At 52.5% G+C, this 57,671-nt stretch carries 40 protein-coding genes and 1 other annotated feature (2 of these 41 only partly in view); of the genes, 31 read left to right on the forward strand and 9 right to left on the reverse strand.

What is annotated here, in order from left to right; translation table 11 throughout:
• A protein-coding gene (locus tag ACGG90_RS04485; protein ID WP_390406384.1) for an SDR family NAD(P)-dependent oxidoreductase crosses the window boundary here: on the forward strand, positions 1 to 589 show its 3' portion. The gene continues 161 nt to the left of window position 1, outside the view; 589 of the gene's 750 nt are visible here — the last part of the coding sequence; its start codon lies beyond the left edge, outside the window; it ends in the stop codon at positions 587 to 589.
• A 73-nt stretch (positions 590 to 662) separates the two neighbouring features.
• Here ACGG90_RS04485 and ACGG90_RS04490 read toward each other — a convergent pair whose 3' ends face one another.
• Positions 663 to 2,837 carry a hypothetical protein gene (locus tag ACGG90_RS04490; protein ID WP_390406386.1) on the reverse strand — a complete coding sequence of 725 codons (2,175 nt, stop codon included), beginning with the start codon at positions 2,835 to 2,837 and terminating at the stop codon, positions 663 to 665.
• Positions 2,838 to 3,047: 210 nt separating this feature from the next.
• Entirely contained in the window at positions 3,048 to 3,959 is a 912-nt protein-coding gene (locus ACGG90_RS04495) for a LysR family transcriptional regulator (protein ID WP_390406387.1), read from the reverse strand.
• Between the two features lie 78 nt (positions 3,960 to 4,037).
• On the opposite strand from ACGG90_RS04495, the gene ACGG90_RS04500 reads away from it, so the two are divergent.
• The 8 genes from ACGG90_RS04500 to ACGG90_RS04535 all read left to right on the forward strand — a co-directional run bounded on the left by ACGG90_RS04500 (position 4,038) and on the right by ACGG90_RS04535 (position 13,632).
• Positions 4,038 to 4,937, forward strand: coding sequence for a metal ABC transporter solute-binding protein, Zn/Mn family (locus ACGG90_RS04500; protein WP_390406390.1), 900 nt, complete (start codon positions 4,038 to 4,040; stop codon positions 4,935 to 4,937).
• Between the two features lie 15 nt (positions 4,938 to 4,952).
• A complete protein-coding gene (locus tag ACGG90_RS04505) occupies positions 4,953 to 5,573 on the forward strand; it encodes a carbonic anhydrase family protein (protein ID WP_390406391.1) in 621 nt (206 codons plus the stop codon).
• A 222-nt stretch (positions 5,574 to 5,795) separates the two neighbouring features.
• Positions 5,796 to 6,476, forward strand: coding sequence for an EAL domain-containing protein (locus ACGG90_RS04510; protein WP_390406393.1), 681 nt, complete (start codon positions 5,796 to 5,798; stop codon positions 6,474 to 6,476).
• A 15-nt stretch (positions 6,477 to 6,491) separates the two neighbouring features.
• Positions 6,492 to 7,853 carry an FAD-dependent oxidoreductase gene (locus ACGG90_RS04515; RefSeq protein WP_390406396.1) on the forward strand — a complete coding sequence of 454 codons (1,362 nt, stop codon included), beginning with the start codon at positions 6,492 to 6,494 and terminating at the stop codon, positions 7,851 to 7,853.
• A 558-nt stretch (positions 7,854 to 8,411) separates the two neighbouring features.
• Positions 8,412 to 9,260 (forward strand): hypothetical protein, encoded by an 849-nt coding sequence (locus ACGG90_RS04520; protein WP_390406397.1) that lies wholly within the window; start codon positions 8,412 to 8,414, stop codon positions 9,258 to 9,260.
• Positions 9,261 to 9,559: 299 nt separating this feature from the next.
• Complete coding sequence (locus ACGG90_RS04525; RefSeq protein ID WP_390406400.1) at positions 9,560 to 10,348, forward strand: ABC transporter ATP-binding protein; 789 nt, start codon at positions 9,560 to 9,562, stop codon at positions 10,346 to 10,348.
• Positions 10,338 to 11,975 (forward strand): hypothetical protein, encoded by a 1,638-nt coding sequence (locus ACGG90_RS04530; RefSeq protein WP_390406403.1) that lies wholly within the window; start codon positions 10,338 to 10,340, stop codon positions 11,973 to 11,975. The genes ACGG90_RS04525 and ACGG90_RS04530 overlap by 11 nt, the downstream gene beginning before the upstream one ends.
• Before the next feature lies 1 nt (position 11,976).
• On the forward strand, positions 11,977 to 13,632 hold the full coding sequence (locus ACGG90_RS04535) for a MutS-related protein (protein ID WP_390406405.1): 1,656 nt from the start codon (positions 11,977 to 11,979) through the stop codon (positions 13,630 to 13,632).
• 532 nt (positions 13,633 to 14,164) lie between these two features.
• Here the strand turns inward: ACGG90_RS04535 and carB are convergent.
• Positions 14,165 to 17,206: a carbamoyl-phosphate synthase large subunit gene (gene carB / locus ACGG90_RS04540; RefSeq protein ID WP_390406408.1), complete on the reverse strand. Its 3,042-nt coding sequence runs from the start codon at positions 17,204 to 17,206 to the stop codon at positions 14,165 to 14,167.
• Positions 17,199 to 18,269, reverse strand: coding sequence for a carbamoyl phosphate synthase small subunit (locus tag ACGG90_RS04545; RefSeq protein WP_390406409.1), 1,071 nt, complete (start codon positions 18,267 to 18,269; stop codon positions 17,199 to 17,201). Before ACGG90_RS04545 ends, carB begins: the two co-directional genes overlap by 8 nt.
• A gap of 228 nt (positions 18,270 to 18,497) precedes the next feature.
• On the opposite strand from ACGG90_RS04545, the gene argC reads away from it, so the two are divergent.
• The 9 genes from argC to ACGG90_RS04590 all read left to right on the forward strand — a co-directional run bounded on the left by argC (position 18,498) and on the right by ACGG90_RS04590 (position 30,936).
• A complete protein-coding gene (argC, locus tag ACGG90_RS04550; RefSeq protein ID WP_390406411.1) occupies positions 18,498 to 19,529 on the forward strand; it encodes an N-acetyl-gamma-glutamyl-phosphate reductase in 1,032 nt (343 codons plus the stop codon).
• 176 nt (positions 19,530 to 19,705) lie between these two features.
• Positions 19,706 to 20,890 (forward strand): bifunctional glutamate N-acetyltransferase/amino-acid acetyltransferase ArgJ, encoded by a 1,185-nt coding sequence (gene argJ, locus ACGG90_RS04555; protein WP_390406413.1) that lies wholly within the window; start codon positions 19,706 to 19,708, stop codon positions 20,888 to 20,890.
• Positions 20,891 to 20,908: 18 nt separating this feature from the next.
• On the forward strand, positions 20,909 to 21,670 hold the full coding sequence (gene argB / locus ACGG90_RS04560; RefSeq protein ID WP_390406416.1) for an acetylglutamate kinase: 762 nt from the start codon (positions 20,909 to 20,911) through the stop codon (positions 21,668 to 21,670).
• Between the two features lie 73 nt (positions 21,671 to 21,743).
• Complete coding sequence (locus tag ACGG90_RS04565) at positions 21,744 to 22,880, forward strand: acetylornithine transaminase (protein WP_390406419.1); 1,137 nt, start codon at positions 21,744 to 21,746, stop codon at positions 22,878 to 22,880.
• 2 nt (positions 22,881 to 22,882) lie between these two features.
• Positions 22,883 to 23,905: an ornithine carbamoyltransferase gene (argF, locus tag ACGG90_RS04570; protein ID WP_390406420.1), complete on the forward strand. Its 1,023-nt coding sequence runs from the start codon at positions 22,883 to 22,885 to the stop codon at positions 23,903 to 23,905.
• 893 nt (positions 23,906 to 24,798) lie between these two features.
• Positions 24,799 to 27,402 (forward strand): aconitate hydratase AcnA, encoded by a 2,604-nt coding sequence (gene acnA / locus ACGG90_RS04575; RefSeq protein WP_390406423.1) that lies wholly within the window; start codon positions 24,799 to 24,801, stop codon positions 27,400 to 27,402.
• Between the two features lie 24 nt (positions 27,403 to 27,426).
• Positions 27,427 to 28,536 (forward strand): citrate/2-methylcitrate synthase, encoded by a 1,110-nt coding sequence (locus tag ACGG90_RS04580; RefSeq protein WP_390406425.1) that lies wholly within the window; start codon positions 27,427 to 27,429, stop codon positions 28,534 to 28,536.
• Positions 28,533 to 29,792, forward strand: coding sequence for an NADP-dependent isocitrate dehydrogenase (icd, locus tag ACGG90_RS04585; RefSeq protein WP_390406428.1), 1,260 nt, complete (start codon positions 28,533 to 28,535; stop codon positions 29,790 to 29,792). Before ACGG90_RS04580 ends, icd begins: the two co-directional genes overlap by 4 nt.
• 766 nt (positions 29,793 to 30,558) lie before the next feature.
• Positions 30,559 to 30,936 (forward strand): hypothetical protein, encoded by a 378-nt coding sequence (locus ACGG90_RS04590; protein WP_390406431.1) that lies wholly within the window; start codon positions 30,559 to 30,561, stop codon positions 30,934 to 30,936.
• Between the two features lie 72 nt (positions 30,937 to 31,008).
• On the opposite strand, the gene ACGG90_RS04595 is transcribed toward ACGG90_RS04590, so the two are convergent.
• Entirely contained in the window at positions 31,009 to 32,397 is a 1,389-nt protein-coding gene (locus tag ACGG90_RS04595) for an amino acid permease (protein ID WP_390406434.1), read from the reverse strand.
• A gap of 306 nt (positions 32,398 to 32,703) precedes the next feature.
• Between ACGG90_RS04595 and nagA the strand changes: the two genes are divergently transcribed.
• The 11 genes from nagA (at position 32,704) to ACGG90_RS04650 (ending at position 50,370) form a co-directional block, all read left to right on the forward strand.
• On the forward strand, positions 32,704 to 33,861 hold the full coding sequence (gene nagA / locus ACGG90_RS04600; RefSeq protein ID WP_390406437.1) for an N-acetylglucosamine-6-phosphate deacetylase: 1,158 nt from the start codon (positions 32,704 to 32,706) through the stop codon (positions 33,859 to 33,861).
• Positions 33,862 to 34,650: 789 nt separating this feature from the next.
• Entirely contained in the window at positions 34,651 to 35,199 is a 549-nt protein-coding gene (locus ACGG90_RS04605; RefSeq protein WP_390406439.1) for an alcohol dehydrogenase, read from the forward strand.
• 34 nt (positions 35,200 to 35,233) lie between these two features.
• The gene (locus ACGG90_RS04610) at positions 35,234 to 35,899 is read left to right on the forward strand and encodes a hypothetical protein (RefSeq protein WP_390406441.1); all 666 of its coding nucleotides are present in this window, start codon (positions 35,234 to 35,236) and stop codon (positions 35,897 to 35,899) included.
• 9 nt (positions 35,900 to 35,908) lie between these two features.
• Positions 35,909 to 37,351, forward strand: coding sequence for a helix-turn-helix domain-containing protein (locus tag ACGG90_RS04615; protein WP_390406444.1), 1,443 nt, complete (start codon positions 35,909 to 35,911; stop codon positions 37,349 to 37,351).
• A gap of 990 nt (positions 37,352 to 38,341) precedes the next feature.
• Positions 38,342 to 39,763, forward strand: coding sequence for a helix-turn-helix domain-containing protein (locus ACGG90_RS04620; protein WP_390406446.1), 1,422 nt, complete (start codon positions 38,342 to 38,344; stop codon positions 39,761 to 39,763).
• Between the two features lie 317 nt (positions 39,764 to 40,080).
• Complete coding sequence (locus ACGG90_RS04625) at positions 40,081 to 41,076, forward strand: WxL domain-containing protein (protein WP_390406449.1); 996 nt, start codon at positions 40,081 to 40,083, stop codon at positions 41,074 to 41,076.
• Between the two features lie 79 nt (positions 41,077 to 41,155).
• Positions 41,156 to 42,199, forward strand: coding sequence for a DUF916 and DUF3324 domain-containing protein (locus tag ACGG90_RS04630; protein WP_390406451.1), 1,044 nt, complete (start codon positions 41,156 to 41,158; stop codon positions 42,197 to 42,199).
• Positions 42,183 to 42,599 carry a hypothetical protein gene (locus ACGG90_RS04635; RefSeq protein ID WP_390406454.1) on the forward strand — a complete coding sequence of 139 codons (417 nt, stop codon included), beginning with the start codon at positions 42,183 to 42,185 and terminating at the stop codon, positions 42,597 to 42,599. Before ACGG90_RS04630 ends, ACGG90_RS04635 begins: the two co-directional genes overlap by 17 nt.
• A 600-nt stretch (positions 42,600 to 43,199) precedes the next feature.
• The gene (locus tag ACGG90_RS04640) at positions 43,200 to 43,751 is read left to right on the forward strand and encodes a DUF5067 domain-containing protein (protein ID WP_390406457.1); all 552 of its coding nucleotides are present in this window, start codon (positions 43,200 to 43,202) and stop codon (positions 43,749 to 43,751) included.
• Entirely contained in the window at positions 43,744 to 44,439 is a 696-nt protein-coding gene (locus ACGG90_RS04645; protein ID WP_390406459.1) for a class A sortase, read from the forward strand. Before ACGG90_RS04640 ends, ACGG90_RS04645 begins: the two co-directional genes overlap by 8 nt.
• A 210-nt stretch (positions 44,440 to 44,649) precedes the next feature.
• Entirely contained in the window at positions 44,650 to 50,370 is a 5,721-nt protein-coding gene (locus tag ACGG90_RS04650; RefSeq protein WP_390406462.1) for a SpaA isopeptide-forming pilin-related protein, read from the forward strand.
• A 68-nt stretch (positions 50,371 to 50,438) separates the two neighbouring features.
• Here the strand turns inward: ACGG90_RS04650 and ACGG90_RS04655 are convergent, their stop codons facing one another.
• The 4 genes from ACGG90_RS04655 to ACGG90_RS04670 all read right to left on the reverse strand — a co-directional run bounded on the left by ACGG90_RS04655 (position 50,439) and on the right by ACGG90_RS04670 (position 54,224).
• Positions 50,439 to 51,425, reverse strand: coding sequence for a DUF916 and DUF3324 domain-containing protein (locus ACGG90_RS04655; protein WP_390406465.1), 987 nt, complete (start codon positions 51,423 to 51,425; stop codon positions 50,439 to 50,441).
• A gap of 95 nt (positions 51,426 to 51,520) precedes the next feature.
• On the reverse strand, positions 51,521 to 52,081 hold the full coding sequence (locus ACGG90_RS04660) for a TetR/AcrR family transcriptional regulator (protein ID WP_390406468.1): 561 nt from the start codon (positions 52,079 to 52,081) through the stop codon (positions 51,521 to 51,523).
• 232 nt (positions 52,082 to 52,313) lie between these two features.
• Complete coding sequence (fba, locus tag ACGG90_RS04665; protein ID WP_390406471.1) at positions 52,314 to 53,195, reverse strand: class II fructose-1,6-bisphosphate aldolase; 882 nt, start codon at positions 53,193 to 53,195, stop codon at positions 52,314 to 52,316.
• A gap of 219 nt (positions 53,196 to 53,414) precedes the next feature.
• Complete coding sequence (locus tag ACGG90_RS04670; protein WP_390406473.1) at positions 53,415 to 54,224, reverse strand: alpha/beta hydrolase; 810 nt, start codon at positions 54,222 to 54,224, stop codon at positions 53,415 to 53,417.
• A gap of 241 nt (positions 54,225 to 54,465) precedes the next feature.
• Positions 54,466 to 54,698, forward strand: a binding site (T-box leader).
• 48 nt (positions 54,699 to 54,746) lie between these two features.
• Between ACGG90_RS04670 and metE the strand changes: the two genes are divergently transcribed.
• Positions 54,747 to 57,029, forward strand: coding sequence for a 5-methyltetrahydropteroyltriglutamate--homocysteine S-methyltransferase (metE, locus tag ACGG90_RS04675; protein WP_390406476.1), 2,283 nt, complete (start codon positions 54,747 to 54,749; stop codon positions 57,027 to 57,029).
• Positions 57,007 to 57,671, forward strand: the 5' portion of a protein-coding gene (gene metF / locus ACGG90_RS04680; RefSeq protein ID WP_390406479.1) for a methylenetetrahydrofolate reductase [NAD(P)H]. It continues 208 nt past the right edge of the window; the window shows 665 of its 873 coding nt (coding positions 1-665); it begins with the start codon at positions 57,007 to 57,009; its stop codon lies off the right edge, out of view. Before metE ends, metF begins: the two co-directional genes overlap by 23 nt.

The following is a 57,671-nucleotide window of genomic DNA, read 5'->3' on the forward strand; positions in this document are numbered from 1 at the left end:
CTTGGATGTAACGCTAGTGCATTGTGACATTACCAATCGCGAATCGATCGATGAAACGATCCAAACGATCCAAGACAAGTACGGGTATTTGAACATTCTGATCAATAACGCCGGCATTTCCGGCCCGCAAGGCGTGATGCCATCGGCGACGACTGAAGCCGATTTGCGCAAGGTGTTTGAAACCAACTTCTTTGGTACCGTGGCCATGACCCAAGCCGCCATCCCGTTATTGAAACAAGCGCCTTTTGGTAAGATCATTACTGTAACCTCCGACATGGGGTCGCTAGGCTTGGCCACGGATCCGCAATCGATGTTCTCAAAGATCGTCGCTTTCCCGTATCAAGCGTCTAAAACCGCGTTGAACGCCATGACCATCGCCTATGCCAAAGAGTTCAAAGGCACCACCATCACGGCTAACTCGGTTAACCCAGGGATGACCGCCACGGATCTGGTCAACAAAGAAGAATTTGCCAAGCACGGCGCCAAAACCGTTGATGAAGGCGCCAAGCGCACCATCGAATTGGCGTTGTCACCAGACAACAAGCTTAACGGCACCTTCACTGAAGAAGACGGGATCGTGCCGTGGTAAACGCCGCGATCGCACAAAAATAGCGCCAGTCATCACATTTGTGATGATCGGCGCTGTTTTTGTGGAGATTGGGTTATTTGGCTGAAGCCAACAAGTTGGCGATGTTGTTCAGCGCGTCTTGGGCGATTTGCATCGCATCAGGATCGATTTCAAATTCCGGTAAGGTTTCGTCGGTGTAGTGCAACAAAGCACTGGCGCGGGCCACCATGTCATACCAGTTCTGGAACGGCATCTTGGTGATGGCGCCATTGATGGCACTTGGCAAGGTCTGTAAGAGCTGGTTGATGACTAACTTGGCTTGCGTCAAGGTTTCATCAGGCACTTGCGTTAAGCTGGTGGCTTTGTTGGCTAAGCGGAACAAGCGCTCGGCGGCGATCAACACCGGGTTGTGATAGCCGGCTTGTTGCTGGACGACGCTGTGGTCGTCTAACATGTACTTCTGCAAGCCGATCATCGAGAATAAGGTCACTTGATCACCGACAACAGCACCTAAATCAGCCAAGCGGGTGATGCCGCATTCGGCCAATTGATCTTTGGTGAAGGTCAATGCAGCATGCGCGGCGAAGTCACTGTATTGAATGGCAATGGTGGACTTGGAGTCGCTGGTGCGCAGCATGAACATCACGTCTTTGCCGGTTTGGGCTTTGACATAAGAGTTCAACATGCGCGCCGCAACGGCCAGTTGTTCGTCTTCGATTTCATTGCGGCGATCCAAGGCAATGCGTACCTTGTTAGGCAAGTTCTCGATTTGCTGCAGCACACGCAAGATCGTGGCGATGTAAGGATATAACACGCCAAAGCCTAACGCGAAGTTGCCGGTGTCAGATTGCGGCGAGTAAACCACGAAGTTCTCGGCTTGATCAGAGTGGGCTTGTGTCAACATTGCCGCGATTTGTTCGTGGCTCTTGCCGCGGGCTTTGACCTCGTCGCCTGGTTGCCAGCCGAATGGATACAAGGTGTTGGTGAATTGATCCAAGGCATGGGCGTTGTCTTGGTTGACCAAGGTCACGCCGATAAACATGTTGCGTTGATAATCGTTGCCATGGACAAAAGATTCATCCACAAACAACTGCAGGGTTTGATTGTGCTCATGTAGCAAAGGATGCGCCACAGTTTGCACGTCTGGTTTTGGTGCCGGCTGTTCGCTGGTTGTTTGAACCACTGGCGTCTTGGCGCGATGCACAACTGGGGTGTTGTTGGCCGCTTCAGCCGGCTTGGTTTCGGCTTTAGCAACAGGCTTAACTTCGACTTCAGGCTTGGCTTGAGCTTTAGGCTGTTCAGCTGCTTTGGCAGTTTGTTTAGCTTGAGCTTTAGGCTGTTCAGCAGCTTTGGCAGTTTGTTTAGCTTGAGCTTTAGGCTGTTCGGCTGCTTTGGCAGTTTGTTTAGCTTGAGCTTTAGGCTGTTCGGCAGCTTTGGCAGTTTGCTTAGCTTGGGCTTTAGGCTGTTCGGCAACTTTGGCAGTTTGTTTAGCTTGAGCTTTGGCGGACTTGGCTGGTTTTGCAGCAGCTTGGCTGCGCTTGGCGGCTGGTTTTTCCGCTTTCGTCGCGGCTGGTTTTGGATCCATGCTGCCGACTTTGGCTTGGGATAATTCTTCAGCCCTGGCGGCCATTTGTGCCGTGTTAGACTTGGCTTGCGGCTTGGTGTCGTGGGCCTTGGCGTCTTGCAAGGCTTCTGGCACGATCGGTTCGCCATCGATTTGATGGATCACAAACCGCTGCTTAGCCGCTTGTTGGCGCTGGCGGCGCGTTGGCCGCTTCAAAGCGGGCTTTGTCTCAGCCGCTTCAGCAGTCGTTTGCTCAGGCTTTTGTGCCTTGGCTGCCGCTTTTGGCGTTGCTTGGCGCTTAGTGGCAGGCTTGGCTGGTTTGGCAGCGGGTTGCTTGGCTGCTTGATCGGCAGCCTTTTTGGCAGCGGCTTGCTTAGACTCGTTGGCAGGCTTGGCTTTGCGTTGGCGGGTTTGGCGCTTGGGTTCAGCCGACTGTTCAGCTTTGGCCGCACGGGCTTTTGGCTGGGCAGGCGTGGTTTCTGGCGTGGCGGCTTTAGGTAATTCGCCTGGGCGCGTGGCCACGATGTCTTTGTGTTCGTCGATGAAGCGGTTGACCTTAAACATCACGGCTTGGCTCATCTTAGTGTCTTTGAGCACCTTACGCATGCTCGACGGTGAGATGCCGATCAGCTTGGCGGCCTGCGTCAAGCTGAGGTGCTCGGCACTCATGATTTGTTTCAAATGGAAGGCGGTGCTACCATTCATAAATTGTTCCTCCTAATAAATGGCCGCCTGAAATCGGCGACAGTGGGTAGATGTGAGCGCGAGGATCGACAACAGTGAATACCGGCATAACCCAAGGCATGCCGGCACTCGACTGAAGGCTCAACGATGTGCTCACGTTAAGCGTACAACACTTTAATCTTTTTTGCTGAAAAATTCGTCTAAAATTATGCCAATCGTGCAAAATCGACGTTAACTAAATGCTGTAGTAGCCATTTCGATAAAAGTCTGCAGCGGTTCATTAAGCTGGCGTTCTTGGTTATAAGCGATTTGCACTTCGGTTTGAAAAACGCTGGCATCCAAGGCCACACACACCACTGCATGGTCTTTGAGATAAGACTTGGGCATCGAATTCGGCACAATGGTAGCGCCTAAGCCGGCAGTGGCCAGCACACAGGCGGTGGTCAAATTCGGCGTTTGCAGGATCTGGTTTGGGGTGATGTTGTATTTGGTTAAATATGCGGCAACTGTGCGCTGATAATCTGAATCTGGCGTTTCGGCGATGAAGTCCACGCCGTTAAGCAAAGGCGCCGCGTCTTTGATCGGCGATGCCGGCAGCTTCGCCGGGGCCAAGGCTTTGGGCAATACCAGCATGCCGCCGTCGTTGTATAAGTGGCGATAGGCTAAGGCCCGATTATAAGCCGGCGTGACGCCGATATAAATGTCTAAATCACCGTTATGCACCAGCTGCTGCAAAGTTTGGGAATCGCGTTCGAGAAGCTGTACTTCGATTTGCGGATAATGGCGATGAAAGCGCGGCAAGATCCGCGGCAAGATAACTTGGGCTAAGCTGGGATTGATGCCGATGGATAATTGCCCTTGCAAATCGGTAGCGTAAGCTTGCAAGTTGTTGCTCATGGTTTGATACGCTTGGGCCAAGCCCTTGATCTTGGTGAGGTAATATTCACCGGCGTAAGTGAGCTTCAAAGGGTGGGCGGTGCGATCGATAAATTCGCAGCCAAATTCTTTCTCTTGGGTGCGAATGATCTTTGAAACAGTGGGTTGAGTCAAGAATAATTCATTAGCGGTTTGGGAAATGTTACCAGTGCGCGCCAGACTTTCCAAGATCTGGATCAGTTGATTCTCGCGATCAAATAGTGCCATGCATGCTGCCTCCTGCTGGGACTTTCCTATAGTATGCCAATTATGGCATAAAGACGCAAGAAGTGAATTTACGGTATAATGGCAGTATCGGATACCAGGAGGAATATTTTGGCAAACAAACGGTATTGGCTGCTGACAATATTAATGTTCGTGTTAGTCGGCTGCAGCCGCCAGCAGCAGGCGACTAACAAACTCAATGTGGTAACCAGTGTCGACTTTTACGCTGAAGTCGCCAAGGCGGTGGTCGGCACACATGGTCATGTGCATAGTGTGATCAATGACCCGGCAGTCGACCCGCATGATTTCACGCCGACTGTTGCAGATGGCAAGCTGGTGGCGCAAGCTGATGTGGTGTTGGCCAACGGCGCCGGCTACGATTCATGGATGAGCAAACTCACTGCTGCAGAGCCGCATGTGGCAGTGGTGTCTGCTGCCAAAGTCGTCGGCGTGCATGATGGGCAGAATGAACATATTTGGTATAACCCAACGGCCATGCCCAAACTGGCCAACGCCTTAGCCAAGCAGTTAAGCAGAAGCGACCCGAAACACAAAGCCGCTTATGAAAAAAATGCGCAACGCTACATTCAAAGTCTTAAGCCGCTATTGGCCACGATCGACAGTTTGCGCGCCAAGCAGCCAGGCCAGTTGGTGGCGGTATCGGAGCCGGTATTTGATAATGCCTTGCATTATTTAGGTTATCAAGTGGCTAATCCGCATTTTGCCAGCGCGGTAGAAGAAGGCACTGACCCCAGTCCCGCTGATGTCAAGGCGCTGCAAAGCCAAGTGCAAGCCGGTAAGATCCGCTTCTTTGTGCGCAACACCCAGGTGCAAAGCGCCATTGTGGATAATGCCGTGGCAGACGCCAAACAACATGGGGTGCCGGTGTTAGACGTGACGGAAACGCTGCCGAAGCATTTGACTTATACCAGCTGGATGACCAAACAATATCACGCGTTGGCCAAGATCCTGCAGCAATGAAAAGAGGAGATCAAGGTGACACTCGATTATACTAAGCAAGCACAATGGCCCAATGGCTTTGGCCAGCAGCAATCGCCAGTGGCCTTGCATGATGCTAAGTCAGTTGGGGCATTAAACCTGACCGTTACCAAGCCTTATCAAATGACGCAAGAACTTGATGACGGTACCACCATCAAGCTGTTAGGCAGCGGGGCCGTGACGATTGGCGAGCATTCGTATCACGCGGTGCAGGCCCATTTTCACTCACCGGCAGAGCATTCAAGCGACCTGGCTGCAGGCTTTGAGGTGCACTTCGTTCATCAAACGGCTTTAGGTCAGCTGTGCGTGGTGGCGGTGTTGTTGCCGCTTGGCGCCGCTAATGCCACCGTGCAACAAGTGATCGACCGCTTCGCGCATGATCAGCATTCAGTAGCGATCGATTTGACGCCGTTGTGGCCCAAACACGGGCAAGGCTTCCATTACCTGGGCTCTTTGACCACGCCGCCATTGACTGAAGGCGTGGAATGGTATGTGCTGCAAAACCACGACTTGACTTTAAGTGCTGAGCAAGCCGCATGGTTTAGGCAAGAATTTGGCGCCAACAACCGCGACTTGCAGCCGCTGGCCAAGCGGGTCGTGGAACGGTTTGATTTTTGACGAGAATGTTGAAAGCGCACCTGACGCGAATTAATGTTTACCTGGTTGATCAGAACGCCAAAAAGGTGCCGATGTCTGCAACAATGGGATGAAAACTGTCGTGATTATTTTCAGTTGAACAACTTGAATGTAGCCAGACACTGCACTGGACGGTTTGTATTGGACTTAGGCCAGGTGCATAATAATCTTTTAAACAATTTCTGGCAAGATGAGGGGCTGCTGATGTATCGATACTTTATCCAACCGCAGTTGAATACGGTGAATAACACCTTGATCGGCTATGAGTTGCTGATGAAGACCCACACCAAAGACGGGTGGCGGCCGCCGGCGCATTTTTCCGATATTCCAGCACATATTGTCGCGGATGTGTTAGTCGCCACCACCAGCCGCTTGGCGCTGAAGATCCCGTCGGTGTCGGTGAACTTGAATCGCACCCAATTGCTTGATCCTGAGGTCAACACCGCCTTGATCAAAGCCCAGAATCACTTGCGGCCGGTGAAACTGGTGGTCGAGCTGACCGAAGAAGAAAGTGATCGCAATGTGGCTTTGGCGGAACTGCTGCCGCAGATCAAGCGCTACTTGGCGCGCGGCATGGAGCTTTCAATCGATGATGTCGACTCTGGGGATAACGACTTCAGCCATGTTGAAGAATTGCTGCCTTATGCTTCTGAGATCAAGTTTGCCTTGCAGAATTTTCCCGACGGCTTAGAAGATCCTCAGTTGCATACCCGCGTGGAATTGTGGCGCGATATTGCGCAAAAGCAGAACCTGCGCTTCATTCTGGAAGGCATTGAAGATGCGCATGATGATGAAGTGGCCAATCAATTGCACATTGATTTGCGCCAAGGCTATTATTATGGCAAGCCGCACTTGTTGCGTTTGGCCCAAGATGATCCGCGCTAAATAGTGGAGGGGAATATGAGAATCGTGATTGTTGGCTGCACCCATGCCGGCGTTGCAGCCATTAACACCATCAAGAAGTTTCATCCAGAAGCTGACGTGGTTGTGTATGAGCGTGACGATAACGTTTCTTTCTTGTCATGCGGGATCGCGCTGTACTTATCTGGCGAAGTGGCGCATCTGGAAGACATGTTCTATGAAACTCCAGAACATTTGGCCAGCTTAGGCGTGAGTGTACACACCCGCCATGATGTGCTGCAAATCGACGCCAAAAGCCAAACCTTGAAGGTGCAGGACTTAAAGTCTAATGCAGTCTTTTCGGATCATTATGACAAATTGATCGTCACCACTGGCTCTTATGTGCAAGTTCCGCCGCTATTTGGGATCGATGATCGGCGGGTACTGTTGTGCAAAGATGCCAAACAAGCAGACGCCTTACACGTGGTGGCCAAGCGCAGCCGGCGCATTGTGATCGTCGGTGCCGGCTATATCGGAGTGGAGTTGGCGGAAGCTTTGACAGGTTTAGATCATGACGTGACGCTGCTGCAAGGCAATGCGCAGCTGTTAAACAACTACATTGATCCGGACATGTCGGCGCAACTGGTGGCCAAGCTGAAAGAATATGGCGTTAATGTCCAGCTTAATGCCCGGGTAGAAGCTTTTGAACATGACAATGAAGCAGAGCCGGTGATGGTCCAAACCGCCAATCACAGTTATCCTGCAGATATGGTGATCGTCTGCACCGGCTTTCTGGCTAATACCAGTTTGTTGACGGGACAAGTGGCCATGGATCGCCATGGTGCGATCTTAACCAACAAGTGGATGCAAACATCCGATGAGAATATTTACGCTGCCGGGGATGCTTGCACTTCGCACTTTAATCCTACCGGCAAGCCGGCTTATATTCCGCTGGCGTCTAATGCGGTGCGGCAAGGCTATGTGGTTGGCCGCAATGTCTTTGGCAATGTGCAAGCAGATCTTGGCACTCAAGCGACCACGGCGCTGCGGGTGTTTGACGATAACTTAGGCACCACCGGGTTGACTTTGGTCAATGCGCAAAAGCAAGGGATCCCAGCTTCGGCAGTGACTTATGTCGGCCCATATCGTCCGGCGTTTATGCCAACGCACCCCGATGTGAAGATCACTTTGGTGTATCATACCGAAGATCATCGCATCTTAGGGGCGCAGCTGTTGAGCCAACACGAAATCACCCAAAGTGCCAACGCTTTATCTATCGCCATTCAAAACCGCAACACCATTGAACAACTGGCGTATCAGGATATGCTGTTCAATCCCCATTACGACCAGCCGTTCAACTATTTGAACTTGGTGGCACAATTGGCGGTCGAACAAGCTGACAAACAACAAGCTGAGCCATAAAGTCGTTTGCGTTACTTGGCGGGTGATTTGCGCAATCGCCAAGTGGAACGTAACGCATCACGTTAAATACCGCATAATGATCAGTCTGCAAGGCCGATCATTGTGCGGTATTTTGACGTGGTGACACAACAATTACCCGATCAGCGCAGTGCGATCGGGTAATTGAGTGATTCGGTTATGATTCATTGCGTTTGCGTTTGCATAGGTACCCAGCAAGTGTTGGCACTTGCTGAGGGACTGTGTACGTCCTGGTTTGCCTGGTTTTTCATGGGCACAGGCTTCATCGCGTGCAGTCGGCTGACGCTCTGGACGAGCGGACCACAGCTTTGAGGGATAGCCTCGCGCTGCCAGAATGGTCCGTTTCGGGGAGAAGGGAACAGGCAAGCTTGGCCTTCGCTTGTCTCCGCCCCCCGGGAGCTCGTGAGGTTAAGATGCCATCTTCAGCAGCTAAATGCAAGCGCTTTTCTAACATTTTACAATAAATTTACAAAAGGCAAAAATTCGTGTTATGCCGCGCTGCTTCGTATAATTAAGGCAGACGAGAAAGGGGGTTGCACCATGGTAACCAAAGCAGCCAAACAATTACTCAGCGGTATTGTTGATCGGCCGAAGAATTTGTGGATCGTGAATGCTGCCGGCGTCGTTGTTGCCCAAGAGGTGTTGTTGATCCGCGTGTTTAGCGTGGCGATGCGTCGGCGGCAAATTGAGAACGCAGGCATCGAGACAGTTGGCTTAGCGGTGACGCCTGAGTTGATGGCAGCAGAAGCGCCGATCCGCTACGCCAATGAAATCGCTGTGCAAGGCCGCTTGCAACAAGTGCTGGTGGTCACGCATCCGGCGTATCGCGGGCAAGTGGAACAAGTATTCAAAGCCGGTCGCGCCAAGATCTTGCAGCTGCAGGCGACTTGGAGTGCCCATTATCTGGGCAAATCTGACAAGGCCGTTAAAATCGCCAAGCAGCTTGCTGCGGCGGTCAGTGCCTGGCCGATGGATCTAAGCGGCTTAGATCGTTATCAACGCCGAGCAAAGCGGGTGGTGCGCACACTGCCTGAGGCCGCGTTGGTCAAGTTTGCGGCGATGCAGGCGCATCAGCGCAAACTTTACCGCCAGACTCTGGATGCGGTAGCAGATTTTGCAGTGCCGTTAGTGATGATCACCAAGCCCACCAAACGGGTATACACCACCCCGCTTTTCGGCCGGATGCAGCGGCCCAGAGCTGCGGTGGACAAAGCGCGCTTGCAAGATCCCGCATACTTGCATCAACAAGCCCAAGAAATCATGTTGGATTACCAATATGATCAAGCCCACCACTTGCCGCTGGCGGCTAAAGGCATTCCGCTAAGCGCCGCTGAACTGGCCAAGTGGCAGCGCACAGTAGATGCGCAATATTATGGCCAAGGGGCATAGCCGCCGCTGTTTTTTACCGAAAATTGAGCCAGAATGCGCGGGGGTTTGTGATAAGTTAGTTGCGATTATTATTCGCTTCCACAACGCCCCCATTAGCTAAGCAGCAAACTGCACCAGGTGTGAGTTTGCAAGGCTTTGACCAATACTGCGCCGCTTAGAAGGCGTTGTTGTTGTAAGCGTTCTTGGCCACATTTGATGTGACATTATTGTTAGTTTGAAACTATCGACACCACGTTTTGTGAAGCGCATACTTTGACCAGCAACATGGCCAAGTATGCGTTTTTTTTGGAGGAATAAATATGACAGCAGCTATTGAACTGATCGACGTGCACAAGCGTTTCGGCAACCATGAGGTGCTCAAAGGGGTCAACTTCGCCATCGAGCCTGGCACCATTGTCGGCTACATCGGCCAAAACGGTGCCGGCAAAAGCACCACCGTGAAGCTGATCTTAGGTTTGATCACCGCCACACAAGGCGAGATCCGGCTTTTTGGCGAGCCGATCCGCCAAGAAGATTCGGCGTATAAGAAGCGCATCGGCTATGTCCCAGAAGGCGCCGACTTGTTTGATGCGCTGACGGCGCGGGAATATCTGGTGATGATCGGCCAGCTTTACGGCTTAGACGCTGCCGTCGCCGATCACAAAGCGGAAGGCATGCTGCAATTGTTAGGGTTGGGGCATGCGGTGGATTCGCGGATCGCCGGTTTTTCCAAGGGGATGCGGCAGTTGGTGTTGATTTGTGCCAGTTTGTTGCATGATCCGGATATTTTGTTTTGGGATGAGCCGTTGAACGGGTTGGATGCCAATGCGGTGTTGGTGGTGGAAGAGATCTTGATGCAGCTGCGCGACGCCGGCAAAACGATTTTCTATTCCAGCCACATCATGGATGTGGTGCAGAAGCTGTCTGATCGCATCTTGCTGCTCAACGACGGGCAAGTGGTGGCTGATGGGGCGTTTGGCGAGTTGGTGCAAGATCAAGACACCAGCTTGCAACAGCTGTTCAACCAATTGACCGGCTTTGAAGAACACGGCCAAACCGCCGCGGCCTTCGTGTCCTTGGTTCAAGGAGGCGACGCTGATGGCGATTAATGGTGTTGCCGCTGTCGGCAAAATGTTGCGCCGCTATGGCGTTGATGCCGCGCAGTTTCAGCTGTTGGTAGCAAATAAGCGGCGTTTGGCCAATCGCGACACGAGTTTAGGTTTAGGTATTTCGTCTAATAAGCCCAGCACGCATGCCTTGCGCAACAGCTTGTTAATGGACCTGTTGATCGGCTTCTTCTTGATGCTGTTGTTATGGATGATGGGTCCTGCAATCGGCTATACCATGTATTATGCGACATTCATGTTGTGGTTGTTCATGGTGATGCTGACAGGCTATTCGCCGCTGATGCTTGATCCCAAAGACCGCAATCAATTCTTCACCCGCGGTGTTTCGGCCAGCACCATTAATGCGGCGCGCTTATATGTGGTGGGCTGGTATTTGTTGTTGAACACCGCAGCGTTAGGCGTCTTTGCCTTGGTCCCAACCGTGTTGCGTTTTGGGGTGTTAGCAGCCGTCTTGTTTGCCGTGGGCTTGCTGTTGTGCGCCGTTTTCTCTTTAGTGGCAGCGTTATTGGTGTATTTGTTGGTACTGCGCTTCTTTGATGGCGAGCGGTTAAAGAACCTGTTGAACTTGTTGCAAATTGCCTTGATGATCGCTGTGTATGCCGGCAGCCAGATTCTGCCGCGGCTGAGTATTGGCAGCGGCAGTGGTGCCAAGCATTTGGCTTGGTGGCTGTTATTGACGCCGCCGGCTTGGTTTGCCGGCTTGCCCACAGTGGGCAGCTTAACGGCGCAAGCCAGCGATTGGATCGCGGCAGGCTTGGCGATCGTGGTGCCGGTGGTGATGGCGTGGTTTTATGCGCGGCATGCGGCCAACTTCGAACAATATTTAGCCAAGTTGGACACCGCCAACGACGCGGTGCGCAAGTTAGGCTGGTATTACCGCTTGTGTCGGCGCATCTTTGCCGCCAAGCCCACGGTCAGCGGCTATTTCTTGTTGGCTTGGCAACATTTGCGCCAAGAGCGCGAGTACAAATTACGCGTGTATCCCAATTTGGCTTACATGATGGTGGTGCTGGGGGTATTGGTGTTGAATTTCAATCGCGACAGCAAGAACCTGTGGCAAAGCATGGCGCCTTTTCTGCCTTATGTGGGGCTGATGGTGGCGATGTCCTTGCCGCTGGCGGTGATCAACTTGAACTTCAGCGACCAGCCGCAGGCGATGCGGGTGTTTACTTATGTGCCGTTTGCAGAACACGGTGCGTTGGTGTTGGCAACAGTTGAAGCGCTGTTTGCCCGCTTGATCGTGCCGATCGTGTTGATATTAGGCGTATTTGGCATCGCTGGTGTCGGGGTGCGCGGGGTCTTGAGTTTGGCGGCAGTGTTGGCAGTGGATTACATGGCGACGTTATTGATCGGCCGTCAATTGCTCAGCCGCGGCCTGCCTTTTGCCGCGGCGTTTGACCCGAATCGCAATGCCGCTTCCGGTGCGGTGATCGTGCCGGTGTTCTTAAGCATGGCGATCAGCTTCGGGTTGATTTATGCAGGCGCCTACTTGCACGCGTGGTGGTTTGATTTGGTATTGTTAGTGGCAGCAGGCGGGGCGGCTTGGCTGATTCGCAGAAGCTATGCGCAGATCTGGTTTGAACTGCAGCAGCGGGATATGGGGAATTAGAATGGCAGTAACAGATTGGTTATGGGTCGCCGCGTTTGTCGCGGCATGCTTGGCGGTGGTGGCCTTTAATGCGGTTAAGCAGCGCGCGCAATTGCGCCAGCGCTTGGCGGCTGCTTGGCATCAGCGCCCAACGCGGCAGGTGCATGACAGCCCGGCGAGTTTGGCAGAAGCTGATCGCGTTTATGCAACAGCACATCCTGGCGCCAGCCGCGTGGATGATTTGACGTGGCGTGATTTGAACATGCAAGCGGTGTTTGATTTGCTCAATCAAACTGAATCCAGCGTCGGCAGCGAAGCGTTGTACGCGCGCTTGCACAACATCGATTTCACCAAGCCGCAAGTGGCAGAAGACTTGGCGGCGTTTTTTGAAGACAATGCGCCAGCGCGCTTGGCGGTGCGCACAGCTTTTGCACATTTGGGCAAAACCGACCACAATCAAGCCCAAGACTACTTGCAAAATGCCGAGCACTATCGCTTGCCCAATTCGTGGCATTACACGGTGATGGGCTGGCTGCCGGTGGCGGCTTTGGTGTTAATCTTCGTGGTGCCGGTGGCAGGGATCGTGTTGTTGTTAGCCAGCTTGCTGACTAATGTAGTGGTGTACACCCAGCGCAAAAGCCGCTTGGAAGTTGAACTTGGCGCGATGCGGTATTTGATTCAAACCATTGCGGTGGCCAAGCATTTATGCCGCATCCCAACGCCGCGCCAAGCTGCCTTGCAGCAAGCTTATGCGCCGTTGGCCGCGATCAGCCGCCACGCGTTTGTTTTCCGCACCAAAACCGGCAGCACCGGTGATGTGGCAGGCGATTATTTAGGCATCATGCTCATGTTGCCGTTTCGCCAATACAATCGGGTGTTGACGACTTTAAGTCAGCAGCGTGAAGCGGCCTTGGCGGTGTGGGCGCTGTTAGGCGACTTGGAAGTGGCCATTGCTGTGGCCAACTTCCGCGGCTTTATGCCAGTTACCTGCCAGCCGCAGTTTGCCCAAGGTGGCGTGCAGGCCACAAACTTAGTGCACCCGCTTTTGACCAAGCCGGTGGCCAATGATGTCGCTTGGTCACAAACCGCGCTGATCACTGGCGCCAACGCGGCTGGGAAGTCCACTTATGTCAAAAGCGTCGCCATCAATTGCATCTTGGCGCAAACCATTAACACTGCCACGGCGAAGACTTTCCGGATGGCGCATGGTCATGTGGTGTCAGCTATGGCGGTACAAGACGATTTAGCCGCCGGCGACAGTTACTTCATCGCCGAAATCAAAGCGATCCGCCGCGTGTTGCAATTGGCGCAAGGGTCCCAGCGAGTGTATGGGTTCATTGACGAGATCTTAAAAGGCACCAACACCGTTGAGCGCATCGCCGCCAGCGCCAGCGTGGTGCAGTGGCTGGTGCATACGCAAACCCTGGCGATGGTGGCCACACATGATATCGAACTCACCGGCATCTTAGGTCAGCAGGCGGTAAACTGGCATTTTCAAGAAACTGTCGATCTTGCTGGGGTGCACTTTGATTATCGCTTGCATCAAGGCCCAGCCACAACGCATAACGCCATTGCGCTGCTGGCGACGCTGCAGTATCCAGAAGCGATTACCGAGTCCGCCGAGCAGCTGGCACATACCTTTGAAACGACACATGCTTGGCCGCAAGCAGGGGAGTAGGGCCAGACTGGCTTCGCTACACCAGTCCTGCGTTATTTCCGACAGATTAGATGGCTGATGGATCAATGGTTGGTTGGAATCCGTTATTGCGATAAGCTGCCTTGGAAGTTAACGGTATTGGGTGAAGCGGGTACTATTCGGTCACTTAGTACTGTTTGCTTTGTCGGGCACTGCGGGCAATGCGGCTGTCAAGCAGATGGTAGACTGACCAGGTTGTTGCAATTTGCGACTGGTGTAGGACCGGGGTTGCGAAGTGGCGTGGGGCAAGCGGCGGTCAGGCCGTGAAACGATCAGCGCAGTAAGACAAGCGGGCTTTGCTTGGCTTACTGTGCTGATCGCGGCAAGAATTTAGACGTGCAAAGTGAGCAACGCGAGCGTACGGTTAAATTCTTAGGTGCAAAACGCGCGCCCTTTGCGCGGTTGAAACCGGCCGCACCGCCTGCGCCGCCGCTTGCCCCACGCCGCGCAGCAACCCCGGTCCGGGCAAAGCACACAAAGAGGCCGTGAAACTCGAGTTTCACGGCCTCTTTGTTTATGCTTGGCTGCTGGCTTCCAACAGCCCTTTGATGGTCATCGTGCTGGAAAACAGCGGCACTTGATGACTTAACGCGTAATAATTCATCGGGGTAGCGGTGTCTTGGTGCTCATCCAGATTCAAGATGGCCCAAGGCTTCGTTGCAGGCGTTTGTCCTTGCCACAACTGGTAAGTGACGCCGACTTTGGCTAATTCAGCGGCCAATTGTGCGTCTGGTTGATGGCTGACGATCAGTTCATCACCTGCTTTTGGCAACTCACAATGGTAGCTGTCATATAAAGCCTTTTGCAGCGCTTCGTCATAAGTGGCGCCTAAGCCGATGGTTTCGCCAGTGGACTTCATTTCAGGCGCTAGGCCTGTGGCCATGCCTGGCAGCTTGGTGAAGGAGAACACCGGCGCTTTGATGGCCACACCGCTTGGGGCTTTGGCTAAGCCGATCGGCAGATGCAAGTCGGCCAGCGTTTTGCCTAAGATCAAGTTGGTGGCCAGCTTGGCCAAATGATAGCCGGTGACTTTGCTCATAAACGGCACAGTGCGCGAAGCTCGTGGGTTGACGTCGATGACATAGAGCTGATCGGCGACAATGAATTGCACATTCATCATCCCCACGCAATGCACGGCTTTGCCGATGGCCGTGGCGGTGGCAACAATGGCTTGTTGTTGGGCCGCAGTGAGGTGTTGCGGCGGCAAGATGGCAATGGAGTCGCCTGAGTGCACGCCTGAGCCTTCCAAGTGTTCCATGATGCCAGGAATGAACACGTCTTTGCCGTCAGATAAGATATCGACTTCACATTCCAAGCCTTGCACATCATGGTCGATCAAGATCGGCTGATGCGGCGCGGCGGCCATCGCCTTTTGGACGTATTCTTGTAAGGCTGATTCGTCTGGCACGATGGCCATGGCGCGGCCGCCTAAGACGTAACTAGGCCGGACCATCACCGGATAGCCGACTTTAGGCGCAATGGTGCGGGCTTCTTCGAGATTCATCGCCGTGGCGCCTTTAGGCTGATTGATGTGAAGGCTTTGCAGCAAGGTTTCAAATTCGTGGCGGTCTTCGGTTTGGTTGATGCCAACCAAGCTGGTGCCTAAGATCTTCACGCCTTGTTCGGCCAATTGGGCAGTTAAGTTGATGGCAGTTTGGCCGCCGAATTGCACGATCACACCCAGCGGCTGTTCCAAGTCGATGATGTGCATCACCGATTCGCAAGTCAGCGGCTCGAAGTACAACTTATCAGAAATCGAGAAGTCTGTCGAAACCGTTTCTGGATTGTTGTTGACGATGATGGCGTGATACCCGGCGGCTTGAATCGCCTGCACACAATGCACCGTGGTGTAGTCGAATTCCACGCCTTGGCCGATGCGGATCGGGCCAGAACCGATGACAATGATCGAATTGCCTAAAGGTTTAGATTCATTCTCGCCGGGAAAATGCGTCGAGTAGAAATATGGGGTTTCTGATGCGAATTCACCAGCGCAGGTGTCGACCATTTTGTATACCGGCGGCTCAAGCATGTCTTCAACTGCTGCTTGATCAACGCCAGCAGCTGCAGCGATCATCTTGGCGGTGAAGCCTAAGCGTGAAGCCGCCAAAGCCTTATCGGCAGTCAAGGGGCCGTTTTGTAACCCGCTCATGGTTTGCCAAATGTGTTCCAGCTTGTTCAAGAAGAACATGGTGATCTTGGTGTGCGCTTGGATCTCTTCTTTGCGCCAGCCCACGCGCAGCGCTTCAAACAAGTAGAACAAGCGCACGTCGCTAGGGTGTTCGAGTTCTTCAACTAATTCTTCATGCGTCGGGGTGGTTTTGGGCAGCAAGGTGGTTTGCATCTTGGTGTTTAATTCCAGAGAATCGATCGCCTTAAGCAGCGCTTCTTCAAACGTCGTGCCGATGCCCATCACTTCGCCGGTGGCTTTCATTTGCGTGCCTAAATGGCGATCGGCAGTGGTGAACTTGTCAAAAGGAAACCGCGGGATCTTAGCCACGACATAATCCAGCGTCGGTTCAAACGCGGCAAAAGTCGTTTTGGTCACCGGGTTTTGGATCTCTTGTAAGGTCAAACCCACCGCGATCTTGGCGGCGATCTTGGCGATTGGGTAACCGGTTGCCTTGCTGGCTAATGCAGAAGAACGCGACACCCGCGGGTTCACTTCGATGATGTAATATTGATCGGAGTTCGGGTCTTGAGCCAGCTGCACATTGCAGCCGCCTTGGATATTCAACGCATCAACAATGGCCAAGCTGGCTGAGCGCAGCTTTTGGAAAGTCGGATCATCCAAGGTTTGATTCGGGGCGACAACCACGGAATCGCCGGTGTGGATGCCCACAGGGTCAACGTTTTCCATGCAGCACACCGAAATCGTGGTGCCAGCAGCGTCGCGCATCACTTCAAATTCGATTTCTTTGAAGCCGGCAATGGATTTCTCTATCAAGCATTCGGTGTTAGGCGACAGTTCCAAGCCGCGTTGGCCGATGATCTTCAATTCTTCGGCGTTGGCTGCGATGCCGCCGCCGGTGCCGCCTAAGGTGAAGGCAGGCCGCACGATCACCGGATACCCGCAAGACTCGGCAAAATGCAGCGCCGCATCTAAGTCATGGACGGTGAGCGATTCTGGAACCGGCTGGTGCAAGTCTTCCATCAATTGCTTGAATTCTTGGCGATCTTCGGCTTGGTGGATCGTGGCCAAGCCGGTGCCTAGCAGTTGGATGTTCAGGCGCTTTAACACGCCGGCATCATCTAAGGCCACAGCAAGGTTGAGGCCGGTTTGTCCGCCTAAAGTCGGCAGCAAGGCATCTGGGCGTTCTTCTTCCAAGATCTTGGTGACAGAAGGCAGCGTTAATGGTTCCAGGTAAATTTTGTCGGCGATATCTTGGTCGGTCATGATCGTCGCTGGGTTGGAGTTGATCAGCACCACGGTGTAGCCTTCTTCGCGCAGCGACAAGCATGCCTGTGAGCCTGAGTAGTCGAACTCGGCGGCTTGGCCGACGATGATCGGCCCAGAGCCGATCACGGCGATCTTATGAATATTCTGGTTCTTAGGCATGGATAGCGACCTTCTTTTGCATTAATTGCTTGAATTGAGTGAAGAACCCGGTGGCGTCATGAGGGCCGGGATTGGCTTCAGGGTGATATTGAACAGAAAACATTGGCAGCCACTTGTGAGCAAGCCCTTCAACTGTACCGTCATCGCCTTCTAATTCGGTAACGACTAAATCTGTACCTTTAAGGCTGGCAGCGTCGACCATGTAGCCGTGGTTTTGGCTGGTGATGATGGCGTGATACGAATCGACGTTATGCACCGGATGATTGATACCGCGATGACCATAAGCCATCGGTACCGTTTTGGCACCATTGGCTAAGGCCAAGATCTGATGGCCTAAGCAAATGCCGGCAGTGGGGTATTGATGCTCTAACGCTTGGATCAGCGGCAGCACCGCATAATCAGCCGGGTCGCCAGGGCCGTTGGACAACAAGATGCCATCTGGGTGGAGGTTTTGGATCATCGCCAAGTCGGCGGTGTAAGGCACCACTGTGACATCCAAACCAGATTCAACTAATGAATTGATGATGGCTTGTTTGGTACCAAAGTCGATCATCACCACATGCTTGGCATGTGGTGCGGTGGTGTGATAAGTGCTGTGGCCGAGTTGCGGCTGCTTCTGGCATTGGGCATATAGCGCGTGATACGTTTGGTCAAACGTCGCAGCCAGCGGTGCATTCAACAACACGGCTTTCATCGTGTGGCTTTGGCAAATGTGCTTGGTCAAAGCCCGTGTGTCGACGCCTTGAATGCCAGGCACGTTGTATTTGAGCATGAAGTCGTTAAGCGTCATGCCATCTGGTCCTGGTTCGTTCTCCAAGGTGTGGACGATGGCGCATTGCGCCAAGACGCTTGGGCTTTGATTCTGCGCCAAGTTGATGCCGTACGTTCCTATTAATGGATAGGTGAACGTCAGGAGTTGGTTGGCGTAACTGGGATCGGTCAGTGCTTCTTGATAGCCGACCATGCTGGTGTTGAACACCACTTCGCCGGCGATTTGCGTGTTTGCGCCGAATGCCGTACCAGTATAATGGGTCCCGTCTTCTAGGTAGAGATATTTTTTCATGTTGCGCCACCTCGTAAATTTATACAGTTGATATTCATTATCCGTTGTTCCAATTTAACGGCATATTCATGAGAAAGTCAACAGAATATTCAGAGATTATAGAGAAAAACGCCAAATATTCGCGAAAATCTGAATATATACTGAATAAAAATTGCAAAACACTTGTATTTTTCGCCAGGAGGGGTTAAGCTACTGTCATTCAATATTTTGCATAAGGAGCATCTCATTATGAAAGTTGCTGTAGTAGGCGTCACCGGATATGCCGGCATGGTCTTGTATCAATTATTAAAAAGCCATCCGGCTGTTGACGCGATCAACTTATACGGCCACGACTTAGCCGCCGCCAAGCCTTTATACGAAGCGGTACCGCAGTTTGGGCCAACAGAAGATAACTTGTTGCTTCCTTATGATGTGCAAGCAATCATGCAAGACAACGACGCGTTGTTCTTCGCCACCAGCGCTGGGGTCACCAACACCTTGGCTGAACCGTTCATCAAAGCCCACTTTCCAGTGATCGATTTGTCAGGCGACTACCGCTTGAAAAATCCTGCCACTTACGAGAAGTGGTATCACAAGCCGGCTGCTTCGGCTGAGGCTTTGCAAGCTGCGCACTTTGGCTTAGCTGACTTCGAATCAGCCCTTGGCCAAACTTATGTCGCCAACCCCGGCTGTTATGCCACCGCAACGTTGTTAGGCCTAGCGCCATTGGTGCAACAACACTTGATCGTTAAAGATTCCTTGATCGTTGATGCCAAGTCAGGCACCAGCGGCGCCGGCAAGAAGCTCACGACGTTAACCCACTTTTCTCAAACCAATGAGAATTTGCAACTATATAGCGTCAACACCCACAAGCACATTCCAGAAATCATGCAAGAGATCCAAACTTGGGATCCGGCGATTCCGGCGTTGCAATTCAGCACCACGCTTTTGCCAATCACTACCGGCTTGATGGCCACCATCTACGCCAAAGTGGCGCCAGGCGTTGACGGTGAAGCGATCGCCAAGGCTTACACCAAGACTTATCAAGACGACTTCTTCGTGCGTTTCACCGGCGAACAGCTGCCAACGCTTAAACAAGTGGTTGGTTCCAACTTCACCGACATCGGCGCAGTGTACAACTCAGTGACCAACACCGTGATGGTCGTGTCAGTCATTGACAACATGGTCAAAGGCGCCGGCGGCCAAGCTATTCAAAACTTTAACCAGATGTTCGAACTTGACCCATTGGCGGGGTTGCCGACAACCGTGGCACTGCCATAAACCAAAGCGGCGCAACCCGCATTTAGCGGTTGATATAAGGCGGGATGACGTTTGGGCGGTTTATGCCCAAGCGGCGTCACGACTTATATCCTGCCGCGTTGGGTTGCAGAGCTCGACGAAGAACCCAAAGCGGCGCGACCCATTAATTAGTGATTTCGATTCAGGAGGATTGGCATATGACGATCACAAACACTTTTACTTGGCCTAAAGGCTATTCAACAGATGGCACCCACGCCGGCTTGCGCGACAAGCTGGATATGGGTTGGCTGGTATCAAGCGTACCGGCCCAAGCGGCTGGCACTTACACCACCAGCCAATTCATCGCCGCACCCACCAAGTTGTGCAAAGACTTGATCAGCCAGCATCACAAGCTGCAAGCCATCGTCATGAATTCGGTGTTTGCCAACTCCTGTACCGGCAAGCCCGGCTGGACCAACGCTTTAGCCGAACAGCAACAAGTTGCTGACAAACTCGGCATCGCACCTGAACTGGTCGGCGTGGCCTCTACTGGCTTGATCGGCGCACAGTTGCCGATGGCCAAGATCCATGCTGGTATCGCCGCTTTGCAGCTCAAGCAAAATGCTGACGTGGCGCAAGCAGTGATGACCACCGACACGCATGCCAAAGTCGCCTCAACGACCATCACCATCGACGACCAGCTGGTGACGATCACCGGCTTTGCCAAAGGCAGCGGCATGATCCATCCTAAGATGGCCACGATGCTGGGTTTTGTTTTCACCGATGCCAAAATCGACGGCGGTCAGCTGCAACAGCTGTTGTCTGCAGAAGTGGATGAAACCTTCAACCAAATCACCGTCGACGGCGACACCTCGACCAATGACATGGTGGTGACCTTAGCCAACGGGTTGGCTGATAACCAACCGCTAACGCCGCAGCATCCGCAATTTGGCGTTTTCCAAACGGCCTTGAATGAAGTGTTGGCCGCTTTGGCCCAAGGCATCGCCGCAGACGGCGAAGGGGCCACGAAGCTGGTGGAAGTCAACATCCATCACGCCGCCACTCACCAAGAAGCGCAACACGCTGCCAAAGCCATTGTCGGCTCCAACTTGGTCAAAGCCGCGATTTTCGGCGAAGACCCCAACTGGGGCCGCATCATCAGCGCCTTAGGTCAAACCAGCGTCACCATCGACGTGGCGCATGTGGCCATTGTGCTAAACGGCTTCAAGCTGGTTGAAGATTCATTGGAATTGCCTTTCGATGAAGCAGCTGTTAAACAAGCCATGAGTGCTCAGAAAATCGTTATCGATGTGGATATCAACGCCGGGGATGCGCAAGGGCAGGCTTGGGGTTGTGATCTCACTTACAACTACGTCAAGATCAACGCCAGCTACCGCAGCTAAGGCACAGGAGGAGCAGTTATGTCAGAACTCATCATCGTTAAGTTAGGCGGCAATGCCGCGACTCAATTATCGCCAGCATTCTTCGCGCAACTGCACGCATGGCATGATGCCGGCAAACATGTCCTGCTGATCCATGGCGGCGGCCCGCAGATCAACGCTTGGAGCAAGAAATTCGGCTTGACGCCGGTGAAGAAAGCCGGCATTCGCGTGACTGACGCCCAAACTTTGCAAGTTACCCAAGCCGTGTTGTTAGGGGTCGTGCAGCCGCAATTATGCATGGCGCTGTGCCAACATGAGCTGCCGGCATTAGGCTTGAATACCGCTGATGAACATCTGTTAGTCGGCGAGTACCTCGATCAAGCCATTTACGGCCAAGTCGGCGCCGTCACCGGCGTCAACGCCCAAGCCTTAGATCATTTCCTGAGCGAACATATCGGGGTGCTGGCGCCGCTTGCGCAAACAGATACCGGCGATTTATTGAACGTTAACGCCGATATGGCAGCTGCAGCCGTGGCGACGGCCCTGCACGCCAGCAAGTTAGTGTTGTTGACGGATGTGCCAGGGGTCTTGGATCAAGGCGCCGTGGTACCGAAGCTTACCCCGCAAAAAGCGGCTCAGTTGATTGCCACCAACGTGATCACCAAAGGTATGCAGCCTAAAATCGAAGCTGCTGCGCACACGGCGCTGGTGGTGCATGAAGTGGTGATCACCGACGCGTTAGATCATGCCGGCACCATTGTTGAAGCGGCGCCAGTCACTGACACCGCCAAAGCAGTATGAAAGTACAAATAAGTTTGGTATCGACACCACGTTGCGGGTACGCCCGCTGTTTTTATCTTCAGGAGGATTTCTAATGAGCAATTTATTCAACACATACGCACGCTACCCCTTTGACTTGGTGTCTGGCCATGACTGGCATTTGGTAGATAACACCGGCAAGGAATATTTGGACTTCACTTCCGGCATCGGGGTGTGCAGCTTCGGCTACAACGACCCGGAGATTGTTGGCGCTGTTGAGAAACAGCTGCACCAAATCTGGCACACTTCAAACCTTTATGAATCGCAATTGCAAGAAACTGTCGGCGGCATGTTAGCCGGCGATGATAAGTTGGCATTCTTTTGCAACTCCGGCACTGAAGCCAATGAAGCCGCGTTCAAGCTTGCACGCAAAGCCACTGGCAAAACGCGGGTGCTGGCCTTTAACAACGGTTTTCACGGCCGCACTTATGGTTCGATGTCCTTAACCGGCAACCCCAGCATTCAAGCCGGCTTTGCGCCGCTGGTGCCAGATGTGATTTTTGCCGATTACAACGATCCAGAAGCACTGGCTAAGATCGACACGGACTTAGCGGCGGTGATCTTAGAAGTAATCCAAGGTGAAGGCGGGGTGTATGTCGGAGATAAAGCCTGGCTGCAGGCGATTCAAGCCAAGTGCCAAGCCACTGATACCTTGTTGATCATCGATGAAGTGCAATCTGGTATCGGCCGTACCGGCTATCGCTTCGCTTATGAAGCTTTCGATTTGGATCCAGACATTGTGACGCTGGCCAAAGCCTTAGGGTCAGGTCTGCCGATCGGTGCGATGATCGGCAAGAAGAAGCTTGGTTTTGCCTTCACCCCAGGCAGTCACGGGACAACTTTTGGCGGCAACAAGTTGGCCATGGCTTCGGTACAAGCGGTGTTAAGCAAGTTGACGCCTGAGTTCTTACACACCGTGCAAGATAAAGCTGCCAGCGTGTGGACGACCTTAACGGATACCATCGCACCGCTGCCTGCTGTCACTGGGGTCACTGGCATGGGCTTGATGATCGGGATCCACTTAGACGAACATCTCAATGTTGAAGAAATCGTCACCACACTGCAAGCACAAGGCTTGTTGACGCTGTCGGCTAAGCACAATACCTTGCGCTTATTGCCGCCGTTGGTGATGTCTGAAGCCGATTTGCAAGCCGGCTTGGCGCAAATCGTGGCTGTTTTGAAGGAGGCTTAAGCATGACGAATCATTTTCAAGGACGTTCTTGGCTTAAAGAAATCGACTACACGCCTAAGGAACTCGAATATCTGATCGACTTTGCGGCGCATCTTAAGGCGCTTAAGCACGCGCACATTCCGCATCCGTATCTGCAAGGCAAGAACATCGCCTTGCTGTTTGAGAAAACGTCTACCCGCACGCGTTCGGCTTTCACTGTAGCGTCGATCGACTTAGGCGCTCACCCGGAATTCTTAGGCAAAAACGACATCCAATTCGGCAAGAAAGAATCCACCGCTGACACCGCCAAAGTCTTAGGTCGGATGTTTGACGGTATCGAATACCGCGGCTTTGCCCAACAAACTGTTGAAGATCTGGCCAAATATTCAGGCGTGCCGGTGTGGAACGGCTTGACTGACGAATGGCATCCCACCCAAATGATCGCTGACTTCTTGACCTTGAAAGAACAATTCGGCCACCTCAAAGGCTTGACCCTGGCATATCTGGGGGATGGCCGCTCGAACATGGGCAACTCCTTGATCGTTACTGCCGCAATGCTTGGCGTCAATATTCACATTGGCGCACCAAAAGACTTGCAGCCGGCAGCAGACATCGTCGCCATTGCTCAAAAATACGCCGCCGAAACCGGCAGTGAAGTCTTGGTAACTGATGACGCCAAAGCCGCGGCTAATGGCGCTGACGCTTTGTACACCGATGTGTGGATCTCCATGGGCGAAGACGTGGATCCTGCTGAGCGCATCAACGCGTTGAAGCCGTACCAAATCAATGCAGCACTAGTAGCCGCCACTGGCAAAGCTGATACAATCATTATGCATTGTTTGCCGGCTTATCATGATCACAACACTGTGGTGGGCAAGCAATTAGGCGAACAGTTTGGCATGGCTGCTTTAGAGATCACCGACGAGGTCTTTAACTCGGCGAAGTCAGTGGTCTTTGATGAAGCCGAAAACCGGATGCACGCCATTAAGGCGATCATGGCCGCAACGTTAGGGGACTTGTTTATTCCCGACAGCTTGTTCGACTAAGCATCAGGTTTCTCATTATTTCGAGTAAAGCTGACGCACCACAATGACGGCGGGCCTTTCTATTCAAGAGAAGACCGCCGTTTTTGATACTTTCTCATGTGAATTTCATGTTGGGCCGGCCAGGGGTTGCTGCGCACTGTGGGGCAAGCGGCAGTGCAGGCGGCGCGGCCGGTTCCAACCGCGCTGCTAGCTTCGCTTCGCTCCACGTCGCCGCGCGTTTTCCACCTAAGTTCTGAGCCAGATGCTCGCTGCGCTCACTGGTCCGTCTCAGGACTTGCCGCAATCAGCACAACAAGACAAGCACAAACCACTTGTCTTGTTGTGCTGATTGTTTCGCGGCCTGACCGCCGCTTGCCCCACGGCGCTCCGCAACCCCTGGCCTACATTGCACACAGCAGGTTAAATTTTGGCAGCTCAATGCTTGATTGAAATTCGTCTGAGATTCATCAGAGACTGAAACGGATTTTGGAGGAAACGTCGCCTGGTGGACGCATTGTGCGGAGGTCAGATGGCGTCAGGGGTGTCGTTGTTCTTAGCGACGCAGCGCGCAGCGCGGAGGCGCTTAGAACAAGGCGTGCGGGCGAGATCCACTCGACATACGCAGCGTAGCGGAGATGTCGAGTTAGCTCGCCCGCCGCCCACCCCGTTCCACGCCATCTGACCGGAGCACAATGTGTCCACCAGGTGACGTTTCTGGCCCGGCCAGTAAGTTGTAAGATTATTTGTGCAAATCTGCGTGAGTAAATCTCATGCGAAATTAATTTAATGTCGTGTAACTTATCCTAACGTGGCTACTTGACGTGTCAGATAAGGGCGGTAAGATTAAATACATATGATATTATTAGGCGTGGATTAGAATTTCGACGCCGGTGTAGTAAAGGATGGGATAACGGATGGCAAAGACTTACTTAAATACGTTCCAAAGCGGCGACCAGACGTACCAATATGCAGATATTGACGCATATCTTGCGGACCATCATGCACAGGTAGAGACTTTACCTTACACGATCCGCATCCTGCTTGAAGCAGCTTTACGCCGCCAAGAACAAGGCAAAGCCCAAGGCGATGAACTGGCTGCTTTGCTGGATTGGGACAACGCGCATGATCAAGACGTTGCCTACCAGCCTGAACGCGTGATCTTACAAGACTTCACCGGCGTACCTGCGATCGTGGATCTTGCTGCGATGCGCGATGCCGTAGTGGCGCAAGGCGGCGACGGCGCCAGCATTAATCCAGCGGTGCCAGTGGATCTGGTCATCGATCATTCGGTGCAAGTGGATAAAGCCGGCAACGATGAAGCATTCGCCTATAACGTGAAGCGTGAATTCGAGCGCAATAAAGAGCGTTATACCTTTTTGAAGTGGGCAGAAACCAGTTTTGACAATTTGGCGGTCGTCCCGCCTGATACCGGGATCATCCACCAAATCAACTTGGAACGCTTGGCCAAAGTCGTCATGGTCAAAGACGGCGTGGCGTTTCCAGACACCTTAGTCGGTACTGACTCGCACACCACCATGATCAACGGCTTAGGCGTGTTAGGCTGGGGTGTTGGCGGTATTGAAGCCGAAGCCAACATGCTTGGCGAACCGACGTTGATGCCAACGCCTAAAGTTGTCGGGGTCCGCTTGTATGGCCGCTTGCAGCCAGGCGTGACCGCCACTGATTTGGTGTTGCACCTCACGCACATGTTGCGCGAACACGGCGTGGTGGGCAAGTTTGTTGAATTCTACGGCGTGGGCTTGGCGGCCTTGCCGCTGCCATATCGTGCTACTATCGGTAACATGGCCCCAGAATACGGCGCCACTTGCGGCTTTTTCCCGATCGACAGTCAAACCATCGACTATTTGCGCTTAACGGCGCGTTCTGAGGAACAAATCGCCTTGGTCCAAGCTTACGCGGCAGCCAACCACATGGCCTACAAGCCGGTGGAAGACGACATGCGCCATTACAGCGAGAACCTGGAATTGGATCTGGCCAGCGTGCAGCCAAGTGTTGCGGGGCCAACGCGCCCGCAAGATCTGGTGTTGCTTGGCGATTTGCCTAAGCAATTTGATGATCGGCGCAACATGCCGGCCTTTGATGTGACTGTGTCTGGCAAGCAATATGATCTGCATCCTGGCGCGTTAGGCTTGGCGGCAATCACCAGCTGCACCAACACGTCGAACCCGCAGGTGCTTTTTGCCGCCGGGTTGATCGCCAAGAAGGCCTTGGAATACGGGATGCAAGTGCCGGCTTATGTGAAAACCAGCTTCTCGCCAGGCTCGCGGGTGGTATCCGATTATCTTACCGCTGCCGGCTTACAAGATGCTTTAGACGGTTTGGGCTTTAACCTTACCGGCTATGGGTGCATGACTTGCATCGGCAATTCCGGGCAGTTGAATGACGACTTGCAACAAGCCGTTGAAGCCAACATGTATCCGCTGGCGGCAGTGGAATCGGCTAACCGCAACTTCACCGGCCGCGTTAACCCGAAGATTACCGACACTTACTTGGCCTCGCCGCCATTAGTCGTGATCTACGCCTTAGCCGGGACGATGGATATCGACTTGACCACAGAACCTGTGGGCATCGCCCAATCAGGTGAGCCAGTGTATCTTAAGGACTTGTGGCCAAGCGATGAACAGATCCAGGCGCTGACGGCCAATTACTTGAAGCCGGAACAATTTGCTGCCAACTACCAAACGCTTTACAAGCAAAACGCCGACTGGGACGCTTTGCCAGTGGTCAAAGGCACCACTTACGCTTGGGATAAAGATTCGACTTACATTGCTGCACCGCCTTTTGTTGCCGCAGATGGCGCAGCCAGTGATCACTTAAGCGGCTTGCGGGTCTTGGCGAAGTTAGGCGATTCGGTCACCACTGACCATATTTCCCCAGCCGGCTTCATCGGCCCGGAAACGCCAGCCGGCAAGTACTTACAAGCGCACGGCATCACGCCGCGGGCCTTTAACTCTTATGGTTCACGGCGCGGCAATCATGAAGTGATGATGCGCGGGACCTTGGCTAACATTCGCTTGCAGAATGAATTGGCCAATGGCAAACAAGGCGGCTTCACCAGCTTGCCAGACGGCACGATCACCACGATTTACGACGCGGCGCAAGCATATGCTGCAACCCAAACGCCGCTGGTGATTTTAGCTGGTAAAGATTATGGCATGGGTTCTTCGCGGGATTGGGCAGCCAAAGGCGTCAAGCTCTTAGGCGTCAAGGCGATCATCGCCGAATCCTTCGAACGCATCCACCGCGCCAACTTGGCGATGATGGGTGTGATCCCGCTGCAATATCAACCAGGCGACACCGCGCAAAGCTTGGGTCTAACTGGTAAGGAAACTTTTGCCATTGATTTAGACGGGCACACAGCGCACGTGACTGCCACTGCCGCAGATGGTCATGAAACCAAATTCGACACGCTCTTGCGCTTTGATACGCCGCAAGATCTTGGCTATTATCAAGCCGGCGGCATCATGCCGCAAATCGTGACTAACGCATTACAATAAAATTTTTCCACAGGAGGTTACTACATGGATGTACCTAAAGGATTAGCAGGGGTCGTGATCACCGAAACCAAGATCAGTTCCACCAAGAATGCCAAGCTGACTTACGCCGGCTATCCCATCGAGGAACTTAAAGACCTGCCTTACGAAGCCGTGGTGTACCTGCTGTGGCACAAAGAACTCCCCAATGACGCCCAACTGGCGCAATTGCGCCGCGACTTGGTAGAGGCGATGCACTTGCCTGATGAAACCATTCGCTTAATGGATTATGTGGCCTTGGAGCCGCAACACCCGATGAGTATCTTGCGCACCACAGTTTCGTTGTTGGGGACGACCAACAACGGCGGGCGCTTAGACGAACCGCGCGTGATCTTAGGCAAAATGCTCACTGCCATTGCGGCGATCATTCGCTTGCGCGACAGTCAGCCGCAAATGCAAGTCAACCCGGAATGGGGCGTGGTGGAGAACTTCATGTACTTATTCATGGGCCGGCGTCCAACCAAGACGCAAGTGCGCTTGTTCAACACCGTGATGGTGCTGCACGCCGATCATGAACTCAATGCTTCGACGTTCACCAGCCGCGTGGTGGCATCGACCAATGCCGATTATTATTCATGCTTGACCGCGGCAGTGTGCGCGTTAAAAGGCCCGCTGCATGGCGGCGCCAATGAGCAAGTCTTCAACATGCTGCAAGATATTCGCCACACCGGCGTAGCCCCGCAGCGCTATATCGACAACAAAATCGCAAAAGGCGAAAAGATCATGGGCTTTGGCCATCGCGTCTATAAAGACGGCGATCCGCGGGCCAAGATCTTGCGCGGTATCGCCGAAGAAATGGCCCGCGAAACCAACAATCAGCCATTCTTTGAAATCGAAGAGCAAATCGCCAGCTACATGCTGGAGAAGTTGAACTTGCATCCCAATGTCGATTACTACACCGCAGTGGTGTATCACAGCTTAGGTCTAGACGAATCGACGTTTACCGTGATGTTTGCGGCTTGTCGCACTGCCGGTTGGCTGGCACATATCATGGAACAGCGCGAAGAAGCCTGCTTGATTCGGCCGGCCAGCGAATATGTTGGCCCTACCGATCGTCATGTCGCAAAGTCCGCTGACCAGAAAGAAGGCAAAGCATGAGCACCCCAATTTCCATGCACAATGGCCGCTTGCAAACCCCAGCGCAGCCGCAGATCCCCTACATTCAAGGCGACGGCATCGGGCCAGAAATCTGGCAAGCCGCGCACAAAGTTTTTGACGCGGCAGTCGCCAAAGCATATGGCGATGCGCGCCAAGTCGACTGGCTGCCGCTGGCCGCTGGTGAGGCGGCCTTTGCCGATAGCGGCGAATGGCTGCCTAAAGCCACCGTTGATGTATTAAAAAGCCATCTGGTCGCCATTAAAGGCCCGCTGACCACCCCAGTTGGCAAAGGCCACCGCTCCATTAACGTGACCTTGCGCCAAACTTTGGATTTATACGCCTGCTTCCGGCCGGTGCAATATTACCAAGGCACCCCGGCGCCGGTGGTGCATCCAGAACGGGTGGATATCGACGTGTTTCGTGAAAACACCGAAGATATCTACGCTGGCATCGAAGCGGCAGCTGGTACCCCAGAAGCTAAAGCTTGGTTGGCTTTGTTGGATCAACAAGGCCAACTCGGCAAGGTGCGCTTTCCAGACACCGCAGCACTAGCGATTAAGCCGGTATCTGCCCAAGGTTCCAAGCGCTTGGTGAAAGCCGCGTTAGATCACGCCTTAAGCCATGATCGCCACATCTTGACTTTGGTGCACAAAGGTAACATCATGAAGCAAACCGAAGGCGGCTTTAAGCGCTGGGGCTATGAAGTGGCAGAACAAGACTACGCTGACGCCACCTTCACGATGAATCAATATAACGCCATCAAACAAGCTGACGGCGCTGAGGCAGCTAATCAGGCGCTTGCTGACGCCAAAAGCGCCGGCAAAGTGATCGTTAATGACATCATTTGCGATAACTTCTTCCAGCAAGCGCTGCTGCACCCAGAGCACTTCGAAGTGGTGGCCACGATGAACCTTAATGGTGATTACTTGTCTGATGCCTTGGCGGCGCAAGTCGGCGGCATCGGCATCGCGCCAGGCGCCAACATCAACTACCAAAGCGGCCGGGCGATTTTTGAAGCGACGCATGGCACGGCGCCGCAGTTTGCTGGGCAAGATAAGCTCAACCCGACGTCGTTGATCTTAAGCGGGGCGATGATGTTTGACTACATCGGCTGGGGCGAAGCGGCGGACTTGATCCGCGCTGGCATCGCCCACGCGATCGCCACCCAGCACGTTACCGAAGACTTCGCAACGACAGCCGACGCAGCGGTGCTTGGCACCCAGGCGTTTGGGCAATATGTTGCCGAAAATCTTTAATATCCAGTAGTATCAGGTCAATCTACCTCGTTGTGGAGCGGCCTGTTTTTGTGCGGTCTAAGCTGCGGACAGGGGCTGCTGCGCGGTGCGGGGCAAGCGGCGGCGCAGGCGGTGCGGCCGGCTGCAACCACGCTGAAAGGCGCGTGGTTTACGCCTAAGAATTTAGCCGTGCGCTCGCTTTGCTCACTTGCACGTCTAAATTCTTGCCGCGATCAGCATACTTGTTGTAGGGAGTACTTTGGTAGTTCGTTAGTGATGCGAATGCGGCTAAAGGATCAAGGCCCAGTTATTATGAAGGTCAAGTTTTTGAATTTGCTGATTGATGGGTACCTCTGCGCTGAGAGGGTGACCATTGCGCAATTATGTTGTTAAGTGAGCCAGCTTGACCTGCAAAATGGGCATATAGTTTCCAGTATGACGAATTCAGTGAAATTATCTGCATGGGCTTCTTTTCTGTCATGAGATGTTGCATCAGTTAACGACCCCTGCTTTAGCGAGAACTTCATCAGCCTGTAAGCTGAATAGATAATGTAGGGCAGGAGGCGCGAAGTGGGGTGGGCAAGTGGCGGTCAGGCCGTGGAAACCGCGCGTCTTCCTGCGCGGTTGGAACCGGCCGCACCGCCTGCGCCGCCACTTGTCCACCCCGCGCAGCGACTCCTGCCCGGCCCATGGGGACAACTGTCGACATTGTTTCACCTAACAGTTTCGTCACATTGCTTGAGCCTTTGCGCCATCGCGCGTATGGTAATGCTTGGAGGTGTCAAGGATGAAACGCAAGACACTATATGGACTTGAATTGATCATCTTGTTTCTGGGGATGGGGGTATTAAAGGCCCTGTTAACGCTGGTTTTCACCGATCGAGTCGCCGGTTTGGTGGCGTATATTCTATGGATTCTGGCGGTGGGCTTGATCGGCCATTACACCAATGCGATGCGCGTGGCGCAGTTGCGCCGGCTGTGGGGGTTAGCCGACCAATTGGGTTATGGCCCAGCAGAGCTTAAGCAGCGCGCGCCGCAATACGGCACGATCGACTGGGCTTTGTCGCGGCCGGAGCAGTTGCAGTTTTATCCTAGCGACCGCATCGTGGCGCGCTTATGTGATGAGTTCACGCTGGAAGTGGCTGAACGCAGCGGGGTGTGCTAAAAGCATTAGCCAAAAGGCCACGTCACAAACGCTGTCAATTCAGCGTTTGTGACGTGGCCTTTTTATCATGCATTAGTCGTCGATATTCATGCTCACGGCTTGCTTGCGGGTGGAGAACTTGATGATCGCCATGAAGCCGAAAGTCCAAACCAAGCCGCCCACCGCCGGCCAAATGTTCTCACCGGTGACGAACAAGCTGATGTAGATCCCGGCAAAGAACAAGATCACCAATGGACTGGTGAATTTGTAACCAGGCATCAAGAAGCCTTCCGGGTCAAAGTCTTGTGATTCACGATACTTGCGGTGCGCCACCATTGTCAACAGATAAACGATGATGTACAAATCAGACGAAACGCTGGTGATGAAGGCGAAGGCGTCTGTGATTTGCGGCAAGGAATTCAAGATCGGGCCGATTAACACCAATACGGCGGAGAAAAGGATCCCGCGAGCCGGGACGCCGGTTCTGGAAATCTTATTGAAGTGGGCCATGAACTTGGAATTCTTGGAATCAAGCGCCAATTGATAGAAGTGACGCCCAGCAGAATACATATAAGAGTTCAATGCTGAAGCAGCAGCTGTCAGCACCACGAAGTTGATCACGGCAGCGGCGGCTTTCAACCCGGCCAACTCGAAGACTTGCACGAAGGGAGATTGGGTCGGATCCAAGGAGTTCCAAGGATAAATTGCCATGATCACCACGATAGCGCCGATGTAGAACAATAGCACCCGGTAGATGATCTCGTTGATCACTTTAGGCAAGACTTTGCGCGGATTCTGGGTTTCGCTGGTGGTGATACCAATGAATTCCATGCCTTGAAAGGCGAAGAAGACCATGGGAAAAGCGGCGACAAACGCCATCACGCCATGCGGAAACATGGAGAAGTGGCTGGTTAAGTTAGTGAAGCTGGCGTGGCCGATCGGCGTTTTGAAGTTGGTGAACACCAAGAACAACCCGACGATGATCATCACGATAATGGCGGTGACTTTGATCATCGCAAACCAGAACTCTGCTTCCCCAAACAAACCAACAGCGATCAAGTTGATGCTGACTAAGATCGCCAACACCCCGATTTGGATCGCCCAAGTTTTCCAGCTAGGGAACCAGAACTGAACGTATTTGGATACGGCAGTCAGCTCAGCCATCGCCACGAAAATGATCCCCAACCAATAGGTCCATCCGGCGAAATAGCCGACGGTGTCGCCGAGGTACTTGCCGATAAACGAGATGAAGGTGTGCTTGTCCGGGTCGTGATACATCAACTCGCCGATGCCGCGCATCATCAAGAAGAAGATCACGCCTAACACCAAGTACACCAGCAGGATCGACGGGCCGGTTTTCATGATCGAATTGCTTGCGCCTAAGAATAATCCGGTGCCGATGGTGCCGCCTAGTGCGATCATTTGCACGTGGCGCTTGGTCAATTCACGTTTCGTACCGTCTGCGTTTTGTTTGGTTGCCATATCTGCGTCTGCTCCGTTTCTGAAAAGTGATTCTGCAACCCATGTTACCGGTGGATTCCCGACCCTGCAAGCCGCCTGCAAGCCGCAAGGGTGGTCAAACGGCGCTGTGGCGCGGTTAACATGAACCATATGAAAATTATCGAGAATTAGATGAATGATATTCACTTATACTTTGTGTGAATATTATGGGGATGGCGGTACCATAGAGGTGTAGGCAAATCTAACATTTGGCCTAGACCAGTGTTGGGTTCCGTGCTACACTTGGGTTGTTAAATAAATGGCGATATCAATGAAGGAGATCATTCAATGAGCTACTACATCCATGCGGATAAGTTTTTCCTGAAGAACACCACCGAAAACGGCGGCTGGTTAGAAGTCACCGACGACGGCAAGTTCGGCGATTATATCCCGACATATGGGAAAAAGCCTACAGGCGAGATCAAAGACTACAGTGGTTCTTGGATCGCACCTGGTTTGGTTGACACCCATATTCACGGCTCTTTGGGCCATGATGTGATGGACAATGATTGGCAAGCCTTGAACGATATGTCTGAAGGCTTACTCAAAACCGGTGTTACCAGCTGGCTGCCAACGACTTTGACGGCTGACTTTGATCATCTTAATGCCGTCTGCAAAACTATCGGCGACCATGCCGGTGAAGAAACTGGCGCCAAGATCCAAGGGATTTATTTTGAAGGGCCATACTTCACCGAAGAACACAAAGGCGCCCAGAACCCGAAGTACTTCCGTGATCCATCGATCAAAGAATATGACGAATGGCAGAAATCTGCTAAAGGCATGTTGCAGAAAATGGCCTTGGCCCCTGAACGCGACGGTGCTGTTGAATTCGTTAAGCACATGGCCCAAGACGGCAAGGCTGTGGCATTAGGCCACTCCAGTGCCACTTTTGAACAAGCCAAAGCTTGTATCGAAGCCGGTGCTGGTGTATTCTGCCACACCTTCAACGGGATGTCCGGCTTGACGCATCGCGAACCTGGGATGGTTGGCGCTGCAATGTTCATGCAGCTGGTTGATGATGAATTGATCTGTGACGGTCACCATGTGCGCCCAGAAGTGGCTTCTTCTTTGATCCGCGAGAAGACGCCAGAGCACATCGCGCTGATCACCGATTGCATGTCCGCCGGCTTGATGCCAGAAGGCGACTACATGTTAGGCGAATTTCCGGTGATCGTTAAAGACGGCACCGCCCGCCTCAAGAACGGCGGCAACTTGGCCGGTTCGATTTTGAAGCTTAACGACGCCATCAAGAACGTCGTTGACTGGAACGACAACACCCCGGCTGAAGCGGTGATGATGGCTTCTTATGTACCAGCCAAGTCTTCCAAGATCGCCGACAAGTGCGGCAGCATCTTACCAGGCCGCGACGCCGACTACTTGGTTTTGAACAAGGACATGTCCTTGGCTGAAACCTACTTGGATGGCGTTTCTCGCTACAAAGCTTAATCAATAACCAATCAGCTAAGCGCCTATGCCCACGAGCAAATCGTGAGCATAGGCGCTTTTTATGTACCAAAGCGTATTTAGCGGCTGATATAAGGTGGGATGACACAAAGGCGCACTTTGCCTTGGTGGCGTCACACCTTATATCACTGCCGCGTTGCTGAGAATAACGACACCCCTGACGACACGCCAGTCGCTTCTGGTTGCTATTTCTTCCAAAATCCGTTTCAGAATCAGGATATGCTTGGATTTAGTATCAGGTTATTAAGTTATTGCATGCTCAGACGATGTAGGACAGGGAAAGCGGAGCGGCGTGGGAAAAGCGGTGGTCAGGCCGTGAAACGATCAGCACAGTAAGACTTGCGGTTTGTGCAAGGCTTGCTGTGCTGATCGCGGCAAGTTCAGAGACGGGCAGGTGAGCGAAGCGAGCGCCTGGCTCTGAACTTAGGCGTAAACCACGCGGCGACGTGGAGCGCAGCGGAGCTAGTTGCGTGGTTGAAGCCGGCCGCACCGCCTGCACCGCCGCTTTTCCCACGCCGCGCAGCTTTACCTGTCCAGCCTGACAAACCATTGAGCTTGAATAAAAGACTAGCTTTTTGCATACGAAGGCGCACACTTTAGCAAAATTGGTTCCGTCACAGGGGGACCAATCCATTTCTCGAGATAAATATTTACCAAACATGAGCGGCATTGGTGGGTTGTTTGTCTTATATTCAACTTAAGCCAATTTGCGAGGGGTCGCAAAGCAGCTTGGGCGTCAAAAGGGCGCATCATAGAAATGGAGGTATGGGTATGACAAGAAGAATTGATATGACGGGTCAACACTACGGGCGCCTGACTGTAATGGGTTACGCCGGGCGCGATGAACACAACGGCAACGCATTATGGCGTTGCGAATGCGAATGCGGCAACACGATCGTCACCGACGGTTATCGCCTGCGTCATGGCAGCACCACCAGCTGTGGCTGCTGGCGGCGGGAAGTCAGCGTGGTCAACGCCATGAAGAACCCCGCCTTCGTTGCCAATATTGGCGCACATGACGGCTTTGGCGTTATGGACGGGGTAAACTTGCAGGCCTCATTGATCCCGCGGCGCAACAACCGCTCCGGGGTGCCTGGGGTGAGCTTCGACAAAACATCTAAGCGCTGGGTGGCGCGGTTGATGTTGCGAGGCAAGTACTTATTGAATCAGATGTTTGACAGCTACTCAGATGCCGTGGCGGCACGGCGTCAAGCTGAGCAGATGTATCTGACGCCGGAAGTGCAGCGCCAGTTAAACAATGCACCTGATTCTCGCAGTTTAAAGCGCGTGCTGGCAGCGGTGCAAGCACGTCAGGATTAAGGCCAAAGCGTAAGGATAACAATGGAGGACGGCCATGGGGTGGTGGCAGAATTGGCGCCAACAGCGCAGCAATGAATTTACACCGGAACAGCTTTTGACGGCGCTGCCAAAGCCCGCCCACAGTGTGATCGTGCACTTGGGGCCGACTGACGCAACTAAGCCGTATTATTGGCAGCTGCGCCGGCAAGGGGCCGCGCGTGATGTCGCCTTGAATGTCATCAAGCTGGGTGAACGCGCTGATGACTTGCACATTAACGCAGACGCGGTGGCGCGTTTTGTTGACGAAAGCCGCGCGGCGCACTTGCAGCCCATGTGCTTGCTAGTCGTTGGCAAAAGGCAGCTCACCCCGGCGGTGTTGCGCCAAGTCAGCCGCGGGGTGCAACCGATCGCCGGGGCTACGGTGTGGCTGGTGGTGCCAGCAGACGAGGTGTTTGACTTCGTGTCCGGCTTGCATCATCCTGCCGTTAGCCAATTGCTGGATGGTTGGCCAATGAAACATGCCTCGACCCTGTCGGCATTTGTCATGCAGCCGGCGGGTTTGGCACCGTTGGCGCAAGCGCCGCTGCCGGCAGCTTCGGCGCTGCATTACGCTGGGTGGCAAGCAGCAGATCCAGGGGTGGTGGCGCTGTTTGATCCGCCGTTGAGGCAAGTTGCCGACAACGCAACTGGCGGGGTATTTGTGTTCACTGAGTTGGATTGAGGGGCGGGTATGGACTATGCAGAACTCTTCTTGGAGCGTGCCGATGGGTTGAAGTATCAGCTGTACAAATTGTTGGCGCGGCCGCACATCAAGGATGTGACGATTTCTGATCTGGCTAACGAGCTGCACAGCAAGTATCAGCCAACGTATAATGTGTTCCAAGAATTATTGGATGACCTGGAGCAGTTATCCGGTCAGCCGCGCCAAGATGCGCGGCATATGTTGTTGTCGACGCAGCAGCTGCCAGTCAGCGTGGACGTGTATCGCTCGTTTCTGGTCAATCATGCGTTGTTGTACCGCTTGGTTGATTATGTGGTACAAGCACCGGCGGCTAGCCTGACTCAGTTTTGTGAGCAGGAATTTATCAGCCGTTCGACGATTTCCAGGAAACTGCGGGCACTCAATGAATGTCTGGCGCAATATCATATTCGCTTTCGCCTGGCGCGGTTTGATTTTGTCGGTTCGGAGCTCAATATTCGCTATTTTCTATACACCATGTATTGGTGGGCCCATCGCGGGGTGGCGTGGGTATTTGAACACATCGCCAAAGACCAGCTGTGTCAAGAAGCCCAGGCCATGTGTATCCAGCCGCCAGAGCCGCTTGCAGACTTGCAGCGGCTATATTTTCTGGCAGTGACGCATTTGCGCGTGGGCAAAAATCATCGCATCGTCCAAACGCCGTATTTAAAGCATTTGGCGCAGGTGGTGGCGGATTTGATGATGACGCAAGGCAGCTTGCATCCTTCGTTGAATTGGCTGGATGCCGCGGCGTTTAGTTTCTTTCAAGTCAGTCAGCCGCGCTTTGATGCCCGCACGCGCACGCCAGAAGATGTGGCCAAAGAAGCGGCGGTGCTGATGGATGATAACGCCCAAACGGTGCTGGATGCATTAAGCGTGGCCTTGTATCAACCTGAGTCTGGTGATTTTGATGATGATTTGTATTTGAACTTGTTGCGGGTGATCGGCGGCATGTTAGCTGTATCCGGCCCGTTCCCGCAGGCGCAAGATTATTTGGGCGGCGGGATCAAGTTGAATACACAAGGTATTGTCGAGCAAGTGCGCCAAGCGGTAGCCGCTTTGCCGCAAACGCCGGTATATGACCCGTTTCGCACAGATCAAGCGTTCTTTGAGAAAGTTGTGGTGCGCTTGATGGGGCCTTATCATGTTGCTGCTGACGCGACGCGGTATTTGCACGTTGATTTCGCGGTGGATCAAGGTATGGAAGGGTATCGCGAGTTGGCTGGTTTTGTGGCTTGTGTGCCGTGGGTGGCGCAAGTGGATTCACGGCAGCCGGATCTGACGATTGTTTGTCCGGATACCAAACACTCAGCAGATGATTTTCTTTGGTATCCCGATGCATTCTCACTGAGCACGTATCGTGAAAGCTTGATCCAAAAGCTCGTGGACACCCATGAACAAAAGAAAAACCAAAGCGAAGCAAAGCGCATTTAGCGGGTCAATTAGCCTAGCCCTCGTGCTTGCGGCGAATTGTGCCGCGAGTGCGGGGGCTAGGCTAATTGCACCCGCGGTGCTTTGCATAGCTCGACGAAAAACCAAAGCGAAGCAAAGCGCATTTAGCGGTGGATATAAGATGGGATGACGTTTGGGCGGTTTTGGCCCAAGCGGCGTCACAGCTTATATCGCGCCGCGTTGCTTTGCGCAGCTCGACGAAAAACCAAAGCGAAGCAAAGCGCATTTAGCGGTGAATAAGATGGCAGCCTGAGTTTAAGCTCGGGCTTTTTTTTATGTGATGGGGTAAAGGTCGGATCGGTGCCGCTTCGGTGCGTGGTGCGGCAAGTCGGTGCAGGCGGTGCGGCCGGCTTCAACCACGCAAAGGGCGCGTGTTTTACGCCTAAATTCAGAGCCAAGCGCTCGCTTGGCTCGCCTGCTTGTCTCTGAATTTGCCGCGATCAGCACAGCGAATCAAGCAAAGTACGCTTGTTTCACTGTGCTGATCGTTTCACGGCCTGACCGGCTTGCCGCACCACGCGCCTACGCACCGCCGATCCTTTGGTGATAAGCTCACTGATCAATACGGGTTGCGGAGCCGAGTGGGCATTTTGAAGGCTTGTTGGGACTGATGACGCAATGTCTGACGGGAGGTTGGTTAGACCGTTTGTTGAGTTCAAGAATTTATAAATGAATATCATTATTTCGTTGGGCAAGATTGCTAAGTGATTGTCGCTTTGTTGGCTGCTATGGGTACCGATTGTGTGTGCTTTATCGCAATAAGCGGCCAAGATTGCCGCTGTAAAGCGATTCTTAAATCAACATTTGTTAACATCGTACCACAGTGATACCAAGCTTATACACGCGTGAGTGGTGGGCAATAACGGCATATATGGGGACAATTCCAGATTTATACAAGAAAGTTTATAAATCGTGAAGCGCACGACGGGTATATTTTCGGTATATTCATAATCAAAGAGGGGGGCCGGGGCAATGGACATTGATTATGCGACAGTATTCTTAGAAAAATCAGACCTGATGAAATATCGCCTTTATGAACTACTGGCTCGGCCATATGTGCAAGACGTGACGATCACGGACTTGGCTGGCATGTGGCCACACAAATACCAGCCAACATACAACGTTTTCCAAGAAATTCTCGCAGATATCGTGGACTTGACCGGCCAGTCGCGCAAAACTGTGCGCACGGCGCTGCTTGAAGCACGGCAGCTGCCGGCGAGCTTGGATCAATACCGCATCTATCTGGTCAAGCAAAGCATGACGTTTCACTTCGTTGATTACGTTTTGCGGGCACCGGCGCCGAGTTTCATGCAGTTTTGTGAAATCGACTATGTCAGCCGTTCAACGGTGTCGCGCAAGCTGCATACCTTCAACCAATTGATGAAAGCATACGGCCTCAAGGTGCAATTGACCAAAATGCGCTTCACCGGCCCTGAAACCGTGTTGCGTTACACCTTGTATAGCATTTATTGGTGGATCTTTCGCGGCTGCCAGTGGCCTTTTGACCCGATCACCCCGGCAGACTTGCATGCTGAATGCGATCAAATCGGGATCTTCAATGATCGGCCGATCACGCAAACGCAGATGCAATATTTCTTGGCGATTTCGCACTTGCGCATTGGCAAAGGCGGCCATATTGCCAGTAGTGCTTGGCTGCGGGATTTTGATACGCGAGTCACGCAATTGGGCCTGCGCAAAGGGCAACCCAAGGCACCGTTCACCAGGCTGGATATGAGCTTTTACAATTACTATCAAATCAGCCAGCCGCGCTTTGATGCAATTTCACGGCCGCTGGCAGAGCTGCCGATTGAAATGGCGGTGTTGTCTGATGAATTGACGATGACCGTGGTCGATACCGTCAGCGCTGTGTTGTATCAAGCCAGCTTCGGTGATATCGACGCGGACTTGCACCTGAACTTATTGCGCCTCAGTGCCGGTTATGTGGTGTGTCACGGCGACTTTCCGCAAGCTGAAGACTTCATTTCCGGCGGGGATCAGCCAGTGGATGAAGCCGGCCAACAAGCCGTGGTTGAAGCGCTGTTGGCATTGCCGGATACGCCGGCTTATGCGGTGTTTAAAGTCCACGCCGCGCGTTATGCCCAAGAAGCGGTGCGCTTGGCCCAGGATTATCAACAAGCCACCAAGCGGGTGAAAGTGGTGTTGGCGATCGATCCGGCCACGGAAGGCTACAAGCAGCTTGATGACTTCATCAACGCCGTGCCATGGGTGGCGCAAGTGGTGCCCAATGGCTCGGATTTGACCATCGATACCGGTGTGGACATGGATCAAATCGATTGCTTCAACTGGTATCCCGACGCCTTGGAAATCGCGTCTTATCGGGAACGCTTGATTGCTAAGCTGGTAGATCGGCGCCAAGAGAAGTTGCACGCTTGAATTATCAGCAATATTGTTTATGCAATTTGTTGTCGGCGGCCACGCTGCCTGTCAGTTTGATTGATGATAGAAATATCGCTTTTAGCCAGAGAAACGTTTTGTCTGTAAGTATTCGTGCAGGTGAAACGTTATTTTTATCCGCTGATTTGTTCCGACAAGCGAATATAAAGACTATACTTTCCAAATTTACTAAAGCATTTTATATAAATGTGAAATTTTTGAAGCTAAATTCTTAATATAATATAGACATCAAGTAAGGAAAACCAATTCTGCTGGGTGCGGAGGCGGTGAGATGACATACATTGGAGGAATTGATCATGACAAACAAGCTTAAGTTAAGCGCAGCAGCATTATTCTCTGCCATCGCCTTGGGTGGCGGCGCGTTCACAACTGCAACGACGGTATTCGCTGAAGGCGAGACGTCGGCAGCGACGACTGAGTCAACAGATACCGCCGACAAAACTAACAACGATACGCCTGCAACCAATGATCCAAACACTGGTGAAGATTTGACTAAAGAAGTTGAAGTGACGAACAATGCAAAATCTGATAGCGAAAAGAACGTCACGGCAACTGGTCACGCCTATGTCTCCTTCAGCGCCTCTGATGATGAAGGCCCTTGGAACCCAGGTGATCCGGATGACAAGCCAGACAACCCAGGTAATGGCACCAACGATACTGGTTATCTGCGCTTAGTTGCGATTCCGCGGATCTTAAACTTCGGTGATAACAAAATTACCGGTGGGGATCAAACGATGACGCTGTTGCACGGCGATTCTGATGATACCCGCGATGCGATCGCTAAGGACAGCCCATCTGCAACTACTGATGCTCAAGGTAACAGCCAGGTTGAGAATGCATATGTTATCGGTACGCAAGTGATGAATATTGATCCGTTGAAGCCTGAATGGTCATTAAGTGCCAAGTTGAGCGACTTCACCGATGGCAACAGCAACAAGCTGGAAGGGGCAACGATTGCGTTCACCAAAGGGATGCAGCAAAACATCATCAAGGATGGCGATTCCAATGCCTGGAATCAGATCAGTGGTGCTGAAGGTGCATTGACGGACATGACGCTGACTGCCGGTGGCGATGCACAAACGTACAAGACTTCTAAAGTTACCGGCCCAACGCAACAGATCTGGAGAGACAGTGACGTTACGCTGAAGGTGCCAGGCAGTCAGATCATTGCAAGCAGCTTCACGGCAAACATCGACTGGAATCTTTCTGCTAACCCAATTACGCCAGCCAAGACAGATGCAGCGGCTCCGGCAGCAGCAACAACAACGACTACACCAGATAAGACTGAATAATCACAGTTTCGCAACTTCACCCAATTTCTGTTGCGAGACTTGATCGACATTGACAACTGAACCGAAAGAGTGTGAGACCATGGGGAAAAAGTGGCTTTATTGGATAGTGGGTGGCTTGGCGGCTGCGTTATTTGGGGTGTATGCCCCGCATAGCGCCGCAGCGGCAACAAATCAGCAGGCAGTACCGCTGCGAGTGGCGCCTGTGCTTAATCAATATCAAGCGACCCAGGCCAAGAGCTACTTCGACCTCGAAATGGCTCCGGGGCAATCAACGGAAATGGCCTTCAAGCTGGGCAACGTTTCTGATCAGCCAATCGAAGTGAGCGTGACCGTGGCGGCTGCGGCAACCGGCGATAACGCGCAAATCGATTATTCAGGCGGCAATAAGCACTACGACGAAAGTTTGGCCTACCCGATGCCAACTTTAGTCAGCATTCCGAAAGCTTATCAGCACATCAAGATCCCAGCCAATCAAACCGCCACGTATCATGTCCCGTTGAAGATGCCTACAGCCAAGCTGGCAGGGTATTTGTTAGGACAGATCAACATTCGCCCGACCAAAACCAAAGCGGCCAAAGGGGCGGTTACCAACACCTATTCTTATGGCATCGGGGTGCGCTTGTCGAATGGGTCCACAACTTTACCCGCGCTGAAAAGTCCCGGTAAAGCGACTTTGACGCATTCGATCGTGAATACCCAAGTCAACGCCACGCTGCAAAACCCCAAGCAAAGTGCCTTACGCAATGGGAAGCTTGAAGCTACGGTAACGAAACAAGGGCAGAATCGCGTGCTCAAATCCGTGACTTTTAACAGCTCTACTGTCGCCCCAAATTCACGCTTCACGGTGAAGGTGCCATGGACTGGCGCAATCGCCCCGGGTGATTACACCATGCACATGGTGTATAACTCGACGGATCCATCTTTTGACAGCGCCCAAACCTGGAAATTCACCAAGAACTTCCATGTTTCCGCGATCCAAGCGGCGCAATACACCTTAGCCAACTATCGGGTGCCATGGTGGGTTTATGCGATCGTCATTGTGATCTTGCTACTGTTGATCGTGATTATCATTTTACTGTTACGACGCCGAAAGGAGGCACAAACCAGTGAAGACCAAGCCTAAAGTTTGGGCTGTGATGCTGGTGGCAACCGGCATTGGCCTTAGTCCACTGTTGCCAACTCAGGCGGCTGACCAAAGCAACGCGGCGGTTTCCTTTACGGACCACGCATTGAATCCGGCTGATCCGGACTTGCCATTGGATGACAACAGTCGGGTGAACTTGCCTGACACCAGTGGCGAAGAACCGACTAAGCAGGTCGTGGTCAATACCACCCCTGAGCAAACAAAGAAAGCAACGACAACCACTAAAGCCACGCCAGAAAAGACGACTGCTGCCCAAGCAGCGCGCAGAACGCTGCCGCAAACCGGCACCGTTGAAATGTCTGGTATCACGGTACTCAGTGTCATCGCCATGGCCTTGATGTTGGTGGTCAGTGCTTTCAAACAAAACCAACAGAGTTAAGCATTGCGCTGGTGCCCGGAATACCGGTGCCCCAGCGCTTTTTTGAACCAGAGCGCAGTGGCGCGTTTAGCGGGTCAGTTAGCGTAGCTATCGTGCTTGAGGCGTTCTTTGCCTCGAGTACGATAGTGTAGCTAACTGCACCCGCGATGCGCCACGCAGCTCGACGACGAAAAACCCAAAGCGCAGCAGCCCGCACTTAGCGGTGGATATAAGGCGGGATGACGTTTGGGCGGTTTATGCCCAAGCGGCGTCACGACTTACATCACGCCGCGTTGGGCTGCGGAGTTCGACGAAGAGGCCAGAGCGCAGCAGCCCGAACTTAGCGATGTGTATAAGATGGCCTGAGCTAATGGCGGTCTTTGCCATAAGCTCGGGACAGCTTATACGCGATCGCGTTGGGGTGCGGAGCTCGACGAAGAGGCCAAAGCGGAGCAGCCCGAACTTAGCGATGTGTATAAGATGGCCCGAGCTAATGGCGGTCTTTGTCATAAGCTCGGGACAGCTTATACGCGATCGCGTTGGGGTGCGGAGCTCGACGAATACCGCCGAACATGGCGGTGTTCGTTGACGAGTCTAAGTGTGGGAAAGGAGGGTAGCAGCATGTGGCGACGAATTAATCTCATTTTGGCCGTGGTGGTGTTGGCCCTAGCCATTGGGGCTGGCGCGAAATTTGGCTTCAGTTATTGGAGTGCCCAACACATTCAACCGGAGAAAACGGTGATCGGCACGCCTTCGCTGCCTACCCGCCCGCCTAAAAGCCCCAAGTTGCAAATCGAGGCGTTCCATTATTACTATGGCAAAGATTTCTTGAACCGTCCTACCTTAGTCGTCAGCTACGCCATGCACAATAAGGGCAAAGTCGCCGCGCTGCCGCAGTATGTGTTTGATAACACGGTGACTTTTGTCCAACAAACCGATGCCGGCACCAACAGCATCTTGGCGGAAACGACCATGCCAGACAAAAGGTTGAGTTTCTTGAACCAGAACTATCAAGAAAATGGTCAAATCCAGCTCAAAGCCGACCAAAGCGCGCGGGTGTTGGCGTTGTTTCGTCTAGAAAGCCGCAATCGACCGGTGACCTTATTGGTTGATGGTAAGCAGCGCTTAAGTATTCAACCGTGGACGTTAAAGGCGGTGGCTGCCAATGAATAAAGCAAAATTAAAGATGTTGTTGACGACGATCGGCTTGGTGGTCTTGGCTGGTGCGTTGAGTTTGTATTTGTTTCAAGATCAGCTTTCGGCGTTGTTGGTGCGGCACAACCGCATTGTGGTCACCACCGAAACGGTGCATGCCGCCAAAGCCAAGCAGCAGGCGCGGCCGGCCACTTACGCCTTTGATGATGTGAAGCCTTTGTCGCTGGCCCAGTTGAGTGCGGCCACAGTCGCCAAGCACAACATTGGCGCGGTAGGCAAGATCGTGATGCCGCAAGTGGGGTTGAATTTGCCGATCGCGTTAGGCGTGGGCAATGCCGAGCTGGCTTTTGCCGCAGGGACTTTGATCGAGAACCAGCGTATGGGACAGGACAATTATGCTTTGGCCGGCCACCACATGGCCCAAGACGAAACGGTATTGTTTGGCCCGTTAGTCAAGTCCAGCGTCGGCATGGTGGCATATGTCACCGATATGAACAAGATCTATGCTTATCAGCTGTACGAACGCCGCTATATCAAAGCAACGCAAGTGTCGGTGCTTGATCCCACCACGCAAGCCACGCTGACTTTGGTGACGTGTGATGATGATGGCGCTGGGCGGCTGCTGGTGCGCGGGCGCTTGGTGCAAACGTTCAGTTTCAATTCAGCGCCAAGCGCGTTAAAGAAGCTGATCGACAAGCCGGCTTGACGCGTTATTTGCCCATTTGGTTGATACCAAATACCATAAAGATTTTTTAGTATTGTTGGAAAATATCCGCAGAAATATTCGGTATGATTAAAGTAATGAACGGCTGCGTATGGGTTGGAGGGAAACGAAATGAATATTGATCGCGACCACCTGCACAGGCGCAGGCGGAACAATGACGAGTGGGTAATGGAGAGTGGGAGGATGCAAACAATGGAGAAGAAACATTCAAAATTTAACGTGGTGACGCGTTTTGCTTACATCTTCGCCACGATCGTCACGATTATTGCGCAGATGGGTGCTGCGCCATTGGCATTGGTGACTGCGGTGACAAGCGATGCCAACGTAACATTATCGATCCCAGATGATTTGAGTACAGTTCGAAAAGAAGTCGCAGACGGCAAGCGTTCTAGTTATGCTGTGGCTTTAACGGTGGGAGGCCATGCCGTCTATCACAAGGACGACCAGATAACCATCACCTGGACGGAAGGCATTACCTCGGTTCAGTCATTGCAAAGTGATGATAATTCTTGGAAGAATTATGCCACAGCACAATGGTCTAAAGATCCTACGACCAAAGAGGGCAAGGTCGTCTTTACGATGACCAAGGAAACATCGGCCTCTTGGAGCTTTAAAGTGTTGTTTGCCGTGACGGGGAAAGGTAATTTTAAGGGGACAGATAATCAAGGTCATGAAATTGGTGAAGTTGATCTGCCGCCGGTGAAACCAGAGCCTCTGACTGGCGATGCGTTGAAATTAACGCTTGCGGATGGACAAGCCAGTTCTGTAACCGCGGGGGACACAGTCAATTACCAACTGGCTACAGATTTGACCAACTATCCTGTTGATCAATACCGCGATGTTGAGGTGGGCTTGGATCAAGATCCGGCTGGCCAATATTTGACTTTTGATCAGGCGGGGACTGATGCGTTATTGAAGAAACACGGTTTTCAAGCCGCGGGTTCTGCGCCTGGTACAGGATATACCACGTATACCTATGCCAAAGATAACACCACGCTTAGTTTGTTGATTTACACTGATGGAGCGCTTCGTTTTGCTTGGCCCAAGGGTACTACAGGCCAGCCGCAAGCCTTCATTGCACTGAAAGCTAACAAGGCGATTGACAACGTGAAGCTGACACCAAGTTATCTGGGCAGTACAACTCAAGGTGATCAGCCTAAGTCGTTAGCCACAGGCACAGGCGCTTCAGTTAAGATCACCGAACCTAAGCAGCCGGTAACGATCAAGATCCACAAAGGCAGCATGGTCGACCCCAGCGATTCATTGGCCGGCGCGAAGTTCAAGGTGTGGGGTTCTGACCAAGCAGAAACTGCGGCCAAAGAAACTGCGGCTACGGATGCCAATGGCAATACTTCTGTGATCTTAGATCAAGCAAGCGCAGACCAACAATACAACATCAAAGAAACCGTTGCGCCAACCAAGTCGGTGAAACAAGTTGACACGCAAGGCAAAGAAACTGGTTCAAGTACGACCGTCAAGTATGCGTTGGATACGCAGATGCACAAGTTTACCTGGCAAAGTACTACCAAAGCTGTGACTGCCGTGGCGTCAGGCGAGAAAGTCATTAGCGTGGCCAAAGCCGATGATACCGCCCACGCTGGGATGTTGATGTTTAACGACATGCCGCAGGGCAGCGGCCCAATTGGCGATCCAAGCAAAGGCGGCAATGGCAGCAACGGTGGCACGTTAACGGTGAAGAAAGGGGATGCCGCCAGCACGAAGACGCCGCCTGATGGGGCAACTTTTGCCATTTACGAGAGTGTTAATGGTACCCAGACAAAGCTTGCCGATAAAACAACAAGCGGCGGCGAGTTCACGGTTGATTTGGGTAAGCCAACCACCAGCAACCGCAAGTTTATCATCCAAGAAACCAAGGCTCCAGCTGGCTACCAGAAAGATGATCAGCAGTATCAAATGCTGATTTCACCAACTGGCAAGGTGGCGTTAGGTTATGCAGAAGATGACCTTACCAGCTTCACCAGTACCGCCAGTGCCAATGGGATGGTTGCTTTGGCGGGCAATGTGATCAAGTTCAGTGATTTGCCAACAGGTTCGACCGCCCCTAAGGCTATCATTTTGCAAAAGATCAGCAGCGAAACCAAAGAAGCGCTGCCTGGTGCGCATTTTGGTGTCATCGTGAAGCCGGTAATGAATCCGTTCACCGGAGTATCGATCGATCCAGGCTCTGAAAATGATGACAAGGTCACTGATGCAACCGGCCAATTGTCGATTAAATTAGGAGTTGCAACCGGTACTGGGCGTGTGATCTCGTTGGCAGAAGTGAAAGCACCAACCGGATATGTGACGGTTCCAGATCAATACGACGTCAAAGTAAATGCCGATGGCAGTGTTGTCGGCGTGGCCAAATGGGTCGGCGGCCAAGAAGACGTCTTTAAGACCAAAACTGACGACGGTGTGTTGGCGGTGCAAGATGGCAAGCTGGTCTTTGCCAATGATGTTGATGAGAATGCACCAAAGCGTAAGATCAGCCTCAAGAAGGTAAATGATGCTGGCACAGGCTTGGCTGGAGCCAAATTCAAGGCATGGCTTGGCACTGGCGACGGTGCTGGTGCCCAAGAATTTGCTGCCACAGATGCCAATGGTGCCCTCAGCATTGAACTGCCAGCACTAGGGGATGCCCTTAGCACTACGGTACCGGCAATCACCAACAACAATAATGTTGTGTCACTGCAGGAAACGCAAGCACCTGACGGCTACCTGCTCGACAAGAACACCTATCAGATCAAGCTGGACGATAAAGACACAATCGAAGGAGTCGCCAAAGTTAACGGCGCGCAACCTGGCGCGTACAATCCTAAAGGTGATGGCGCCTTAACCATCGCCAGTGATGGCACCTTGGAATTTACTGACGAGCAGGATGAGGCGGCACTGGCTGGCACCATTAATATTCGCAAAACGGCAGTCGGCAGCGATACTGGCTTAGCAGGCGCGACCTTCGAAGTCAATCGCCTCTATGCCCCTGCTAATCCGAAGGTCGTCGAAAGCTTGGCCACCAAAGACGACCCGGCAACTGATGCTAATGGGGATATTCAATTATCTGAAGATAAGGTTGGCGAAGGCCTATTTTCGATCAAAGAAGCGACTGCGCCTGAAGGCTACACAGCTGATCCGACAACGTATTACTTCTATTGGACCAAGGCTGAAGGCGTCACCGGGGTCGGTACCGATCCGGCGGCAACGTCAGAAAAAACCGCAGGCAATCTCAAGGTGGCCGATGTCAATGGCACAAGCGGTTTGATCTTAGCGGATGAGCAAACCAAGGCCCCAACTACTGCAGACTTCAAGATCAAGAAGTTCGCTGAAGATGGCACCACGCCGCTTGCCGGCGCTAAGTTTACCATCACTGATGTCACCAACGACAAGGCTTATCCTGAGTCTGATGCCACAGGCAGCGATGGCATGGTGAATGTATCGATCGATGCTGATCAAGCGCATCAAACGCGTATCTTCAAAGTCAGCGAAACCACAGCCCCTACCGGCTACACCAAAGCGGCAGATTACTATGTCCAATGGGATGCTGCTCAAGGTGTGACTGGTGTCAGCAAGACGCGCAGTGATTTTAAGGCGAATGTCGATACCACTGCGTATGCTTTGGGTGGTGCTTTGGGGATCGTTGACCAGAAAGAGACCCCTCCGGCGACTTTAACGATCAAGAAGACGCCTGTGGGTGATTTGAACACTGGGCTGGCCAAGGCCACCTTTACCGTCACCCAACGCAAGAGTGAAACTGACACCACAACCGTCAAAACCTACCAGACAGCTGCGACAGATGCCGATGGTATCGTGAAGGTGACGCTGGATAAAGGTGTGACCAGCGGTACGTTTGATATTGTTGAAACAACGGCGCCTGATGGCTATGCGCTTAACACCAACCATTACGTCTTTAATTGGACGGCTGATCAAGGTATTGGCTCAATGTGGTCAGCCAATGATACCAGCACCAAAGCAAACAGCATCATGGCCGATGGCAAGCAGGTGCTTGGCAGCGACAACGGCACCTTGGTGTTCAGTGATGCCAAGCAACCCGCCGAGTCCAACATCGTCAACATCAAGAAAGTCGATGCCGACACGAAAGAACCATTGGCTGGCGCGCAATTTACGCTGACTGAGTACGTGAACAAGGTGTTGACTAAGCAAAGCTACACAAGTACCGTGACTGACGCTGATGGGAAGGCGACAGTAGACGTTGGCCCATCGCCGATCACCGGTGTGCGCGTCTTTAGGATCGTGGAAACCAAAGCGCCTGATGGCTACAGCAAGTTTACTGATGATCGTAATCCCATGAGTATTGGCTGGAGTGTCGCGGACAAAGCCGTTCAAAGCGTCGGTGCTGGGACATCAGCTGCGGTGCTTAAAGGTTCAACGCAAGGCAACTTGACCCCAGATCCAAGCAAAAACGGGGCAGTAACCGTTGCTGATAAGAAAGAAGTCTACCAGCTCAGTACCGCCTTTCGCAGCCCCGATGCCACTGGTGAATCGCCCTTGGGCAATATTAATGTGACGTTGACCAATCCGAGTGGCACAAGCGGTACACCGTTGACCTTAACCACTGATGCATCAGGCAAGGTCAATGTTACCCCTAAGCAAATCGCGACAGTATTAGGTCTAGGCGCCGACAAAATGACTGGTAACGTGGACGTACGAGTTTCAGTTGACGGTGATGGTCAATATACCAATCCAGTTGATCGCATTGTCCGCTTCACGTTTGGTGCTGGCTTTACCATTTATAATGGCGGTGCTGAAAGTGATCAGAATAAGAGCAGTGACGTAATGAAGCAAAGCGATCGGATGGTGGTTGATCATGCAACGGATCCAAAGGTTCCAACAGGCGGGCTGAAGGCGCTGTTGCGCAAAGACAGTGTGCATGCCAAAGCCATTTCTTCAGATAACAAGATTGGGCAAGGCATCGGCGGCGTGGCCTTTAGCATGGACTTCACCGTCAATGGCAGTAAATATTCAGCCAAGGTGCCATTAAAGACGGATGGCAACGGGGATTTGGTGTTACCTGATCCAAATACATTGTTAGGTCAGAAAGATTTGCTCGGTCCGAATGGGACAGCAATGGTGACAATCAAACAAGATGGCCTGGTAGATGGCTACTTGCCTAACGCAGACACCATGGACTTTCTTTACACGACTGGCGCCGGCTATATGCCAACCCCTCCGGATAATATCATTGCGGATAGTAATAATGCTGCTAGTTTCAACAAAGTCGTGAAAAATGGTTCGATATTATCGATCGAATCCTGGCTCTACTCCTTAGGTGGCAGTTCAATTACCTATTACTTCACCCAGCAGCTCAACCACTTGATGCTTAACGATGTACCAAATTCCTTTAACTTTGGTAAGGCGCAGTCATTCAGCTCGGATCAGCAGACGTTGCCGCTGTTAGCTTCAAATGCCGCAACTGACTTGCAGGCGCAATACGATACCAGCAAGTTTGATTCGACCGATCCAGACTACAACAAGTCAACAGCAACCGATGAAACTGCCGGCACAATCAGTGCCAAAGTGACCCAAACAGGCACTTATGCCAACGGCTGGCGCTTGAAACTTGATATTGGCGCGTTAAATGCTGAAGACGGCAGCGGTGCGCTAACCGATGCCTTGATGAGTTTTGGCCAGTTCCCGACTGTCAAGCATACTGATGAAAGTGGGACGGTGACTGATCTTTCCAGCGCTCATGCCACTACCGGCACACCGCAGTTGCCGTTAAGTAATCAAGCGCAAAGCAGCATGGATATGGTCAAAACCGGCGACAACAGCGCTGCTGGTGTGTATGACATCACTTGGAATATCAGCAAGATTTCATTGATCCTTAACGACAATGTCGAGAAGATCGATGCCAACTACCAAGCCCCAATGACTTGGGATGTTATCGCTGCACCTTGATGAACACGAAAGCCTCGTCCAGAAAATTTGGACGAGGCTTTTTGTGTTGGCTAGCGGGGGCTGGTTGATTATTGACGGTGCCGCTTACGGACTAAGGACCAAACAATTGCCGCCAGCAAAAGTGCGATGACCAGTAACATCACCGTGAGCCAAGCCGGCAGCGCCTGGCTGTTCGGCGTGGCAGGATCTTTAGCCGCCGTGGATTTAAGCAGATTGGATTTGATCGAGAAGTTTCGGGTGAAATGCCACTGCGTTGCGCCGTTGTTGGCGTTTACCACCAATTGATAATCACCAGGGACCAAGGCTTTGGCATTATCGGCTGTCACGAACATCTGCGAATTCGGTGCCATGCGGATTCCCGCTTGTTGATGGTGGGCGATGAGGTGATGAGTTTTCCTGCGGTAAATATGGGTTTGCACGGTGAGGCCGGATTGGATCATCGAAGCTGGGTTGTCGATTGTTGCTGCAACATGGGCACCGGTGGTGGTGTAGGTCAGCTTCACGCCGTCAAAGCCTAGTTTAGGGGATGAAGCTGGCAGCTGCTGGCTGCTTTGCAATTGCACGCCGATCGTATAAGCAATATTGGTTTGCTTGGTGGGATCGTTGCTTAATTTCTCCACGCGGATCGCGCCTAATAAGATCCCCTCAAAAGCGGTCTTTGGGGCTTTAAGCGGCAAGTGCAAGGTCTTAGTCGTCCGCGCTGGGATCGTGTAGACTTTGGGTTTAGGCAACAAAGTTTCGATATCCAGCGGCAGGCCTTCAGGTTTGGCTGGGGTGTGTTGCGTATAGTCGATATCGCCATCGCTGCCGGTGGTGGCACGATTAGGTGAGACTTTGAAGCGTGCAGCAGTTGCGGCGCCATTTTGCACCAGCAAGGTGAGGTCTTGTTGGCTGCCAGGTTGCACTAGCAGCGAGTAATAATGGACACTGTGATCGATTTGATTGGCTGGCAGCTGCGGCGCCACTGCAAAGTCAGTGGCCGCAGCTTGCACCGACTGGCCGCCTAGTGTCAACATCCCCACGGCCAAGGCGAAAGCCCAGAATTTCTTGAGCATAAGCAATCCTCCATAGCCCAAGTTTATCAGGCATCGAGGCTTGGTGCGTACCTACTTTTGTAAAAAATCTTTGGAAAAACTGGCGCTAAGCAGTGTTATTCAACGATTTCTGCCAGATAGACTCCGATGACTTGCTGATAGGCGTTGTGACGCTGTGTGCTGGGCAGAAGCTTCATCAAGGCCAACATGATGAAGCCCATCACGCTGCTGATAAAACCTTGGACAAAAGCGTCTTCGTCCATTGTGCGCAGCTTAACTTCTGCCACCTGCTGTTTCAACAAGCCAACGAGGTTTTGCAGCGCCTTAGTGAACGGACTGTCTGGCGCGCAATGCGGGACTTGGTTCAACAGCTCCACCATTTTGCCAGTATCGGTGAAGTAGTCATAAACCAACTCGGCAAAGCGCGAAAAAGCCGCTTGACCGTGCAGGCCGGCGAGATCACTGGTTAAGCAAGTGTGCAGCTCATTGATCCACTGTGCGCCTAGCGTTTCGATAATCGCTTCGATGTTTGGAAAATAGTGATACAACGATTGTGAGCGAATATCAAGACGTTGGGCAAGTGTTTGAAAGTTGAGTGCAGCGAGGCCTGAAGTCATGACGATGGCATGGGCTGCGGCAAGGACTTTGTCTGAATCAAGCGTGCGGTGTTTGACCATGAGGCGCCTCCAAGGATATGTAATGATTAGTTAGAATATACCCTGATAGCGGAAGAATGCAAGAAACGATTTGTGTAACGACAGGGGATGGGGATGCAAATCGCGAATAACGGCGTGATTGCTGCACGGGATTTTTGTCGCAACAAAATAGCCGCCTCCTAAGAGACGGCTACCACCTATCAAGTCATGCGATGCACAAGGCGACAGGAATTGTTGCTGATTGCAGGTTAAATTACAGTTCGACTGGAACCAACTTAACCTTCTTAGTGCCCATCCAGCCACAGATTTCTTCAAAAGTATCTGTGATAGCTTGAGTACCAGGGGCAAGCAACTTACGAGGGTCGTAACCCTTGCCTTGCTTGTCCTTGCCAGCTTCGATGTATTCGCGAGTTGCTTTAGCAAAGGCGAGTTGGCATTCAGTGTTGATGTTAAGCTTGGAGATACCCATGGAGATCGCCTTTTCGACTTGGTCTTGAGGGATACCGGAGCCGCCATGGAGAACCAATGGCAAGTCAACAGCGTCAGCGATTTCTTGGAGACGGTCGAAGTGCAGGCCCTTCCAGTTAGCAGGGTATTGGCCGTGGATGTTACCAATACCAGCAGCCAAGAAGTCGATACCAGTGGCAGCTAAGGTCTTAGCTTCTTCAACAGATGCTAATTCGCCTTCGCCGACAACGCCGTCTTCTTCACCGCCGATAGAACCAACTTCGGCTTCAACAGAGATACCCTTGCTGTGAGCTAAGGCAACGATTTCCTTAGTCTTAGCAACGTTCTCTTCGAAAGGCAGGTCATGGCCATCGAACATAACGGAGTTGTAGCCGGCAGCAATAGCTTCCTTAGCAGCTTCGAAATCACCATGGTCAAGGTGAATAACAACCGGAACGGTGATAGCCATGGACTTAACCGTTGCTTCGATCAGTTGCTTGCAAAGTTCATAGCCGCCCATGTACTTTGCAGCGCCCATGGAAGTTTGGATCAGAACAGGAACGCCGAGTTCTTGCGCGCCCTTGAGGATCGCACGGGTCCATTCAAGGTTGTTGGTGTTGAACGCACCGATAGCGTAGTGACCCTTGCGAGCAGCTTGAAACAATTCAGTGCCGTGTACTAATGGCATGTATAGTTCCTCCTAAAAGATGAAAACAGAATTTTTTTACTCTTTCATTCTAACATAGTTTTTCAGGAAGTGGGTAGCGGAAATCGCACTTCCTAAAGCTTGGGGTCAAGCCTTGATACGATAATATTGGTGGCGCTTTCTTAGCGATTATCTCATGAAAAAACCTCATTAACTTATGAAAAAGGAAACCGATTGCCTCACGCAAAATCATAAAAACAGCTACCATAAGAAAGCATCTGTCGCCAAAGCCACATCGCGATTAAAGCGCAAGCGGCGATGACTGGCATCGCGGCCAACAAAGCGCTGCTCTTGATAACTGGCGGCTTGTCCGCGCACCAAATACCCCAACGCGCGGCTTGAAGCGTTCAAGATCCGCCCATCCGCATGCGAGCCGTCTTGTAAGTCGCCATATACATTCAAAATCGCCACTGCCGGGAAGTGCCGGCGTTTTAACAAGGCTTGGCGATATTGTGGCGCAAGCAAATCCGGGCGGCCGTTTGCTTCAATGCGGTTGTGGCGCGGCTGCATGTGCATGCGGGGGATACCGTCGAAGTTGCCGGCAATGCTGACCCAACGGACCACCCGCGGCAGCTCAGGCTGGCGACCGTAGCGCAACAGATACCATTCCACGGCAGTGTTGCCTAACGAATGCGCCACGATGTTGACTTGCCGCACGCCGTAACGTTGGGCCAAGCCTTGCATGACGTTGTGCAGCCACCAGCGCAATTGGCGGTAATCGACAGTGTGATTGTTCATGAAGATCACTTGCACCAGCGGCCGGTTGGCATTGGCCGGCAAGCGGCCGCGGAAGCTGACTTGGCCATCGTTGTTGACTACCGCCACCAGTGCCGGCGTGGCTTGGGCTTGCCACATGGCATCATGGATCAGCGGCAGCATTGATTGGCCATTGCCGTGGTGCCCATGCAGATAAAGTGTCACCGTTTGATGCGTACTTGCGGCGTGTACCGGCGTCGGTGCAGGCATCATCAATAGTAAACATAAACCGATCACCCATAGCCACTTGCGCATTGCATCATCTCCTCTTAGTCGGCCAAGAGTATACCATGAGCCACGATTTGTGGACTGACAACCACCGAAACTAAAAGAAAAATTATATCAAAATTGCCAAACGGTGCGGCAAGATCACAAACCAGCCGCGTCACATCAGGCTGCCAAGACGTTATAGGAATTAACTATCCTCGCATATAGGTAAAGACGATGCCTATTTCGTTGACTTGCTATTCCAATGTGGTTATGATGAGTCCAACATAAAAAAGCGATTAAAAGATGAGTAATGTGAACCCCGTTCTTAACAGAGAGTTGCCATTGGTGCAAGGCGACAAGAACGGCCACATGAAGATGGTCTTGGTTGCGCTTGGCAGGCGAATAATTAGCCTGCCATGGGTACGCCCATTACAGCGTCGCGGTCGATTTGACCGCTTGAGGCGTCATGTGTGAGCACGGCGCAAACCAAGGTGGTATCACAGCAAAGCTGTCCTTGACGCATACGCGCAAGGCCGGCTTTTTTCTTTTGATCAGGAGGAGATTATTATGACTACAACGATTATTGGATACCCGCGCATCGGTGAACATCGGGAATTGAAATTTGCCACGCAGAAGTATTTCAAGCATCAATTAACTGCCCAAGGACTGCAAGAAACCGCCAAGGGCTTGCGTGCCAAGAATTGGGCAACGATCCAAGCCGCTGGTATCGACCAGATCCCAACTGGCGATTTCAGCTTCTTTGATACAACTTTAGACACCGCTAAGCTGTTGAACATCGTGCCGAAGCGGTATCGCGATTTGGGCCTAGACGACTTGGCAGAATATTTTGCCTTAGCTCGTGGGTACCAAGGCGAAACCGGCGACGTGAAAGCTTTGCCGATGAAGAAGTGGTTCAACACCAACTATCATTACCTGACGCCTGAATTTGATGCTGACACGCATATTCAATTAGGCAATTGGCAGTTGTTTGACCAGTTTAAAGAAGCCCAAGCCCAAGGCATCAATGCCCGCCCAACTTTGGTGGGTCCATACACGTTGTTGCGCCTCAGCCGCTTCTTGGATGGGCGCAAGCCGGCAGAGTTTGTTGCTGATTTGATTGCAGCATACAGTCAAGTTTTGGCCCGCTTCAACGACTTAGGCGCCGCTTGGCTGCAAATCGATGAACCTGCCTTAGTTTATGACCAAACTGCTGAAGATCTGGCCTTGTTCAAGCAATTGTACACACCGATCTTAGCGGCCAAAGGTGCCGTGAAGGTCTTGGCCCAAACGTATTTTGGCGATGTGCGTGATTCTTATACCACACTGTTGGGTTTGGACTTTGATGGGATCGGCTTGGACTTTAACGAAGGCCGCACCGCCAACTTGAAGCTGTTGGCTGACACGCCATTTCCAGCAGACAAGACGTTATATGCTGGCGTGATCAACGGCAAGAACATTTGGAAGACCAACTACCAACAAGCCTTGGACTTGATCAAGCAGCTGCCGGATAACGCTGTGTTGTCGACTTCTACCAGTTTGTTGCATGTGCCATATACCACCCGCAACGAAACGAAAATTGCCGCTGACGAATTGCAATATCTGGCTTTTGCCGAAGAGAAGCTGCAAGAGCTTAAAGACTTAGATGCCATCCGCACCAACGGTACTGACACGCCGGCTTTCAAGCAGAATGCCGCTTTATTCGCCAAGCCGCGCTATGTTGAAAATGCGGCATTAAACGCCAAAATCGCGGCGCTTACGCCGGCTGATTACACCCGCAAGCCAGACCGCAAGACCCGCTTGCAGCTGCAAGCAGAAACTTTGAACCTGCCAGTTTTGCCAATGACCACCATCGGCTCATTCCCGCAAACTGCCGCAGTGCGCAAGAACCGCGCGCAATTGCGTAAAGGCGAAATCACCCGCGAACAATACACCGAATTCAACCACGCTGAAGAACGCCGCTGGCTCAAGATCCAAGAAGACTTGGGTTTGGACGTGTTGGTGCATGGGGAATTTGAACGCAACGACATGGTCGAATACTTCGGCGAACACCTAGAAGGCTTCCGCTTCACCGAAAACGGCTGGGTCCAGTCTTATGGTACCCGCGGCGTGAAGCCGCCAATCATCTGGGGCGACGTGTCTCGCCCGCATGCCATCACGGTGGCTGAAACCGTTTATGCACAAAGTCAAACCGATCATTTGGTCAAAGGCATGCTCACCGGGCCGGTGACGATTTTAAACTGGTCGTTCCCTCGTGCCGATGTGCCAGCTAAGTTGTCCACTGAACAAATTGCTTTGGCTTTAGCTGATGAAGTGTTGGATCTGGAGAAGAATGGCATTAAGATCATCCAAATCGACGAACCAGCCTTGCGTGAGAATTTGCCGCTGCGCAAGAAGGACTGGTACTCGCAATATCTTGATTGGGCAGTACCGGCGTTTCGCTTGACTGCCGCTAAGGTCCAACCAACGACGCAGATCCACACGCATATGTGCTATTCCGAATTTGCCGATATCATCGACGCCATCGATGCGTTGGATGCTGATGTGATCTCCTTTGAAGCATCTCGGGCAGATTTGACCTTGTTGGATGTGTTGCATGATACGCATTTTGAAACGCATGTGGGGCCTGGGGTTTATGATATCCACTCGCCGCGTGTGCCGTCTGTACAGGAAATTGTCGATGTCATTCACAAGATCTTGGCGCGGGTGCCATTGGATCACGTGTGGATCAACCCAGATTGCGGGCTCAAGACGCGTGAGGAACCTGAAACCATCGCCAGCTTGCAGAACCTGGCTGAAGCCACGCGGATCGTACGAAAGGAACTCGCCCATGAAAGTCAACCAACTGTTTAATGATCATCAAGTGATCTCCTTTGAAGTCTTTCCCCCGCGCCAATCCGCACCGTCTATTGACTTCACCCGCATTTATGGCACTATGGACGCCTTGAGCCAGCTGGAGCCGGATTTCGTGTCGGTGACTTTTGGCGCAGGTGGTTCCACGCGCCAAGCCGGGACTTTGGAAATCGCTAGTTTGATCAAAAGCGAATATGGCATCGAGCCAGTCGCCCACCTGCCAGCAGCACAGTTAACCAGTGCTGAAGTGGATCATATGCTGGATCAATTCGCCAAGCATGGCATCGAAAATATCTTGGCTTTGCGCGGTGATATTCCAAAAAGCGGCCGCGTTGCCAACGATTTCCCACATGCTAACGACTTGGTGGCCCATATCAAAAGCTATGGCGATTTTAACGTGATCGGGGCTTGTTATCCAGAGTGTCACCCGGAATCTGCCAGTGTGGCTGATGATATCGCGCATTTGAAGCTTAAAGTCGATGCTGGCGCGACGCAGTTGATTTCACAGCTGTTTTTCGATAATCAGTTCTTCTATGATTTTGTGGCCAATTGCCGCGCCGCTGGTATCACGGTGCCAATCGAAGCCGGGATCATGCCAGTGTTGAACCAGCGCCAGATCCAGCGCATGGCCAAAATGGGCGG

Origin of the sequence: Lacticaseibacillus jixiensis (genome assembly GCF_042847315.1) — a bacterium.
Lineage (GTDB): Bacteria > Bacillota > Bacilli > Lactobacillales > Lactobacillaceae > Lacticaseibacillus > Lacticaseibacillus jixiensis.

Excerpts from the sequence above, each read along its gene's own strand:
- ACGG90_RS04490 (WP_390406386.1), bottom strand. The coding sequence starts at position 2,837 with ATGAATGGTAGCACCGCCTTCCATTTGAAACAAATCATGAGTGCCGAG.
- ACGG90_RS04495 (WP_390406387.1), bottom strand. The coding sequence starts at position 3,959 with ATGGCACTATTTGATCGCGAGAATCAACTGATCCAGATCTTGGAAAGT.
- ACGG90_RS04500 (WP_390406390.1), top strand. The coding sequence starts at position 4,038 with ATGGCAGTATCGGATACCAGGAGGAATATTTTGGCAAACAAACGGTAT.
- ACGG90_RS04510 (WP_390406393.1), top strand. The coding sequence starts at position 5,796 with ATGTATCGATACTTTATCCAACCGCAGTTGAATACGGTGAATAACACC.
- ACGG90_RS04515 (WP_390406396.1), top strand. The coding sequence starts at position 6,492 with ATGAGAATCGTGATTGTTGGCTGCACCCATGCCGGCGTTGCAGCCATT.
- ACGG90_RS04520 (WP_390406397.1), top strand. The coding sequence starts at position 8,412 with ATGGTAACCAAAGCAGCCAAACAATTACTCAGCGGTATTGTTGATCGG.
- ACGG90_RS04525 (WP_390406400.1), top strand. The coding sequence starts at position 9,560 with ATGACAGCAGCTATTGAACTGATCGACGTGCACAAGCGTTTCGGCAAC.
- ACGG90_RS04530 (WP_390406403.1), top strand. The coding sequence starts at position 10,338 with ATGGCGATTAATGGTGTTGCCGCTGTCGGCAAAATGTTGCGCCGCTAT.
- ACGG90_RS04535 (WP_390406405.1), top strand. The coding sequence starts at position 11,977 with ATGGCAGTAACAGATTGGTTATGGGTCGCCGCGTTTGTCGCGGCATGC.
- carB (WP_390406408.1), bottom strand. The coding sequence starts at position 17,206 with ATGCCTAAGAACCAGAATATTCATAAGATCGCCGTGATCGGCTCTGGG.
- ACGG90_RS04545 (WP_390406409.1), bottom strand. The coding sequence starts at position 18,269 with ATGAAAAAATATCTCTACCTAGAAGACGGGACCCATTATACTGGTACG.
- argC (WP_390406411.1), top strand. The coding sequence starts at position 18,498 with ATGAAAGTTGCTGTAGTAGGCGTCACCGGATATGCCGGCATGGTCTTG.
- argJ (WP_390406413.1), top strand. The coding sequence starts at position 19,706 with ATGACGATCACAAACACTTTTACTTGGCCTAAAGGCTATTCAACAGAT.
- argB (WP_390406416.1), top strand. The coding sequence starts at position 20,909 with ATGTCAGAACTCATCATCGTTAAGTTAGGCGGCAATGCCGCGACTCAA.
- ACGG90_RS04565 (WP_390406419.1), top strand. The coding sequence starts at position 21,744 with ATGAGCAATTTATTCAACACATACGCACGCTACCCCTTTGACTTGGTG.
- argF (WP_390406420.1), top strand. The coding sequence starts at position 22,883 with ATGACGAATCATTTTCAAGGACGTTCTTGGCTTAAAGAAATCGACTAC.
- acnA (WP_390406423.1), top strand. The coding sequence starts at position 24,799 with ATGGCAAAGACTTACTTAAATACGTTCCAAAGCGGCGACCAGACGTAC.
- ACGG90_RS04580 (WP_390406425.1), top strand. The coding sequence starts at position 27,427 with ATGGATGTACCTAAAGGATTAGCAGGGGTCGTGATCACCGAAACCAAG.
- icd (WP_390406428.1), top strand. The coding sequence starts at position 28,533 with ATGAGCACCCCAATTTCCATGCACAATGGCCGCTTGCAAACCCCAGCG.
- ACGG90_RS04590 (WP_390406431.1), top strand. The coding sequence starts at position 30,559 with ATGAAACGCAAGACACTATATGGACTTGAATTGATCATCTTGTTTCTG.
- ACGG90_RS04595 (WP_390406434.1), bottom strand. The coding sequence starts at position 32,397 with ATGGCAACCAAACAAAACGCAGACGGTACGAAACGTGAATTGACCAAG.
- nagA (WP_390406437.1), top strand. The coding sequence starts at position 32,704 with ATGAGCTACTACATCCATGCGGATAAGTTTTTCCTGAAGAACACCACC.
- ACGG90_RS04605 (WP_390406439.1), top strand. The coding sequence starts at position 34,651 with ATGACAAGAAGAATTGATATGACGGGTCAACACTACGGGCGCCTGACT.
- ACGG90_RS04610 (WP_390406441.1), top strand. The coding sequence starts at position 35,234 with ATGGGGTGGTGGCAGAATTGGCGCCAACAGCGCAGCAATGAATTTACA.
- ACGG90_RS04615 (WP_390406444.1), top strand. The coding sequence starts at position 35,909 with ATGGACTATGCAGAACTCTTCTTGGAGCGTGCCGATGGGTTGAAGTAT.
- ACGG90_RS04620 (WP_390406446.1), top strand. The coding sequence starts at position 38,342 with ATGGACATTGATTATGCGACAGTATTCTTAGAAAAATCAGACCTGATG.
- ACGG90_RS04625 (WP_390406449.1), top strand. The coding sequence starts at position 40,081 with ATGACAAACAAGCTTAAGTTAAGCGCAGCAGCATTATTCTCTGCCATC.
- ACGG90_RS04630 (WP_390406451.1), top strand. The coding sequence starts at position 41,156 with ATGGGGAAAAAGTGGCTTTATTGGATAGTGGGTGGCTTGGCGGCTGCG.
- ACGG90_RS04640 (WP_390406457.1), top strand. The coding sequence starts at position 43,200 with ATGTGGCGACGAATTAATCTCATTTTGGCCGTGGTGGTGTTGGCCCTA.
- ACGG90_RS04645 (WP_390406459.1), top strand. The coding sequence starts at position 43,744 with ATGAATAAAGCAAAATTAAAGATGTTGTTGACGACGATCGGCTTGGTG.
- ACGG90_RS04650 (WP_390406462.1), top strand. The coding sequence starts at position 44,650 with ATGGAGAAGAAACATTCAAAATTTAACGTGGTGACGCGTTTTGCTTAC.
- ACGG90_RS04655 (WP_390406465.1), bottom strand. The coding sequence starts at position 51,425 with ATGCTCAAGAAATTCTGGGCTTTCGCCTTGGCCGTGGGGATGTTGACA.
- ACGG90_RS04660 (WP_390406468.1), bottom strand. The coding sequence starts at position 52,081 with ATGGTCAAACACCGCACGCTTGATTCAGACAAAGTCCTTGCCGCAGCC.
- fba (WP_390406471.1), bottom strand. The coding sequence starts at position 53,195 with ATGCCATTAGTACACGGCACTGAATTGTTTCAAGCTGCTCGCAAGGGT.
- ACGG90_RS04670 (WP_390406473.1), bottom strand. The coding sequence starts at position 54,224 with ATGCGCAAGTGGCTATGGGTGATCGGTTTATGTTTACTATTGATGATG.
- metE (WP_390406476.1), top strand. The coding sequence starts at position 54,747 with ATGACTACAACGATTATTGGATACCCGCGCATCGGTGAACATCGGGAA.